The sequence below is a fragment of the Paracoccus sp. P2 genome (assembly GCF_046335115.1).
In the GTDB taxonomy this organism is placed as follows: domain Bacteria; phylum Pseudomonadota; class Alphaproteobacteria; order Rhodobacterales; family Rhodobacteraceae; genus Paracoccus; species Paracoccus pantotrophus.
Map to the genome: position 1 here is coordinate 54719 of NZ_JBGOSN010000002.1, position 56050 is coordinate 110768.

Consider the following 56050-nt stretch of genomic DNA (forward strand, 5'->3'; position numbering starts at 1 on the left):
AAGGCTGCTACATCATTGATTCCTCTGGGAAACGCTATCTGGACGGCTCGGGCGGGGCGGCGGTGTCCTGCCTTGGCCATTCCGATGCCGGGCTGCGCGCCGCGCTGCATGCGCAGCTGGATGCGCTGGCCTTTGCCCATACCGGCTTCTTCACCTCCGAGCCCGCCGAATCGCTGGCCGACGCGCTGGCCGCCCATGCGCCCGAGGGGATCGAGCGGGTCTATCTGGTCTCGGGCGGCTCCGAGGCGGTCGAGGCAGCGATCAAGCTGGCGCGGCAGTATTTCCTGGAGATCGGCCAGCCGCAGCGGCACCGGGTGATCGCCCGGCGGCAGAGCTATCACGGCAATACGCTGGGCGCATTGGCGGCGGGCGGCAATGCCTGGCGGCGGGCGCAATTCGCGCCGCTGCTGGTCGAGACCAGCCATATCGCGCCCTGCTACGAATATCGCGACCGGCAGGAGGACGAGACGCAGGAGGCCTACGGCCAGCGCGTCGCCGACGAGTTGGAGGCCGAGATCCGCCGCCTCGGCCCCGAGACGGTGATGGCCTTCATCGCCGAGCCGGTTGTGGGCGCGACCGCCGGCGCGGTGCCCGCCGTGCCCGGCTATCTGAAGCGCATCCGCCAGATCTGCGACCGCCATGGCGTGCTGCTGATCCTCGACGAGGTGATGTGCGGCATGGGACGGACCGGCCATCTTTTCGCCTGCGAGGAGGACGGCGTCGCGCCCGACATGATCACCATCGCCAAGGGACTGGGCGCCGGCTACCAGCCGGTCGGGGCGCTGCTGGCCTCGGGGCGCATCTACGGTGCCATCGCGGCGGGTTCGGGCTTTTTCCAGCATGGCCATACCTATATGGGCCATGCGATGGCGGCGGCGGCGGCCGGGGCGGTGCTGGACGCCATCCTGGGGCGCGGCCTGCTGGCGCGGGTGCGCGAACAGGGCGCCAAGCTCGACGCGGCGCTGCGGGCCGAGTTCGGCCAGCATCCGCATGTCGGCGACATCCGCGGCCGCGGGCTGTTCCGCGGCATCGAACTGGTCGAGGACCGCGCCGGCAAGACCCCCTTCGACCCGGCGCGCAAGCTGCATGCACAGATCAAGAAGCTGGCCTTCGAGGCCGGGCTGATCTGCTATCCGATGGGCGGTACCATCGACGGGCAGCGCGGCGACCACATCCTGCTGGCGCCGCCCTTCATCATCGAGGACGCGCAGATCGACGAGCTGGTCGGCAAGCTTTCGGGCGCGATCCGCGGGGCGCTGGCGGCATGAGCCTGCCGCGGATCATGGTCGCGCCGAACGGCGCGCGGCGCGGCAAGGCGGACCACCCCGCCCTGCCCGTCACCATCCCCGAGATCGTCGGCTGCGCGCGGGCGTGCCATGCGGCTGGCGCAGGCGGCATCCATGCCCATGTCCGGGACGCCGAGGGCCGGCATGTGCTGGACGCCGGGCTCTATGCCGAGCTGATCGCCGAACTGGCCCGCGCGGTGCCCGATATGGCAGTGCAGATCACCACCGAGGCGGTGGGCCGCTACAGTCCTGCCGAGCAGCGCGCGCTGGTGGCGCGGCTGCGCCCGGCCGCGGTCTCGGTCGCCTTGCGCGAGATCACGGCCGAGCCGGATGCGCGGCTGACCCGCGCCTTCTTCCACGATTGCGCCGCGGCCGGGATCGCGGTGCAGCATATCCTCTATGCGCCCGAGGAGGTGGACCGGCTCGCCGCCCTGCTGGCGGATGGCACCGTGCCGGCCGCGGGGCTGCAGATCCTGCATGTGCTGGGCCGCTATGCGGCGGGCCAGATCTCGCAGCCCTCGGAGCTCGACGCGCCCCTGGCCCGCCAGCGCGCCGCCGGGCTGGCCGCCGACTGGGCGGCCTGCGCCTTCGGCCCGGCCGAGACCGCATGCCTGCTGGCGACGATGCGGCGGGGCGGCAAGGCGCGGATCGGGTTCGAGAACAACCTGCTGAACATGGATGGCCACCCGGCCGCCTCGAATGCGGAACGGGTGGCGGAACTGGTGCGGCTGGCCGAAGCGGATCGCTGAGGCCCCGCTCCGGGACAGCCGGCCGGCGGCGCCGACCGGGACAGCCCGAGCCGCGGGGATGGTCAGGCGGACTGGCCGCTGCCGGCCGGGCGTGCGGGCCTGCGGTTGGTCGCGAAGCAGACGAGGATCGCCAGGATGCCCGCGACCGCCGTGCCCAGAACGCCGGGGATCGGCGACAGGAAGATCGCAAGCCCGCACAGAATGCCGGTCAGCGCGTTGCGGCGGGTGGCGCTGTTCATGAACATGACCAGCACGGCGCCGTAAAGCGCGGGCAGCGTGTATTCCTTGACCGCCAGCGCCATCGGCGCGGGCATGGCGTCGATCAGCGCCCGGCCGATCACCACCAGCGCCACCAGGAAGACCAGGTTCACCAGCACCGAGACGGCGATGCCCAGCACCGCCGCGACCTCGGCCTTGCGCGAGCCGGTCTCGGCCTCGACGGCCTGCTGGCACGAGATCACCACCGGCATGCGCATGTTGCCGATATTGCCCGACAGGAAGCTCATATAGGTGCCGCACACTCCCAGCACCGGGAAATACGAGATCGGCTCGACGATCCAGATGATGCCGACAAAGGCCAGCACGGCCAGAAAGCCGGTCAGGATCACCCCGGCGCCGGGCCAGGCGCCCAGCACGAAGGACAGGTAGAGCGCGGGCAGCAGGCAGACCGCCATGGCGATCAGCAGCGTGATGCGCCCGATGCGATGCGCCCGCGGGATGAAGCTGGTCCGGTAATGGGTCTCGAGGTTCTGCTTGGTCATGGATCGCTCCTGATGCTTGGGGATCAGGCCAGGATCTGGCCGACGAGATATCCGGCGGCGAGCCCGCCGATCAGCGCGAAGCCCACGGCCCATTCGCGCAGCCACAGCCAGCGTTTGCCAAGCTGGCCCAGCACCAGCATGGTGCCGGCCCCGATCAGCAGCGCGGCCAGATCGTCCCAGGCCACGGCGATCTCCGCCAGCCCGGTCTTGGCCACGGCCGCGCCCAGCCCCAGCGTCAGGAAGATCGCCACCGGCGTCGCGCTGCCAAGCGCCCGGATCAGCTGCGGATTGCCGACCGACAGCTTGTCGCGCGTGCGGTCGAGGCTTTTCGTCATCAGGAAGGTGCTGACCAGCCAGCCCATGCCGCCCAGCGTCATCACCCAGACCGAGGCGGTAAAGGCTTGCAGCGTGTAGCTGTCGGTGCCCAGCGTCGCGCCCGCGGCCTTGGCGCCCATCTCGGCGGCGACGAATTCGAAGATGGCCGAGCCGATCACCCCGACCCGCATCAGCGTCACCGGCCCGCCCACCATGGCGACCAGCGAGACGGCGACGAAGAAGACCGCGATCGCCGGCCCGATCGAGTTGATCGTCGCGGTCTTGTAGACCCGCAGGCGCTCGTCGCGGGTCAGGATGCCGTAATCGTTCGAGAGGCGCAGCGTCATGCGCAGGTAAAGCAATGCCTGCACCACGACGGTGCCGACGATCAGGCCGGCCAGCAGCCACAGCACGGGGCCGTTGGCCACCGAGAAGACATGTTCCATGCGGGTAATCCTTGCAAGCCCTGCCGGGCAGGGGGCGCTCAGGCCAGTTCGGTTTCGACCAGGCGGCAGAAATAGCTGGCCGCCACCGTCAGGATCGCATCGTTGAAGTCATAGCCGGGATTGTGCGGCATGGCGCCGGGGCCGGCGCCGACCAGGACATAGCTGCCCGGCACGCGCTCGGTCATGAAGGCGAAATCCTCGCTGCCGGTCAGCGGCGGCGCATCGGCATGCACCCGCTCGGGCCCGACCACCTGGGCCGCGACGGCCAGGGCCACACCCGTCGCCTCGGCATCGTTGACCAGCGGCACGAAATTGTCGTCATATTCCACGCACGCCGCGCCGCCATAGGTCGCGGCGATGCCTTGGGCGACCTCGTCCAGCCGCCGCTTCATCAGCGCACCGACCGCCTTGTCGAAATAGCGCAGGCAACCCTTGAGCGTGGCCTTGTCGGGGATCACGTTATGGCTGTTGGTGCCGGCATAGACATCGGTAAAGGACAGGATGCCGGTTTCCAGCGGGTCGAGGTTGCGCGCCACGACGCTTTGCGCCGTCACCACCAGATTGGCGGCGATCTGCGCCGCGTCGACGGTGGTCTGCGGCAGCGCGGCATGGCCGCCCCGCCCCTGCACCCGGATGGTGAAGAAGCTGCATCCCGCCATGGCCCGGCCGGTGCTGCTGTAGATATGGCCCTGCTCCATGCCGGGGAAATTGTGATAGGCGTAAAGCCGGTCGCAGGGGAAACGCTCCAGCAGCCCGTCGCGGATCATCGCAAGCGCACCGCCCAGCCCCTCCTCGGCGGGCTGGAAGATGAAATGCACGGTGCCGGCGAAGTCGCGGGTCCGCGCCAGGTGCCAGGCCGCGGCCAGCAGCGTCGCGGTATGGCCGTCATGGCCGCAGGCATGCATCACGCCCGGAACCTTCGAGGCATAGGGCTTGCCGGTCTCCTCCTGGATCGGCAGCGCGTCCATATCCGCCCGCAGCCCGATGGCGCGGTTCGATTCCCGCTTGCCGCGCAGCACCCCCACCACGCCGGTGCCGCCGATGCCGGCATGCACCTCGTCAAAGCCGAAATCGCGCAGGCTGCGCGCGACCAGTTCGGCGGCAAAGGTTTCCTGAAAGCCGATACCCGGGTTTTCGTGCATCGCGCGGCGCCAGCCGACGAAGGTGCTTTCCTGCGCGACGATATCCTCGATCAGACCCATGCTTCCCTCCCTGCGAATCACGCCTGTCTGTCTTGATATGAAATTGTTGCATAATAAGATCATTGCGCAAAGGAATTATTTCACCTTTGCTATGCCCCGGGCCAAGGACGGACAAATGGGCGGAAACATGGGAAAAACCTGGTCGAGAAGCTTTCGTCAGGGCAATGCGATCTACAAGCTGAACCTGCTGGCGACCGAATCGATCCGCTCGGTCGAGGATCGTTTCATCGCCCTGGTCGGGCTGGACGTGCGCACGATCCGGGTGCTGCGGCTGATCGGCGACAATCCCGGCACGACCTTTGCCGAACTGACGGTGATGACCGGGCTGGAGCGCAGCCTGGTGTCGCGGCTGATCCAGAATCTGGTGCGCGGCGGCCATGTCGAGCGGCGCAACGACGATGCCGACGCCCGCCGCTTCGGCCTGTTCGTGACCCAGGCCGGGCAGAGGGTGCGCGACCGCGCCGACCTGCTCTCCGCCCGCGCGCTGGAGGCGGTGTTCGAGCCGCTCTCGCCGGCCGAGGTGCAGGCCTTCATCGCCACCATGGACAAGCTGGCCGACTGGCTGGACAGTCCGGACTATGCGCAAAAGGCCACACGGATCTTCGACAGCATCGATTTCGGCGATTCCGGCCCGGTCTAGGGGCGGCGTTCATCCCCGCTCCAGCACCGCCTGCGCCCAGACCGCCGCCAGCCCGGCGGCAAGCGCCAGCGCGCTGATCCCGGCGACGGTCAGCCCGATCCGCCGGTTGCCGACCAGCGCCGCCATCGCCGCCTTGGACAGGGTATTCACCGCCACCGCGACCAGGATCGCGCGCGCCGCGACCGGGGTGGCCAGGTCGCCGCCGCCGAGCCGCGCCATCGAGATCGACACCGCATCCACATCGCCGATGCCCGAGATCGCCGCGATGATCAGCACGCCGACATCGCCATAGTGGTGGCGCAGGATCTCGGCCGCCAGCAGCACGAGGGCGATGAAGGCGGCGATCTTCAGCGCCGTGCCCACCGCCAGCGGGTTGCTGATCGGCAGCGCCGGTCCGGCCTGCGCCGGCCGCCGCCACAGCAGAAGCGCCGCCGCCGCGGCCATCACCGCCGCCCCCGCCGCCAGCGGCAGCGCCAGATGCGCCAGCAGCGCCCGGTTCAACCCGACCGTCACCACGCCGACGCGGACCAGCATGACGATGCCGGAAATCAGGATGCCGGCGGCAAGCAGCCGGGCGGCGCCGGGCTGGGCCTTGCCCAGCCGGGCAAAGGCCAGCGTGGTCGCGGTCGATGAGGCCAGCCCCCCGGCCGCCGCCATCACCACGATCCCCAGCCGGTCGCCAAAGGCCCGGACCGCGACATAGCCGGCAAAGGAAATCCCGGCGATCAGGATCGCCAGCAGCCAGATCTCGCGCAGGTTGACCGCGCCCCAGGGATCGACGCTGCGGTCGGGGATGACCGGCAGCAGCAGGAAGGACATGGCCGCCAGCGTCAGGATCGCCCGGATCTCGGCCCAGCTCAGCGCCGCGACCCAGCGGTGCAGGTGTTCGCGCCCCGCCAGAAGCAGCGTCATCGCCACGGCGGCGGCGACGGCCGGGACCAGCGGCCCGGTGACGGCCAGCGCGCCCAGCAGAAAGACCAGCATCCCCGCCACCGCCGAGGTGGCGCTGACATTCCGGTCGAGCCGCGATTCCAGCCATTGGAAGGCGGCAAAGACCAGCGCGAAGCCGCAGAACACGATGCCGATCACCAGACCGCCGTATTGCAGCGCCAGGACGCCGGTCGCCCCGCCGGTCAGCCCGGCCAGCGCGAAGGTGCGCAGGCCGGCGGCGCGCTGATGCTCGCGCTCGTCGCGGGTGCGCCAGCCGCGTTCGAGCCCGACCAGCAGGCCGATGGCCAGCGACACGGCAAGGCGGCTGAGGATCTGATCCGGGTCCATCGGCGCATTCTGCCACCGGTTTCAGCGGCTTGCCAGCGCCGCAAGGTGGCCGCGATCCGGGCCCGGCTTGCGCCCGGCGTCGCGGGATTTCGGGTATTTTCGGAACAGAGAAGCCGCGAGACCCGGCACGGCGGCTCTGGACGAACCGCCCGCCGCGCCTGCATGATCGGCTTTCCAAAGAGCGAGCTTCGAGCATGACCGAGACAGGCCCCCTCACCCTCCGGACGCTGATGGCGCAAAGCGGCGTCGCCTTCGGCACCAGCGGCGCGCGCGGATTGGCCAGCGCGCTGACCGACCGCGTGGCCCATGGCTGCGTCCAGGGCTTCCTGCAATATCTGCGCGAGATCGGCGAGTTCGCCCTCGGAACCGAGGTGGCGCTGGCGGGCGACCTGCGCCCCTCGACCCCGCGCATCCTGCGCGCCTGCGCCCAGGCGGTCCGCGACGCGGGCGGGCGGGCGCTGTTCTGCGGCCATGTGCCCACGCCGGCGCTGGCGCATTACGCCTTTGGCCGCGCCATCCCCTCGCTCATGGTCACGGGCAGCCATATTCCCGACGACCGCAACGGCATCAAGTTCCACCGCCCCGGCGGCGAGATCCTGAAGCCGGACGAGGAAGGCATGGCCCGGCAGGCGCTGGCGCCGGATCCCGCCCGCTTCGACCCCGACGGCGGGCTGGCCGAAGCCGCCCCCCTGCCCGAGCCCATGGACATCGAGGACGGCTATCTGCGCCGCTATCTGGACTTCTTCGGCAAGGACGCGCTTTCGGGGCTGCGGCTTGGGCTTTACCAGCATTCCGCCGTCGGCCGCGACCTCATCGCCCGCATCCTGCGCGCGCTTGGCGCCGAGGTTCTGCCGCTGGGCCGCTCGGACCGTTTCATCCCCGTCGATACCGAGGCGCTGCGGCCCGAGGACATCGCCCTGGCGCGGGACTGGGCGGCGGGGCAGCGGCTGGACGCCATCGTCTCGACCGACGGCGATTCCGACCGTCCGCTCCTGGCCGACCACCGCGGCGAATGGCTGCGCGGCGACCTGCTGGGCCTGCTTTGCGCCCGCGAACTGGGCGCCGAATGCGTCGTCACCCCGGTCAGCAGCAATACCGCGCTGGAACTGAGCGGGGCCTTCGCCCGCACCATCCGCACCCGCATCGGCTCGCCCTATGTCATCGCGGCGATGAGCGAGGCGGCGTGCGAGACCCTGGGACCGGTCTGCGGCTACGAGGCGAACGGCGGCTTCCTGCTGGGCAGCGAGATCGTGCGGGACGGGCGGCGGCTGGCGGCGCTGCCGACGCGCGACGCGGTCCTGCCGGTGGTCGCGGTGCTGGCGGCGGCCAGGGCGCGGCCGCTGGCCGAGCTTTGCGCCGGCCTGCCGCGGCGCGTGACCTTCAGCGACCGGCTGCAGGATTTCCCGACCCGGGATTCCCAGGCGATCCTGGCCTGGCTGACCGCGGGCAGCGAGGCGGAGAGCCGCGCCCGGATCGAGGCGCAATTCGGCCCGCTGGCCGGCGGGTTGTGGCGGATCGACCAGACCGACGGGCTGCGCATGACCTTCGCGGACGGCGCGATCATCCACCTGCGCCCGTCCGGCAACGCGCCGGAGCTGCGGCTTTACACCGAGGCCGGGACCGACGAGGCCGCGCGGACGTTGAATGCCGCGGCCCTGGCGCAGGTCCGCGGGATGGCGGCGCTGCTGGCCTGACCGGCCGGGCTGGGCTCAGGCGGCCGCGGCCGCCGGCCGCACCCTTGCCGCGAAGGCACGCAGCTCGGCATCCTCCAGCGTCTCGCGCTCCAGCAATTCGCGCGCGGATTGCTCCAGGAGGTCGCGATTGGCCTCGAGCAGCGCCACCGTGCGGGCAAAGATCCTGTCGGTGATCTGCTTGACCCCCGCGTCGATCCGCTGCGCCGTGGCCTCGGAATAACGCCGGCTCAGCCACGAGCCCTGCTCGTTCGTGCCCAGGAAGCCGGGGCGGTCGCTGTCATAGCTGACATGGCCCAGATCGTCGTCCATGCCATAGCGCGTGACCATGGCGCGGGCGATGTCGGTCGCCTTGACCAGATCGTCGGCCGCGCCGGTCGAGAGATGGCCGAAGACCACGCTTTCCGCCGCCCGCCCGCCCAGCAGGACGGCGATCTTGTCCTCCAGCTCGGCGCGGGTCATCAGGAAGCGGTCCTCGGTCGGGCGCTGGATGGTATAGCCAAGCGCGCCGATGCCGCGCGGGATGATCGAGACCTTGTGGACCACGTCCACGCCGGGCAGCGCCATGGCGACCAGCGCATGGCCCATCTCGTGGCAGGCGACGATCTCGCGCTCGCGCGGGTTCAGCAGGCGGTTGCGCTTTTCCAGCCCGGCGACGATGCGCTCGACCGCCTGGTTGAAATCGGCCATGGCCACGGCATCGGCGCTGCGCCGGGTGGCCAGCAGCGCCGCCTCGTTCACCAGGTTGGCCAGGTCGGCGCCGGAAAAGCCCGGCGTCAGCGCGGCGACCTGCCCGACCTCGACATCCGGGGCCAGCCGCACCTTTTTCATATGCACCTTGAGGATGTCGATGCGGCCCTTGCGGTCGGGCTTGTCCACCAGCACCTGCCGGTCGAAGCGGCCGGCGCGCAGCAGCGCCGGGTCCAGGATCTCGGGCCGGTTGGTCGCGGCCAGCAGCACCACGCCCGACGAAGGGTCGAAGCCGTCCAGCTCGGACAGCAGCTGGTTCAGGGTCTGCTCGCGCTCGTCATTGCCGCCGGTGAACTGGCCCGAGTTGCGGGCGCGGCCAAGCGCGTCGAGTTCGTCGATGAAGATGATGGCCGGGGCGCTCTTGCGGGCCTGCTCGAACAGGTCGCGCACCCGCGCGGCACCGACGCCGACGAACAGCTCGACGAATTCCGAGCCCGAGATCGACAGGAAGGTCACCCCCGCCTCGCCCGCCACGGCCCGCGCCAGCAGCGTCTTGCCGGTGCCGGGCGGGCCGACCAGCAGCACCCCCTTGGGAATGCGCGCGCCCAGGCGGCCATAGCCCTCGGGGTCGCGCAGGAAGGCGATGATCTCCTCCAGCTCGGCCTTGGCCTCGTCCACGCCGGCGACATCGGCGAATGTCACGCCGGTTTCCTTTTCCATATAGACCTTGGCCCGGCTCTTGCCGACCTGCATGAAGCCGCCCAGGCCCTGGCGCTCGGCGAACTTGCGAAAGACGAACATCCACAGCGCCAGGAACAGCACCACCGGCACCACCCAGGACAGCAGCGCGCCAAGCCAGGTGTTCTGCGGCACGCCGCTGATCTCGACCCCGGCCTGGTCGATGCGCTCCAGGACGGCCGGATCGACCAGGGTGGTGACGAACTGGTTGCGGCCGTCGACCGGGCTATTGAAATTGCCGGTGATGCGGTCGCCGCCAACCGCCACCGACGAGATGCGGCCCTGCTCCAGGTAATCCTCGAACTGGCTGTAGCTGATCGGCGCGACATCGCGCGCGCCCGACAACAGATCCTGGACCAGGATCACGGCCAGGAAGGCCAGGATCCAATACCAGATGTGGAACTCGGTCCTTTTCTCCATGTCTTCTCCATGCCGGCGCCCGGCTGCTGGGCGCCTGGTCGACAAGCGCGCGCCTGGCCGATGTTGCCCGACCGCGCGGCGCCGATCAACGGGCCGGGCGGGTTTCGGGCGCGCGCCGATGCCGCAGCAGGACCGGCGACAGCCCCCCTGCCGCCGCCAGGGCCGCGCTCATGGCTGCGCCGGCAGGATGCGCCCGGTGCAGGGTCCGAAGCCGATGCGATAGCCCGCGCCCTGCGCATGGGCGAAAAGCCCGATCTCGTCGCCATCCTCGATGAAGGTGCGGGGCGCGCCATTGACCGTGACCGGCGCCTTGCCGCCCCCGGTCATCTCCAGCAGCGCCCCGGCCTGGTCGCGGCCCGGCCCCGAGATCGTGCCCGAGCCCAGGAGGTCGCCGACCCGCATCGGGCAGCCGGAACTGGTGTGATGCGCCAGCTGCTGGGCGCTGGAGTAATACATGACGTTGTAATTCGTCCGTCCCATCACCTGGCCGTTCATGGTCCAGCCGAGCTCCAGGTCGTAAAGCCCCGGCCGCCGCTCGTGCAGATAGGGCAGCAGCGGGTTCAGCCTCTCGGCCCCTGCGCAACGGAACGGCTCCAGCGCCGCCTGGGTCACGATCCAGGCGCCGATGGTGGTGCCAAGCGCCTTGGACTGGAAGGGCCCCAGCGGCTGGTATTCCCAGGCCTGGATGTCGCGCGCCGACCAGTCGTTCAGCAGGACATAGCCGAAGATCATCGCCTCGGCCTGATCGACGCTGACGCGGCTGCCCATCTCGCTGTCCGCGCCGACGACGGCGCCCAGCTCCAGCTCCAGGTCCAGCCGGCGGCAGGGCACCCATTCCGGCCCGGCCTCGCCCCGGACCTGCCCCATCGGCCGCCGGATCGGCGTGCCCGAGACCACCACCGACGAGGCCCGGCCGTTATAGCCGATGGGCATATGCGTCCATTGCGGCGGCAGGGCGTTCTCGGGACCGCGAAACAGCACGCCGACGTTGAAGGCATGGTTCTTCGAGGCATAGAAGTCGGTGTATTCCGTGACCCGGATCGGCAGGTGCATCTGCGCGTCAGACATGGCGACCAGCGGCAGGTCTGGCGTCGCGCCCTCGGCGAGCAGTTCGGTCAGCCGCGCACGCACTGCGTCCCAACGCGCCCGGCCAAGCGCCATGAAGCTGTTAAGTGCCGGCTGCGCGAAGGTGCCGTCCGCATCGACCAGCCCGCACGCCTCGCATTCGGCCAGATCCAGGATCATGTCGCCGATGGCCACCCCGCAGCGCGGCGCAGCGCCCGACACGGAGAACACCCCATAGGGCAGGTTGTTCAAGGGAAAGGGACAATCCGGCCGATTGGCGCTTTCGACCCGAGACCGCAGCAACGCCATGCGCATCTTCCTTCTTTCTTGTGAAAATATCCCACGGGAGGTCGCCGGCTGGTGCGCCACCGGTTCGAGAACCAGCCGGCGACGGGTGTGAAACCCCCGGCCTCCGGGGGCCACGGGTCCGGGGGCCACGGATCCCGGTACGCGTCACTTCCCGCCCGGCGTGCCGTCGAACTTCTTCTCCAGCTTTTTCCAGACCTCGATATAGTCCTTCTGCATCGGGGCCTCGCGGGCGGCGAATTCGGTCAGGTGCTGGGGAAAGCGGGTCTCGAACATGAAGGACATGGTGTCGTCCAGCTTCTCGGGCTTCAGTTCCGCGTTGGAGGCCCCCTCGAAGGCGTCGCGGTCGGGGCCGTGCGGCAGCATGCAATTGTGCAGGCTGATGCCGCCCGGCGCGAAGCCCTGCGGCTTGGCGTCGTAGATGCCGTGGATATTGCCCATCAGCTCGGACATGATGTTCTTGTGATACCAGGGCGGGCGGAAGCTGTGTTCGGCCACCTGCCAGCGTTCCCGGAACAGCACGAAGTCGATATTCGCCGGCCCCTCCTGCCCCGAGGGCGCGGTCAGCACGGTGAAGATCGACGGGTCGGGATGGTAGAACAGCACCGCACCCACCGGCGCATAGGTCCGCAGGTCGTATTTGCAGGGGCAGTAATTGCCGTGCCAGGCCACCACGTCCAGCGGGCTGTGGTCGATCCAGGTCTCGTGGAACCGGCCGCACCACTTGATGACCATGCGCGAGCGGGCCTCGCGATCCTCGAAGGCGGCGACCGGGCATTTGAAATCGCGCGGATTGGCCAGGCAATTGGCGCCGATCGGGCCGCGGTTCGGCAGGTCGAACTTCTGGCCGTAATTCTCGCAGACAAAGCCGCGGGCCGGGCCTTCCAGCAGCTCGACGCGATAGACGAGGCCGCGGGGGATGATGGCGATCTCCTTCGGCTCCAGCTCGATCACGCCCAGTTCCGTGCAGAAGCGCAGCCGGCCCTCCTGCGGCACTACCAGCAATTCGCTGTCGGCCGAGAAGAAGTATTCATCCTGCATGGATTGCGTCACCAGGTAGACATGGCTGGCCATGCCGACCTGGATGTTCACGTCGCCGGCCGTGGTCATGGTGCGCATGCCGGTGATCCAGGTCAGCTCCTCCTCCGGCACCGGGATCGGATCCCAGCGATACTGGCCCAGGCTGACGATGTCGTCGCGCAGGTTCGGCGCCGTCTTCCAATGGGGCAGGTCGATGGCCGCAAAATCGCCGGTATGGCGGACCGAGGGCCGGATGCGATAGCACCAGGTCCGCTCGTTCTGGCCGCGCGGCGCGGTGAAGGCGGTGCCGGACAGCTGCTCGGCATAAAGCCCGTAGGCGCATTTCTGCGGGCTGTTCTGGCCCTGCGGCAGGGCGCCGGGCAGGGCCTCGGTCTCGAAATCGTTGCCGAAGCCGGGCATGTAGCCCGGATGCGTGCCGGTGGCGACGGTGGCGCGGGTCATCCCGCGCGGCAGGTCGTGGGTCATGGGCGCTCCTCCTCGGTCGGCATCATTGCTGTTGCAACGAATATGCCGTTGCATCGGCAACGATGTCAACGCGGATCTGCGGCCCGGCCGATCCTTGTTGCAGGCGCAACGGCTTTCTGCTGTTCTGCCGGCCAAGGAGAAGCGCATGTCATTCGATCTGGACCGGTTCCTGCCCTATCGCCTGTCGGTCGCCGCCGCCCAGGTCAGCCGCCGCTTTGCAGCCCGCTACGCGGCCGAGGCGGGGCTGAGCATTCCCGAATGGCGGGTTCTGGCGCATCTGGCCCATTCCGGCGCGGTGAGCGTGCGCGACATCAACGCGCGGGTGCATCTGGACAAGTCGGTGGTCAGCCGCGCCGCCGCGCGGCTGCAAGAGGCGGGCTGGGTGCGCAAATCGGGCAACGCGGCCGACCGCCGGCTGGTGGTGCTGGAGCTGACGCCCGAGGGCCGCGCGCTGATGGCGCGGCTCGGGCGCATCGCCGAGGCCTTCCAGGCCGAGCTGCTCGCCGAGCTGGGACCGGAGGCCGAGGCCCTCGACAGGGCGCTGGCACGGCTGGCCGGCACGGAAGCCGGCGCGCTCTAGCCTGCAGCACCAAGACCCGGAACGCCGACAGGGGCGGTAGGAGGCTTGCGATATGCGTCACGCGGCCCGGACATGCTGCGATCGAACCAGATCCGCCCGGATCGGGCGCAGGACGGGCGCAGAACAGGCACCGGGGTTGCGCCGGCCCGCGCGACGGGCGAACATCGCCGGCAGGCCACCCTGTCCCCTGATCCGCATGCGATGATGAAACCGACCCCGGCGACCGGCACCCCTTCCCCGACCCCCCTGCCCGCGACCGGGATCACCGGGCTTTCGGCGCTGGACCTCAGCCGCGCCATCCAGGCCCGCGACCTGGGCTGCGTCGAGGTGATGACGGCCTTCCTGGACCGGATCGAGGCGCTGAATCCCAGGGCGAACGCCCTCGTCTCGCTGCGCCCGCGCGAGGCGCTGCTGGCCGAAGCCCGCGCGGCGGATGCGGAACTGGCGGCGGGGCGGTCGCGCGGCTGGCTGCACGGCATCCCGCAGGCGCCCAAGGATCTGACCGCGACCGCCGGCATTCCCACGACCATGGGGTTCCGCGGCCTCCGGGACCACCTGCCCAAGGCCGATTCCGTGCTGGTCGAGCGCAGCCGCGCGGCCGGCGCGATCCTGATCGGCAAGACGAACACGCCGGAATTCGGCCTTGGCTCGCATACCTACAACGCCCTGTTCGGCACCACGCCGAACGCCTGGGATCCGGCGCTTTCGGCGGGCGGCAGTTCCGGCGGCGCGGCGGTGGCGCTGGCGCTGCACATGCTGCCGGTCGCGGATGGCAGCGACATGATGGGCTCGCTGCGCAACCCGGCGGGCTGGAACAACGTCTATGGCTTCCGCCCCTCGATGGGCCGGGTGCCCAACGGCCCGGCGCCCGAGCTGTTCTTCCAGCAGCTCGGCCACGAGGGGCCGATGGCGCGCAATGTCGCCGACCTTGCCATGCTGCTTGCGACCCAGGCCGGCCGCGATCCGCGGCTGCCGCTGTCGCTGGCGGGCGACGGCGCGGAATTCGCCGCGCCGCTGGCCGGCGATGCCAGGGGCAAGCGGATCGGCTGGCTGGGCGATCTGGGCGGCCATCTGGCGATGGCACCGGGCGTGCTGGACACCTGCGAAAGCGCGCTGCGGATCTTCGAGGCGATGGGCTGCGCCGTCGAGCCCGCCCTGCCGCAATTCGACATGGCGCGGCTGTGGTCGGCCTGGGTCGTGCTGCGCAGCTTTCTGGTCTCGGGCAGCCTGCGGGCGGTCCACGACCTGCCCCGCACCCGCGCATTGCTGAAGCCCGAGGCGATCTGGGAGATCGAGACCGGCCGCGCGCTGACCGGCAGCCAGGTCTTCGAGGCTTCGGTGACGCGCTCGGCCTGGTACCAGGAGGTTCTGCGGCTGTTCGACCGCTACGATTACCTGGCGCTGCCCACGGCGCAGCTTTTCCCCTTCGACGCCGGCGAGCCCTGGCCGAAGGAGATCGCCGGGCGCAGGATGGACAGCTATCACCGCTGGATGGAGGTGGTGATACCGGGCAGCATGGCCGGCATCCCCGTGCTGGCGGTGCCGGCGGGCTTCGGCGCGCAGGGCCTGCCGATGGGGTTGCAGATCATGGGGCCGCCGCACGCAGACCGGGCGGTGCTGGAACTGGGCCATGCCTATGACCTCGTCCAGCCCCATACGGCGCAAAAAAGCCCGCTGGCGGGCTGACAGGGCGGAAGCCCGCGCCAGCGCCGCGCGGTCAGGTGGCCGGCGCCACATGCCGCAAACCGCGGGCCGCCTGCCGGATGGCCTGCGCCTCGGCGCCGTCCAGACGCTGCGCCAGCCGGTCGAGGCTGGGGCCGGCGCGGCCGGCGTCGCGGGCGATGCGCGCCAGCCGCCGCCGGGCCAGCCCCGCCGCGCGTCGGGTCGGGTCCGGCGTGTCGGGCGCGGCCAGCAGCGCGTGGCAGCGCATCGCGGCATGGGCCAGGGTCAGGATGGCAAGGCTTTGCGCCAGCGCCCGGTCGCGCGCCCCGGCCAGCCGCTCGGAAAGCCGCACCAGCCGCAGCGCACGATGATACAGCCGCGCCTGCCAGACCCGGCGGCGCGCCAGCGCATCCGGGTTGCCGGCGATCGCGGCCAGATCGCGCAGCATCATCTGCACCAGGTGCCGCTGGCGGCGTTGCAGGCTGACCGGATAGACCAGCCGGTAACCGGCCCAGGCCGTCAGCGGCGCGGCCAGGACCGCCAGCCCCTTCAGCAGCAGGTCCGGCAAGCCTTCCTGCAGCGGCAGATGCGGCTGCGACATCAGCAACAGGATCATGCTGTAATCCGTGGCGGCCAGCATGGTCCGGCGGTGTCCGGCCAAAAGCGGTGCCAGCATCAGCAAGGGCACCAGCATCAGGATCTGCTGCAATTCGGTCCGGGCCAGGGGCCAGAGCAGCCAGTGGCACAGGATCGCCGCCACCATGCCGAGCGCCTGCCCGGCGCTGACGTAGCGCATCATCTGGGCCGGGTTCTCGAAGGTCGAGAACAGCGAGATCATCACCGACAGGCCCAGCAGCATGAAGGGGCCGAGGCTCCAGCCGGTGGCCAGCCAGATCATGCCGAACAGCAGCATCGCCCCGCCGGCACGCAACCCGGCCTCGCGTGCGCCGATCCAGTCGCGATGCAGCGCCACCGGCGGCGGCGCAGCAGGCGGGACGGGATGCGCATCCCAGCCGCGCAGCGCCTCGGCCAGCCCCTGCACCAGCCGGCGCAGCTCGTCATCGCCCTCGGGGGTGGCAAGGATGCGGCACGCCGCCGCCGCATCGCCGCGATCCAGCGCCCCCGCCGCATCGGCCAGCCGCCGCGCCAGCGGCACCGGCACCGGCGCCGCGCCCTCGGCCCGCAGCAGCAGCGGCATGGCGGCAAGCAGCACCGCCCGGCTGGCCCGCACCTCGCGCCGCGAGCGCAGCGAACCGGCGGCATGGGGATCGAGGCCCTCCTCCAGCGCGGCGATGCGCGACAGCAGCGCCCGGCCCTCGGCCGGCGCCGTTCCGGCCAGATGGCGCAGCAGATCGACCAGCAGGCCGCCGATGCGGGCGCGCAGATCGGCGACACCGCCCTGCCCGGCCAGGAAATAGCCGGCCAGCGTCGCCACCACGACCCCGGTCAGCACCGTCGCCAACCGGTCGGCGCCCAGATGCAGCACCCGGTCGGGATGCGCCGTGTCCAGCAGCGCCACCATCGAGGCCGAATAGCCCGCCAGCACCGTGCCATAGGCGATAAAGCCGCGCTGGAGATTGCCGGCCCAGGTGCAAAGCCCGACCCAGAGCGCCAGCCCCAGCACCAGGATCCCCGGATGCAGCGGCGCGCCCAGCACCAGCAGCACCCCCGCCCCCGTGCCGACCAGCGTCCCGGCAAAGCGGAAGAAGGCCTTTTCGAGCAATTGCCCGCGCAAGGGCTGCGCCGCCGCCCAGACCGACATGCCAGACCATTGCGGATGCTCCAGCCCCATGGCCCAGGCGACCAGAACCGCAAGGCAGCAGGCCAGTGCCGTGCGGCTGGCAAAGCACAGCCTGCCCCCGTCGAAGCCGCGCCGCAGCAGCCAGTCCGCGCTCATTCCTGCCCGACCGCCAGCCTGTGGGCGATGCGCGCCTCGATCCGGGACAGGTGGCGCAGCATCTCGTCCAGCGCGGCATCGTCCAGATCGGCCAGCAGTTCCGCCTCGATCCGGTCCAGCAGCCGGCGCAGGCGCGCCACCTCGTCCCGGCCGGCGGCGGTCAGCAGGATGCGGCGGGCACGGCGGTCGGCGGGATCGGGCCGGCGCTCGACCAGGCCGCGGCCCTCCAGCAGGTCCAGCAGCCGCACCAGCGTCGAGCCGTCCAGCGCCAGCCTTGCGGCAAGCTCGGTCTGGCTGATGCCGTCGCCGCCCTCGGCCAGATGGATGAGCGGCGCCCAGGTCGCATCGGTCAGCCCGGCCGGGGCCAGGGCCTGCTCGACGGCCCGCCGCCACTGGCGGCCGAGCGTCACGAAATAGCGGCCGAAACCGCCGCGCGCAGGGGTCGGATGATTGGTCATGATGATACATGTATGTCAAAATAATTTGTATTGCAAATTATTTTGACAGCCAATGAATCCCGGCAAGGCACGGCGGCAGTTTCCCAGCGCGACGCTGCGCCGGCGTCCCGGTCCTGCCCCCCGGTCCCGCCCCCAGGTTTCGCCCCGCGCAGCCGGAGGAATGACATCAAACTGTCCGCCAACCGTTGCCGAACCGTTGCATGCCGGCCCTAGCGTCCGCGCGACCCGCATCCCAGGAGTTGCCATGACCGCCCGCCTGCTTTCCGCCGCCTCGATGCTTGCGCTTCTTGCCGGCCCCGCCCTGTCCGAAAGCTTCAACCGCATCGCCTCCATCCCGGTCATCGCCAACATGGCCGAGGGCGAAGACAGGGCGCGCGCTTCCTCGGCCGAGATCGTCTCGGCCTCGCCCGACGGCATGACGCTGATCTATACTGACAGCCCGTTGGGCGTGGTCGGGCTGATCGACATCCGCGATCCCAAGGCGCCGAAACCGCTGGGCAATGTCGCGCTGCAGGGCGAGCCGACGACCGCCCATATCATCGGCACGCACGCCTTCGTCGGCGTGAGCACCTCGGAAAGCCGTGCCAAACCCTCGGGCCGGCTTGCAGTGGTCGATCTGGACAGCGCGGCCGAGGTGGCATCCTGCGACCTGGGCGGCCAGCCGGATTCGGTGGCGGTGGCGCCGGACGGCAGCTTCCTGGCCGTGGCGATCGAGAACGAGCGCGACGAGGAGGCGGGCGACGGCGGCTTGCCGCAGATGCCCGCCGGCTTCCTGGCCAAGCTGCCCATCCGCGACGGCATGCCCGATTGCGCGGCGCTTGAGCGGATCGACCTGACCGGCCTGGCCGGCATCGCCCCCGAAGACCCCGAACCCGAATTCGTCGACATCAACGAGGCGGGCGAGATCGTCGTCACGCTTCAGGAAAACAACCACATCGCCGTCATCGGCGCCGACGGCCGGGTCGCCGCGCATTTCCCGGCCGGCGCCGTGGCGCTGGAGAATGTCGATACCAGGACCGATGGCAGGCTGGACTTTTCCGGCAAGACCGACCCGATCCCGCGCGAACCCGACGGGGTGAAATGGATCGACGCCGACCATTTCGTCACCGCCAACGAAGGCGACTGGAAGGGCGGCTCGCGCGGCTTCACCATCTGGAACAAGGACGGCACGGTCGTTTCCGAATCCGGCGCCACGCTGGAACATGCCATCGCCGAGATCGGCCACTATCCCGAAAAACGCTCGAAATCCAAAGGGGTCGAGATCGAAAGCGTCGAGTTCGCCCGCTTTGGCGAGACGCCCTATCTGTTCGTGCTGTCCGAGCGTGCCTCGGTCGTGGCGGTCTATGACCTGACCGACCCGGCAGCGCCGCAACTGACCCAGATCCTGCCCTCGGGCATCTCGCCCGAAGGGGCGGTCGCCATCCCGGCGCGCAACCTGTTCGTCACTGCCAACGAGGCCGACCTGGGCGAGGATGGCGCGGCACGGGCGCATGTGATGATCTTCGAGCGCAGCATCGCGGAACCGGCCTATCCCATGCTGACCTCGGCCGGCGCCGACGGGCTGATCGGCTGGGGTGCGCTTGGCGCGCTGGCCTCGGCCCCCAGGCGCGAGGACCGGCTGTTCGCCGCCTCGGACAGCGTCTATTCCGCCATGCCCTCGATCTACGAGATTGACACCGGCACGAAACCGGCGCGGATCGTGAAGCAGACCATCGTCACCCGCGGCGGCGATCCGGCGCAAAAGCTCGACATCGAGGGGCTGACCTCGGATGGCGAAGGCGGCTTCTGGCTGGCGAACGAGGGCGATGCGGCCAAGCTGGTGCCCCACGCAATCCTGCATGTGAACGAGACGGGCGAGATCACGCAGGAAATCGCCCTGCCCGCCGTATTGCTGGCGCATCAGACCCGCTTCGGCGCCGAGGGCATCGCCAAGGTGGGCAACACGCTTTGGGTCGCGATGCAGCGCGAATGGGGCGACGATCCGCAGGGTCAGGTGAAGCTGCTGGCCTATGATCTCGATGCCGGGGAATGGGGCGCAGTGCGCTATCCGCTGGAGCCGAAGGGCGAGGGCTGGATGGGCCTGTCGGAAATCGCGGTGAAGGGCGGGCACGCCTATGTCATCGAGCGCGACAACCTGATCGGCGACAAGGCGGCGGTGAAGAAGATCTTCCGCGTGGCGCTGGCCGACCTGCAGCCGGCCCCGCTGGACGGCGAGTTGCCGGTCGTCGCCAAGGAAGAAATCCGCGACCTGATCCCGGAACTGCGGGCGCTGACCAACGGCTATGTCGTGGACAAGGTCGAGGGGCTGGCCTTCGACGCACGGGGCGACGCCTGGGTGGTGACCGACAATGACGGCGTGGACGACAGTTCGGGCGAAACGCTGTTCTGGAACCTTGGCGCGCTGTGATGCCATGGGCAGGGCCGGCGCCGGCCCTGCCCGTCAATAGCGCAGCCGGGCGTAATAGGAATGCTCGGCCGCCGCGCGCGCCTGGCCCAGGGTGACGATGCCCCGCGCCTTCAGCAGCGGCAGCAGGCGCAGGAACACCTCGGCCGTCACCAGCGCATCGCTCAGCGCGTTGTGGCGCTGGGTGATCTCGACCCCCAGCCGCGCCGCGATGGCTTCCAGCGAATGCGAGGGCTCGTGCGGCTGGGCGATGCTGGCCAGCAGCAGCGTATCCAGCACCGGCTGGTCGAAGCGCAGCCCGGTCGCCGCCTCTTTCATCTGCAAAAAGCGCATGTCGAAGGCGACGTTGTGGCCGACCAGCACCGTGTCCGCGGCATAGGCGTGGAAGGCCGGCAGCACCGCGGCGATGCGGGGCTGGCCCTGCACCATCTCGGGGCGGATGCCGTGATAGGGGATGGATTCGGGCGGAATCTCGCGGCCCGGATCGACCAGCTGGTCGAAACGCTCGCCACGCAGCATCTTGCCGTTCAGGATGCGCAGCGCGCCGATCTGGATGATCTCGTCGCCCTGCGCCGGGTTCAGGCCGGTCGTCTCGGTGTCGAAGACGGTATAGCTCAGCCGCTCCAGCAGTTGGTCGTCCAGCGAGCGGCTGGAATCGCTGGCCGCGAACAGGTCGAAATCATAGAATTCCGGCCGCGTCTCCAGCGCCTCGGCCTCGGGCCCGGCCGAGGCGGTCGGCAGCAGGAAGCGGAAAAAGGACAGGCCGGCCGGGCGGTCCTGCTCCAGCCACAATTCGCCGCCATGCCGCTCGGCGATGTCGCGGGCGGCGGCCTGCGCGCCGCCATCGCCGCCCGCGGCCGGGGCGGCCGGATCGAGCGGCCAGACCAGGTCCAGATGCGCCCAGCCCGGCGTCGCGGCAGGCGCAAGGCGCAGCGTCAGGGACGGCATGCCCTGCGGCCCCGACAGCGATTCTGCCAGCGCGCCAAGCGCCTGGATCAGCGAAAAGCTGTCCAGTCGCAGCCACAAACCGTCATCGGCGCTTTCCACCTTGGCCACCCGCCCGGTCTGCGCCAGCACATGCTGCGCCGCCGCCGCCAGCAGGTCGTCGCCCAGCATCTCCTGCAGGGGCCAGCGGGTCAGGATCTCTTGCGAGGCATCGGCCGTCATCGCCGCCAGCCGCTGGCCCATGGCCGCCACCTCGTCGCGGACGATGGCGTGGAAGCCGTCGCGCTCGGCCGGCTCCAGGTCGGGATAATCCAGCATGTCCAGCGCCGCGCCCATATTGGCCAGCGAGGCGCGGCTGGCCTCGGTCAGCTCGGTCAGGCGGCGGTCGCGGCGGGACTGGGCGGCATAATCCTGGGTGATGTCGTCAAGCAGCAGCACATAGCCGCTGATCGCGCCCGCCTGCGGCCGCACCGGCGCCAGCACGACATGCAGCAGGCTGCCGGTGGTGGTGGTGGTGACGAATTGCGCCGAAACCGCCGTGTCGCCCCGCGCGATATGGCGGTCCACCGTCTCGCGCGCATGCTCGATCAGCGCGCGGTCGATCACCGCGTGGATCGAGCGGCCCAGCCCGATCGCCTCGGCCCCGCCGGCAAGCTGCCCGCCCGAGACGCGATGGAACAGCCCGCGGGCATGGTCATTGTAAAGCAGGATGCGGCCGTCGAGATTGCAGACCACGACGCTTTGGCGCAGCTCGGCCATCAGCGCGCCAAGCTGGTCGCGTTCCTGCGCCACCTTCTCTTGCGCCTCGGCCACCAGCCGGGCCATGTCGGTCTGCAGGGTCTGGCGCTGGTCGGCCAGCCGGTTCACCGCATCGGCCAGCCCGGCCAGCGCACCATCCGCCTGCGGCCGCGGCGCGTCGGCATTCCCGGCCAAGAGCCGCGCGGCATCGGCCAGCCGCGCCGGTGCCTCGACATGGCGGGCATGAAGCCGCGCCGCCCACCAGCCCGTCAGCGCCGCGCCCACCAGCCACCAGCCGAACAGGATCGCGCCGCTGGCTTGCAGCGCCGGGGCCAAGGCGGCGCCCAGCCCCCCGCGCGGCCCCAGGGGCAGCGAGGCATAAAACAGCCCCGCGCCCAGCAGCGCCCAAAGCGCCAGCGCCAGCCCCGGCGCGGCGGCAAGCAGCAGGCGGCGCGGCCCGGGCCTCATGCCAGCATCTCGCGGATGCGCACGATCAGTTCGCGGGTCGAGAAGGGCTTGGTCACATAGGCATCCGCCCCCGCCCCCATGCCGCGGGCGATGTCGGTGTCGCGGCCCTTGGCGGTCAGCATCAGGATGCGGATGCCGGAAAGGTCGGGATCGGCGCGTACCGCCTCGCAGACCTCGAAGCCGCTCATGCCCGGCATGGCCGCATCCAGCAGCACCAGCCGCGGTCGCTCGCCGCGGATCATCGCCAGCGCCTGGGTACCGTCGGGCGCAACCAGCACCTCGTAGCCCTCGCGCTTGAGCATGAAGGACAGCGAGACAACGATATTCGGCTCGTCATCCGCGATCAGCACCCTCTCCGTCATCCAACCCTCCCTTGCTGCGAAAGCGGCAGGCTGAAGGCAAAGCACGCCCCCTGCCCCGGCTGGCTGTCCAGCCACATCCTGCCGCCCAGATTAACCACGATCTGCCGGCTGATCGGAAGCCCGAGCCCGGTGCCGGGCGGGCGGTTGCCGGCCTCGCCGCCCTGACGGAACTTGTCGAAGACGGCGGCCTGGTCCGCGGCCGCGACGCCGGGACCGTTGTCGCGCACCATGACCACCAGTTCGTCGCCCTGATGGCGCAGGGCGACCTCGACCCGGCCGCGGCCCTCGGGGACGAATTTCGCGGCATTCGACAAAAGGTTGACCAGAACCTGCGTCAGCCGGTCGGGATCGGCCAGCACCATCGGCACCTGCTCGGGCAGGTCCAGCATCACCTCGGCGCCACGCTCGCGGAACAGCTCGGCGGTGGAACGCAGGGCCGCCGCGATCAGCGCCTTCATGTCCACGTCGGTATTGTGCCATTCGGCCATGCCGGATTCGATCTTGGCCAGGTCCAGAACCTGGTTGACCAGCCGGCTCAGCCTTTCGCTTTCCGACAGGATGATGCCCAGGAACTCCTCGCGCTCGGCGGGCTGGATATCGGGCGTGTCCAGCATCAGTTCGGTCAGCGCCCGGATCGAGGTCAGCGGCGTGCGCAATTCATGCGTGACCGAGGACATGAAATCGTCCTTGAGCTGATCGAGGCTTTTCAGCTTTTCATTGGCGGCGCGCAGCTCGACCGTCGCCTCCTCGAGCTCGCGGGCATAGGTGCGCACCTGCGAGGCCTCGTCGATGATCTCCAGCACGTCGCCCAGGCTCAGCGGTTCCTCTTGCGCCACCGATTCCACCATGACACGGGCCGAGGCGGTGCCGATGGCGCCGGCGATCTGGCGCTCGACCCGCTCCACCAGCCGGGCGTCGGCGGTCAGGCTGTCCAGTGCGGTTCCGGTCTCGCGCGCGTGGTCGCGAAACAGCGCCTCGGCCCGCGCCGCGCCCAGGAAACGGCCGGCCAGCCGGCGCAGATCCTCGGGCCGCGCCCGGCCGCGCCAGAAGACCGGCTGCGCCTGGCCGCGCTGGAACACCTCGACGAAAAGCAGCGCCTGGCTGGCCTCGCGGGCCGAGGCGCGGCCCCGAAGCGACAGGCCGACATAAAGCCCGATATTGACCAGAAGGCTCCAGAACAGCGAATGGGTCAGCTCGTCAAAGCCGGTCAGCCCGAACAGGCGCTGCGGTGCCAGGAAGGCCAGGCCGAAGGGACCGTCGAGGAAACCGCCCGGAATCCAGCCCGAACGCGCGACCGAGGGCAGCATCAGGGTATAGGCCCAGACCAGCGAGCCGCCGATCAGCCCGCCAAGCGCGCCGGCCCTCGTCGCGCCACGCCAATACATGCCGCCCAAGAGCGCCGGGGCGAATTGCGCCACCGCGGCAAAGCTGATCAGCCCGATCGAGACCAGCGCATAGGCCTCGCCCGCCACGCGGAAATAAAGATAGCCCAGCAGCAGCACCAGCAGGATCGCGGCCCGGCGGATGTTCAGCAAAAGCTGCGTCAGATCGCCCCCGGTGCGGGCAAAGCGGCCGCTGCCCAGCAGGGCGGGCATCACCAGGTCGTTGCAGACCATGGTCGAGACCGCGACGGTTTCCACGATGATCATGCCCGTCGCCGCCGAAAGCCCGCCCAGATAGGCCAGCAGCGCCAGCCATTCCGCACCCTGCGACAGGGGCAGCGTCAGCACATAGCTTTCCGCCCCCGCCCCGCCGTCGCCGAAGATCAGCATCCCGCCGATGGCGATGGGCAGCACGAAGATGTTGATCAGCAGCAGATAGGCCGGAAACTGCCACGAGGCGGGCAGGATGTGCCGCTCGTTCACGCATTCGACCACCATCATCTGAAACTGCCGCGGCAGCAGCAGCACCGACAGCATCGACAGCAGCGTCAGCGTGAACCATTGCGCGCCCTGGAAGCCCTGGAACCCCTGCCCGCCCAGTTGCAACAACGCGGCGATGTCGGGCTGGGCCTGCGCCCGCGCCCAGATGTCGCCCATGCCGCCGAAAAGCCCGTAGGTGACGAAGATGCCCACCGCCAGGAAGGCCGCCAGCTTGACCGCCGATTCGAAGGCGATGGCGGCGACCATGCCTTCGTGCCGCTCGGACAGGTCCAGGTGGCGGGTGCCGAAGACCACGGCGAAACCGGCCAGCGACAGCGCCATGTAAAGCGTGCCGTCCTGCCACCAGGCCGCATCGGCCGGGCCGGGGCCGCCGGTCAGCGCCTCGTAGCCGGCCGAGACCGCTTTCAATTGCAAGGCGATATAGGGCAGGATGCCGACAACGGTGATCAGCGTGACCAGCGCCGCCAGCAGCGGGCTCTTGCCATAGCGGCTGGCGATGAAATCCGCGATCGAGGTGATGCGGTAGCTGCGGGCGATCCGCACCATCTTGCGCAGCACCAGCCAGGCCAGCAGCATGGCCAGCATCGGCCCCAGATAGATCGGCAGGAACCACACCCCGCCCGAGGCGGCGCGCCCGACGCTGCCGAAATAGGTCCAGGCCGAGCAATAGACCGCCCAGGACAGCGCATAGACCAGGCTGTTGTCGATCAGCGAGCGGCCCTGGCCGGCGCGGCGGTCGCCATGCGCCGCCACCGCCACCAAGAGCAGCAGGTAGCCAAAGGAAACCGCAAGGACCAGGGCAGGCTGGATCATCCCTCGCGCTCCCCGGCGTCCCGCGGCTCCTTGCCGCCGCGGCCGGTGCGCGGCGCGCTGACCCAGGCCAGGGCGGCGATCAGCCCGATCCAGATCACGAACAGCGCCACCGGCAGCAGCGGCAGCCCCAGCACCGTCAGCGGCTGGTCCCAGACCAGCAGCAGCGGGAAATTGAGCAGCAGGAAACCGGCGCCGCACAGCGCCAGCAGCACCTCGGATCGGGGACCGTCGCGCCGCCTCATAGCAGGTCCAGCCGGTAATGCTGGCCCAGCCATTGCTTGAAATCGCGCACGATGTTCAGCGAATCGCGCAGGGCCTGGCGATCCAGCCGGCCCAGGTCGGCGGGACGGATGCTGTTGTCGGGCGCCTGCCCGCGCGCGATCTGCGCCAGGTTGCCGTCCAGCTTCAGCGCCATCATGCAATGCAGCGCGTCGGTCAGGTCGCGCGCCAGCCCGGCATCGATGCGCCCCGCCGCCGCCAGCGCCTGCAAGCGGGCGCGGGTGCCGGTCGCAGCGATGCCATATTCCAGCGCCAGGGCGCGGGTGCCATGCACGACCGGGAAGATGCCCAGCTTCTTGAGGTCGATCTCGGCCGCCTCGGGTCCGCGCATCCCCGGCAGGCGACGCCACCAGCCGCCCTCGGCGCCGCTGTCGAACTGCCGGATCGCGGCGGCGAAGCGGGCATGGAAACTGTCGCTGCCGGTCAGGATGCGCCGCAGCCGGTCCCGCAGCGCGACCAAGAGCCCTTCGTCGCCCGCCACCGCCGCGGCATCGAGAAAGATCGCCAGGTTCATCGGCCCCTCGGCATCGCCGCCATGGACCCAGTCGCGGATGGTGTCGCCGAAGCCCTGCACGCTCTGGCACCACAGCGGCCGGCTCAGCATGATGCCGCCCGGACAGGGCGGATAGCCGAAGGAGATCAATGCCTCGGTAAAGGCCTGCGTCACCCGGTCGAGCCCGTCGAAGCTGAAATCGTCGCGCAGGATCAGGGCGTTGTCCTGGTCGGTGCGGATGATTTGTTCCGACCGCCCCTCGCTGCCCATGACGATCAGGCAGCTGTTGTCGCGCAGCGCCTGCGGCGCCAGCAGCTGCCACAGCCGGCGAAAGATCTGCCGGTTCAGCCCGCCGACCAGCCCGGCGATGACCTCGATTCGCACGCCGTCCTCGTGCAGGGCGCGGATCAGCGCCTCGACCTGGGCGGCGGGCCGGGCCAGTTCGGCCGGGCTGGTCGCCCGCGCGATCTCGGCCGCGACCAGGTGCGACTGGTTGGCCAGGAAGCCCATCAGGTCCAGCTGGCTGAGAATGCCGGCAACCGCATCGCCCTCGCGCACCAACACGCGGTGGATGCGGTGGCGCAGCATCAGCGTCATCGCGTCGAAAAGGTCGTCGTCGATCGAGACGGAAAAGGGCGTGAAGCTGGTGAAGTCGCGCACCTTCAGCGCCGCGGGGGGCGTCTCGCGCAGGATCGCCTGCACCAGGTTGGTGGTGGTGAAGATGCCCAAGCGCGTGCCGTCCCGCACCAGCGCATCGGTGATGCCGCGCGCCGCGAGTTCGCGGCACAGCGTCAGCAGGTCGGTTTCGGCATCGACGAAATGCGGCTTGCGCAGGATGGCGTCGCCCACCCGCGCGGTAACCAGCGTCACCATCTCGCGCTGCTCGTGGCGCTGCGCGCGCTCGACGGCCGTCATCGCCGGCCTTCCCGCCGCCCGGCCAACAGACATCAAGCCACCGCTTCAGAGGAATCGCGCATGGATTCTCTGCCCCCTCCCAACCTTGAAACCGCACCAGGCGCAACCTTTTCAAGGCTGCGCCCGGCGCCATACCGGCCTTCCTCCTGCTCGCAATACCTTGATAAGCCTAAGCCCAGGGCTTGCACAACATCCTTGCCGCGGGTGGGGGTGCGGAAGGGCCGCGATCAGGGGTCGACGGCGCGGAACTCCAGCTTGCCCGAAAGCAGGATGGCAACGGTCGAGCAGACCGCGCCCGACAGCAGATAAAGCCCCGCGGCGGGCAATCCCAGCCAGGTGGACAGCAACAGCGCGGTCAGCGGCGCAAAGCCCGCGCCGAACATCCAGGCCAGGTCCGAGACGATGGCCGAGCCGGTATAGCGGTTGCGCGCCTCGAACAGCGAGGCCACCGCGCCCGAGCTTTGCCCGAAGCTGAGGCCGAGGATGAAGAAGCCGACGATCATGTAGACCAGCTCGCCGGTCTGGCCGCCGGACAGCAGCAGCGGCGCCAGCGCGGCAAAGCCGCCGATCAGCAGCGCGCCCACCAGCAGCAGGTTGCGCCGGCCGAAGCGGTCGGCCAGCCAGCCCGACAGCAGGATGGCCAGGATGCCGCCGGTCGCCGCCACCGCCTCGATGATCAGGAAGCTCAGCAGCGTTTCGTCGGTGTAAAGATAGATCCAGGACAGCGGATAGACCGTGACCATGTGGAACATGGCAAAGCTGGCCAGGGGCACGAAGATGCCGATCAGGATCGCGCCGCCGTCCTCGCGCAGGGTCTTGCCGATGCGGGTCGGCTGAAGTTCGCGCGATTCGAACAGCTCGGCGAATTCCTCGGTCGCGACGATGCGCAGCCGCGCGAACAGCGCCACGACATTGACCGAGAAGGCGACGAAGAACGGATAGCGCCAGCCCCAGTCCAGGAAATCCTGCGCCGTCAGGTTGGCCGCCAGATAGGCGAACAGCAGGCTGGCCACGATCAGCCCGATGGGTGCGCCCAGCTGCGGCACCATGGCGTAAAAGCCGCGGCGATGGCGCGGCGCGGTCAGCGCCAGCAGCGAGGGCATGCCGTCCCAGGCGCCGCCCAGGGCCAGCCCCTGCGCGATACGCAGCACGGCCAGGATGGCCACGGCCCAGCCGCCGACGTTCTCGTAGCTGGGGATGAGGCCCATGGCGACGGTCGCGGTCCCCATCAGGAACAGCGCCGCGGTCAGCTTGGTCACGCGGCCGTGGCGGCGGTCGATGCTCATGAACAGCACGCTGCCCAGCGGTCGGGCGACGAAGGCCAGCGCCAGCAGCGCGAAGGACAAGAGCGTCCCGGTCAGCGGATCGGCAAAGGGAAAGATCCGCTGCGGAAAGACGATCACCGAGGCGATGGCGAAGACGAAGAAATCGAAGAATTCCGAGGTGCGCCCGATGATGACGCCCACCGCGACATCCGAGGGCGAAACCCGGTGGCGGCCATGCGAGGACGGGGCGGCCGATTGCACGGCGGGCGTGGAGGAGGTGGTGCTCATGTGTCGAGGAATCCGATGCGATGCAGATTCGTGCCGGGCACGGGCCAACCCGCCGCGGCGTTTCCGGCCTCATAGCTGCCGCAAGCCAAAACTGAACTGTATAGGACAAAACGTCGCATGGCGGATTTGATCTAGATCAAGGTAATTCGCCCCGTGCCATGTCGCGCCCCGCGACTCAGCCCTCCGTTCCCGTCGCTCACCGACATCGGGTAGTCCAATGACCTACATAAGAAAATTCGCCCGCCTGCCCTGGCTTGCCTTGCTGATTCCGCTTGCCGCCTGCAAGGCCGAGGTGCTGGCGCCCGCCGGGGACGTGGCCGCGCGGCAGCGCGACCTGCTGGTGATCTCGACCCTGCTGATGCTGCTGATCATCGTGCCGGTGATGGTGCTGACCGTGATCTTTGCCCGCCGCTATCGCGAAAGGAACAAGGACGCCGACTATCGCCCGGACTGGGATCATTCGACCAAGCTGGAATTCGTCATCTGGGCCGCGCCGCTTCTGATCATCATCACCCTGGGCGCGCTGACCTGGGTCGGCACGCATCTGCTGGATCCCTATCGGCCGCTGGACCGCATCAGCGCCGACCGCCCGCTGACCGAGGCGCATGAGCCGCTGCCGGTGCAGGTGGTGGCGATGGACTGGAAATGGCTGTTCATCTATCCCGAGCAGGGCATCGCCTCGGTCAACGAGCTGGCCGTGCCGGTGGATCGCCCGGTCGCGTTCAGGCTGACCTCGACCTCGGTGATGAACGCCTTCTACATCCCCGCGATGGCCGGCATGATCTATGCCATGCCGGGGATGGAGACCAAGCTGAACGGCGTCTTCAACCATCCCGGCGAATACAAGGGCATCGCCTCGCATTATTCGGGACACGGCTTCTCGGGGATGCATTTCAAGGCGCATGCCACCGACGAGGCCGGCTTCGACGCCTGGGTCGAAAAGGCGCGGGCCACCGGCGGCACGCTGGACCGCCCGCGCTACCTGGAACTGGAGGCGCCCAGCGAGAACGTGCCGCCGATGTCCTTTGCCGAGGTCGACCCGCAGCTGTTCCAGCGCATCGTCAACATGTGCGTCGAGCCGGGCAAGATCTGCATGGCCGAGATGATGGCGCTGGACGCGCAGGGCGGCACCGGGCTGGCCGGTACGATGAACGTGACGGCCCTGACCTATGACAAGCATCAGCGCCGCGGCACCCGCGCGCCGGTGCTGGGCTGGGAACCCTTCCAGGTCGCCTCGTTCTGCACGCCCGAGGATTCGGCGCTGATGTTCGGCCAATCGCCCGAGCTGGCCCGCGCGCCGCTGGACACGGCCCCGCTGCGCGGCCATGCGCTGGTGCCGCCGAAAGGGCCCTTCGCCCCCTCGCAAGACAATGCCGTCACGCTGCTGGACCCCGCCGAGGGCCGGGCGCGGAACTTCTGATCGGACGCAAAGCATGGCTACCTTTTCCAACGAGACCACCTTTCTTCTGGGCCGGCTGAACTGGGACGCGATCCCGAAGGAGCCGATCGTCTGGGCCACCTTCGTCGTCGTCGCCCTGGGCGGCATCGCGCTGCTGGCCGCGCTGACGAAATACCGGCTCTGGGGCTGGCTCTGGCGCGAATGGTTCACCTCGGTCGATCACAAGAAGATCGGCATCATGTATATCGTGCTGGCGCTGGTCATGTTCCTGCGCGGCTTTGCCGATGCGGTCATGATGCGGCTGCAGCAGGTCTGGGCCTTCGGCGGCTCCGAGGGCTACCTGAACGCGCATCACTACGACCAGATCTTCACGGCCCATGGCGTGATCATGATCTTCTTCGTGGCGATGCCCTTCATCACCGGGCTGATGAACTATATCGTGCCGCTGCAGATCGGCGCGCGCGACGTGTCCTTCCCCTTCCTCAACAATTTCTCGTTCTGGATGACGGTGGGGGGTGCGGTCATCACCATGGCCTCGCTGTTTCTGGGCGAGTTCGCGCAGACCGGCTGGCTGGCCTTTCCGCCGCTGTCGGGTATCGGCTACAGCCCCTGGGTCGGGGTGGACTATTACATCTGGGGGTTGCAGGTCGCCGGCGTCGGCACCACGCTGTCGGGGATCAACCTGCTGGTGACGATCCTGAAGATGCGGGCGCCGGGCATGACCATGATGCGGATGCCGGTCTTCACCTGGACCTCGTTCTGCGCCAACATCCTGATCGTCGCCTCGTTCCCGGTGCTGACCATGACGCTGATCCTGCTGACGCTGGACCGCTATGTCGGCACCAATTTCTTCACCAACGACCTTGGCGGCAATCCGATGATGTATATCAACCTCATCTGGATCTGGGGCCACCCCGAGGTCTATATCCTGATCCTGCCGCTGTTCGGCGTGTTTTCCGAGGTCACCTCGACCTTCTCGGGCAAGCGGCTGTTCGGCTATTCCTCGATGGTCTACGCGACCGTCTGCATCACGGTGCTGTCCTATCTGGTCTGGCTGCACCATTTCTTCACCATGGGCTCGGGCGCTTCGGTGAACTCGTTCTTCGGGATCACCACGATGATCATCTCGATCCCGACCGGGGCCAAGCTCTTCAACTGGCTGTTCACCATGTATCGCGGCCGCATCCGCTATGAGCTGCCGATGATGTGGACCATCGCCTTCATGCTGACCTTCGTGATCGGCGGCATGACGGGCGTGCTGCTGGCGGTGCCTCCGGCGGATTTCGTGCTGCACAACTCGCTGTTCCTGATCGCGCATTTCCACAACGTGATCATCGGCGGCGTGCTGTTCGGCCTGTTCGCGGCCATCAACTTCTGGTGGCCCAAAACCTTCGGCTTCAAGCTGGACGTGTTCTGGGGCAAGGTCTCGTTCTGGTTCTGGGTCGTGGGCTTCTGGGTGGCCTTCATGCCGCTTTACATCCTGGGCCTGATGGGCGTCACGCGGCGGCTGCGCGTCTTCGACGACCCGGACCTGCGGATCTGGTTCGCCATCGCCGCCTTCGGCGCGGTGCTGATCGCCTGCGGCATCGCGGCCATGTTCGTGCAGTTCGGCGTCTCGATCCTGCGCCGCAACCGGCCGGACTATCGCGACGTCAGCGGCGATCCCTGGGACGGGCGCACGCTGGAATGGGCGACCTCCTCGCCGCCCCCGGCCTATAACTTCGCCTTCAGCCCGATCTCGCACGGGCTGGACAGCTGGTGGGAGATGAAGCAGCAGGGCGCCGTGCGTCCGACCGGGGGCTACATGCCGATCCACATGCCCAAGAACACCGGCGCCGGCGTGATCCTGGCCGCGCTGGCCATGGTCTGCGGCATGGCGCTGGTCTGGTATGTCTGGTGGCTGGCGGCCCTGAGCTTCCTGGGCATCATCGCCGTGTCGATCGCCCATACCTTCAACTACGACCGCGACTATTACATCCCCGTCTCGGACATCGAGGCGACCGAGGATGCCCGGACGCGCCAGCTTGCGCAGGGGGTTTGAGAGATGAGCCACGCGACAACCGACACCATGCGCCAATACTGGGAGCTTGAGCCCCATCACCACCCCGAGGGCGCCTCGACCAGCCTAGGCTTCTGGGTCTACCTGATGAGCGACTGCCTGATGTTCGCGGTGCTCTTCGCGGTCTATGGCGTGCTGGGCACCAGCTTCGCCGCCGGGCCGGGACCGAAGGACCTGTTCGACCTGGAACTGGTGGCGGTCAACACCGCCATGCTGCTGCTGTCCTCGATCACCTTCGGCTTCGCCATGCTGGCCATGGGCAAGGGCGACCAGCGCGGCACGCTGCGCTGGCTGGCGGTGACGCTGTTCTTCGGCCTGTGCTTCCTGGCCATCGAGCTTTACGAGTTCCACCACCTGATCCATATCGGCGCCGGGCCGCAGCGGTCCGGGTTCCTGTCGGCCTTTTTCACGCTTGTCGGCACGCATGGGCTGCATGTCACCTTCGGCTCGATCTGGCTGGTGACGCTGATGGTGCAGATCACCCGGACCGGGCTGATCCCGGCGAACCAGCGCCGCATGGTCTGCCTGTCGATGTTCTGGCATTTCCTCGACGTCATCTGGATCGGCGTCTTTACCTTCGTCTATCTGCTGGGGATGATCTGATGTCCGCCGAACACGCCCATGCCGCGCATCACGACGATCACGGCCACGACCATGGCAGCTATGCCTCTTACCTCAAGGGTTTCCTGCTCTCGGTGATCCTGACCGCGATCCCCTTCGGCCTGGTCATGGCCGGCGGCTTCGAAAGCCGCGCCCTGACCGCCGTCACGGTGATCGGCTTTGCCGTGGTGCAGATCCTGGTCCACATGGTCTATTTCCTGCACATGAACGGCAGGCAGGAAGAGGGCTGGACCATGCTCTCCACCATCTTCACCGTGGTGGTGGTGGTCATCCTGCTGGCCGGCTCGCTCTGGGTCATGTATCACATGAACACCAACATGATGCCGCAGATGGACCATGAGCTGATGCAGGGCTTCGGTTCGTGACCCTGCGCCGGCTGGCGGCGCCGGCCGGGGCGCTGGCGGTGTTCCTGGCGCTGATGGCGCTGGGGCTCTGGCAGGTGCAGCGGCTGGCCTGGAAGACCGACCTGATCGCGCGGGTCGAGGCGCGGCTGGCGGCAGGCCCGGTCCCCGCCCCCGGACCTGCCGAATGGGCCGGGATGGACGCGCGCGATGCCGAATACCGCCGCATCGCGGTGACGGGAACCTATCGCGCGGACAGCGACACGCTGGTCAAGGCGGTGACGGAACGCGGGCCGGGCTTCTGGGTGATGACGCCGCTGCAAACGCCCGAGGGCTGGACCCTGCTGGTCAATCGCGGCTTCGTCGCGGATACCGCCCGCGACGACCGCCCCCTCCCCCAGGGCGAGGTCACGGTGACGGGCCTGCTGCGCATGAGCCAGCCCGGCGGCGCCTTCCTGCGCGGCAACGATCCCGCGGCCGGGCGCTGGTATTCCCGCGACACTGCCGCCATCGCCGCGGCGCAGGGGCTTGGCCCGGTCGCGCCCTGGTTTCTCGACGCCGATGCCCAGGGCGACGGGGCGCAGCCCATCGGCGGGCTGACCGTGGTCCGTTTCCGCAACAGCCACCTGGGCTATGCCCTGACCTGGTTCTCGCTGGCGGCGCTTTGGGCGGGCTGGCTGCTCTGGGCCCGGCGCCGGGGCGCGCGGGACTGACGGGCGCGAAGGGGCCAGGGCCCGGGAAAACCCACGCGACTTGACTTGAATCAACGTCCTGGCGGCTTGATATCCGCAAGGGTGGGCAAGATGCTGGCGCCGCCAGGTCGGAAGGACCGAGCCGCGCCCCATCGTCATCCGGTCCCTGCGTGCCCGCCCCCGCGTCCGCCAAGGAGATGCCCATGAAGACCCCGACCAGCGCACCGAAGCCCGCTGCCGCATCCGCATCCGCCGACCTGCCGCCCGTGCCCTGCCCCGAGACGCTGGGGCGCGAAGCCTTCCGCACCTTCGACCGCATGCGCGAGGCAATGGCGGCGCAGTTCACCGGCGGGCTGTCGCCGGCGGCGCTGACGCTGGCCCTGCAGGATTGGACCATGCACCTGGCCGCCGCGCCGGGCAAGCGGATGGAACTGGTCGACAAGGCCAACCGCAAGGCCGCGCGGCTGTTGTGCCACCTGGCCGCGCTTGGCGTGGACCGCGAGACGCCGGCCTGCATCGACCCGCTGCCCGGCGATTATCGCTTTGCCGCCGAGGGCTGGAAGAAGCCGCCCTTCAGCATCTGGGCGCAGGCCTTCCTGCTGCAACAGCAATGGTGGCACAATGCCACGCATGAGGTGCCCGGCGTGAACCCGCATCACGAGGAGATCGTCTCCTTCGCCGCGCGGCAGATGCTGGACGTGTTCTCGCCCTCGAACCTGCCCTTCACCAATCCCGAGGTGATCGCCCGCACCATGAAGACCGGCGGCATGAACCTGGTCGCCGGCATGCGCAACTGGACCGAGGACGTGATCCGCCAGGCCACCGGCCAGCCCCCGGTCGGGACCGAGGCTTTCGTGGTCGGCAAGGACGTGGCGGTGACACCCGGCAAGGTGATCTATCGCAACCACCTGATCGAGCTGATCCAATACGCCCCCACGACCGAAACGGTGCTGGCCGAGCCGGTCCTGATCGTGCCGGCCTGGATCATGAAATACTATATCCTGGACCTGTCGCCGCAGAACTCGCTGATCCGGCACCTGGTGGCGCAGGGGCATACGGTCTTCTGCATCTCCTGGCGCAATCCCACGGCCGAGGATCGCGACCTGTCACTGGACGACTATCGCCGGCTGGGGGTGATGGCGGCGCTGGATGCGGTCGGCGCCATCCTGCCGCAGCGCAAGGTCCATGCCGTCGGCTATTGCCTGGGCGGCACGCTGCTGTCGATCGCCGCCGCCGATATGGCGCATGGCGACGACGACCGGCTGGCCAGCCTGACCCTGCTGGCGGCGCAGACCGATTTCAGCGAGCCGGGAGAGCTGGCGCTGTTCATCGACCACAGCCAGGTCAACCTTCTGGAAAGCATAATGTGGAACCGGGGCTATTTGTCCGCCGACCAGATGGCTGGGGCCTTCCAGCTGCTGCGCTCGAACGACCTGATCTGGTCGCGCATGGTGCATGACTACCTGATGGGCGAGCGCAAGCCGATGATCGACCTGATGGCCTGGAACGCCGATTCGACGCGCATGCCCTACCGGATGCATGCCGAATACCTCAAGCGGCTCTACCTGGACAACGAACTGGCCGCCGGACGCTTCATGGTCGAGGGCCGGCCCGCTGCGATCCAGAACATCCGCGTACCGATCTTCGTCGTCGGCACCGAGCGCGACCATGTCGCGCCCTGGCGCTCGGTCTTCAAGATCCATTACCTCAGCAATACCGAGCTGACCTTCGTGCTGACCAGCGGCGGCCACAATGCCGGCATCGTCAGCGAGCCGGGCCGGCCGCGCCGGCGCTATCGCATCGCGCTGCGCGAGGCCGGCGGACGCTGCCCCAGCCCCGACAGTTGGGCCGAGACCGCCGAGGCGCGGCCGGGTTCCTGGTGGGAGGCCTGGACCGGATGGCTGGCCGCGCATTCCTCGGCCAAGCACGTCCCGCCGCCGGCCCTGGGCGCCCGCAGGGCCGGCTATGCACCGCTGGCCGATGCGCCCGGCAGCTATGTGCTGCAACGCTAGGGCCCGGCCCCGCGCATTGCACGCAGGGACGAATGCCGCCAAACAGGTCCGGGACAGGTGACTGCCGAAGGAGAGCGCCATGAAGCCAGCCGAGATCGTGCCGGACGGGTCCGCATGGCACGCCCAGAGCGGCGAGGAGGTCTGCACCGCGCTGGCGACCAGCCTGGACGGGCTGGCCCATGACGAGGCCGCGCGGCGGCTGGAGCGTTTCGGGCCGAACGAGCTGCCGCCCGCCGCCCGCACCCATCCGGCATTGCGCTTCCTCGCGCAGTTCAACAATGCGCTGATCTATTTCCTGCTTTCGGCGGCGGTCGCGGCCATCGCGCTGGGGCATGTCATCGACGGCGCGGTGATCGTCGTCGTGGTGCTGGTCAACGCCGTCGTCGGCTTTGTCCAGGAGGGCAAGGCCGAACGCGCGCTGGACGCCATCCGCGACATGATCGCCCCCCATGCCGTGGTGCTGCGCGAGGGCGAGCGGCACACCCTCGACACCCGGCAGATCGTGCCCGGCGACATCGTGGTGGTCGAGGCCGGCGACAAGGTGCCCGCCGACCTGCGCCTGCTGCGCGCCCGCGGGCTCAGCGCCGACGAGGCGCTCCTGACCGGCGAATCGGTGCCGGCGGAAAAGACCGAAACGCCGGTGACGCCCGATGCCGCGCTTGGCGACCGCGCGCCGATCCTGCATTCCGGCACGCTGATTACCACCGGCCAGGGCATCGGCGTGGCCGTGGCGACCGGCCCGCGAACCGAGATCGGCCGCATTTCCGGCATGATCGGCGCCGTGCAGACCCTGACCACACCGCTTCTGCGCCAGATCAACGCCTTCGGCACCCGCTTTACCTGGTTCGCCATCGCCACCGCGGCGCTGCTGTTCGCCTTTGCCACGCTGTTCCGGGGCTATGCCCCGCTGGATGCGCTGATGGTGGTGGTGGCGCTGGCGGTCGGCGTGGTCCCCGAGGGGCTGCCCGCCGTGATCACCATCACGCTCGCCATCGGCGTGCGCCGCATGGCCGCGCGCAATGCCGTGGTGCGCCGCCTGCCCGCGGTTGAGACGCTGGGCGCGACCTCGGTGATCTGCTCGGACAAGACCGGCACGCTGACCCGCAACGAAATGACCGTGCGCCATCTGGTGACTGCCGCCAGCCTGACCGCGGTATCCGGCACCGGCTATGCCCCCGAGGGGCGGTTTTCCGGCCCCGACGGCGCCGAGCCCCTGCCCGACCCCGAGCGCGACGCCCTGATCCGCGCCGGGCTTCTGTGCAACGACGCCCTGCTGGTCGAACGCGACGGGCTTTGGGCCGTGCTGGGCGACCCGATGGAAGGCGCGCTGGTCGCCACCGCCGCCAAGGCCGGCCTGCACCCGGAAACCGAACGCGCCGCCTGGAACCGGCTGGACGAGATCCCCTTCGACGCGCAGCACCGTTTCATGGCGACGCTGCACGAAACCCCGCAGGGCGGGCGGCGCATCTTCGTCAAGGGCGCGCCGGAACGGGTGCTGGCCATGTGCGCGGCGCAGGCGGCGGGCGGCACCACCCTGCCGCTCGATCCCGGCTATTGGCAGGAATGCATCGACGCCTGTGCCGAGGGCGGCGAGCGGGTGCTGGGCTTTGCCATCCTTGCCGCCGGCCCCGAGGTAGAGCGGCTGGATTTCGCCATGGTCGAAAGCGGGCTGACCTTCCTGGGCCTGGCCGGCTTCATCGACCCGCCGCGCGACGAGGCCATCGCCGCGGTGGCCGAATGCCGCTCGGCCGGGATCGCGATCAAGATGATCACCGGCGACCACAAGGGCACGGCGGCGGCCATCGCCCGGCAGCTGGCCATCGCCGACGACCCGAAGGTGCTGGAGGGCACCGCGCTGGACGGCATGCCCGACGAAAGGCTGCGCCAGGTGGTCGAGGAGGTCAGTGTCTTTGCCCGCGCCACGCCCGAGCACAAGCTGCGCATCGTCAATGCCTTGCAAGCGAACGGCCATATCGTCGCCATGACCGGCGACGGGGTGAACGACGCGCCCGCCGTCAAGCAGGCCGATGTCGGCGTCGCCATGGGCCGCAAGGGCACCGAAGCCGCCAAGGAGGCGGCGCAGATGGTGCTCTTGGACGACAACTTCGCCTCGATCGTCGCCGCCGTGCATGAGGGCCGCACCGTCTACGACAATATCCGCAAGGTGATCGGCTGGACGCTGCCCAGCAATGGCGGCGAGGTGCTTTGCGTGATCCTGGCCATCATCCTGGGCGTGACCCTGCCGATGACGCCGGTGCAGATCCTGTGGATCAACATGATCCTGACCGTCACCCTGGGCCTGGTGCTGGCCTTCGAGCCGCCCGAGCCCGACGTGATGAACCGCCCGCCGCGGCCGCGCGACGCGCCGATCCTGTCGCGCTTCCTGGTCTGGCGCATCGGCTTCGTCTCGGTGCTGTTCATGCTGGGGGTGTTCGGCATCTTCGCCTATGCCCAGCATCGCGGCTACGGGATCGAGGGTGCCCGCACCATGGTGGTCAACATGCTGGTGGTGATGGAGATCTTCTACCTGTTCAACGTGCGCTACCTGCATCGCACATCCTTCAGCCTGATCGGCGCCATGGGCACGCCCGCGGTGCTGGGAGCGATTGCCGTGGTGGTCGCGGCGCAGCTTCTGTTCACCTATGCGCCCTTCATGCACGCCCTGTTCGACAGCGCGCCCCTGGCCTTTGTCGACGGGCTGGTGATCGTGCTGGCCGGCGTCGTGACCATGGCCATCCTGGAGATCGAAAAGATCGTGACCCGCCGCCTGACCCTCTAGCCGCGGCGGCATCGCTCCCCCCGGATTGATTTTGTTCCCGATATGTTCTAGGTTGGGGCCATGATCCGCAAGGGAGATCCGCCATGGATGCCACCACCTTTGCCCTGCCGGCCACGCCGCGCCAGATCGCCTATGCCCGCTCGCTGGCGCTGAGGAACCAGACGCTGCTGCCCTGGGATGTGCAGCAGGACCGCCGCACGCTCAGCGCCTGGATCGAGGCGCAGGCGCGGATGCGGCCGGCCACGGGACTGCCGACATCGAAACAGGTCGCCTTTGCCGAGCGCATCGCCCGGCTCAAGCGCCGCGCCGTGCCCGACGAATGCTTCCGCGACCGCCAGTTGCTGTCGCGCTGGATCGACAGCAATCGCTGAACCCCGCGCCACACGCCCGGATCAGGGCCGCATGTCCGGCGCCGCCAGGGCCGACAATTGCATCCCGGCCGGGTCCGCCAGATCGTCCAGCACCTGGAAATGGTCGCAGCCCGGAACGTGCAGCAGCGCCGCCCGCTCGCCCGCCAGCCGGCAGGCCCCGGCATAATCGTCGGATTGGCGGATCAGTTCCGGCAGTTCCTCGGCGCCGACAGCGATCAACATGGGCGCGCCGGCGCCGATATTGCGCTGCGGGCTGCAGGCGGCGATCTCGGCCGCGGTCAGTCGCAGCTTGTCGTTCAACTGGCCCAGGCCGATCGGCTCCAGGTCGAACAGCCCGCTGATCGCTAGGACCGAGCCGACGGCGGGATGGCCCCGATGCATGGCCGCCAGGTGCCCGCCCGCGGAATGCCCGGCCAGGCAAAGCGGCCCGACCCCTTGTGCCGCCAGATGGTCCAGAAGCTGCCCGATCTCGGCCACGATCTGCGTCATCGACGCCTCGGGCCCCAAGGTGTGTTCGGCCAGGATCACGTCATGGCCGCGCGCCATGGGGCCCTGGGCGCAGAAGGCGAAATCCTCCTTGACGCAGCTTTGCCAATAGCCGCCGTGGATGAAGACGAAGACCGGCGCATCCGGCCGGCCGCAGGAAAACCAGTCATAGGTCTGGCGCGCGCCGGGGCCGTAACGCAGATCCCGCCGGCAGTCATGCGCGGCGTAGAACCGGTCGCTGCGGGCGCGGAAATCCCGCATCAGCCCCGGAAAATCCGCAAGCCTGCCAGTGTTGCTATAGGCCACGTCCAGTTCCTGCCGGGTCATCCCCCGGTAAATCGCCACCGCCATTCATACCCCCAGATAGCGGTCGGTCAGGTCGGCGGTCAGGTCGGCGATGCCGCCCTGCCAGACCGTCGCGCCGCGTTCCACGATCACGGCGCGGTCGGCGACCGAGGCGATCTCGCTGAGCGACTTGTCCACCAGCAGGATCGACAACCCCTCGGATTTCAGCCGCCGCACGCCGGCCCAGATCTCCTGCCGCACGACCGGGGCCAGACCCTCGGTCGCCTCGTCCAGCACCAGCAGGCGCGGATTGGTCATCAGCGCCCGGCCGATGGCCAGCATCTGCTGCTCGCCCCCCGACAGGGTGCGCGCGACCTGGCCCATGCGTTCCTGCAGGCGGGGAAACAGCGCGCAGACCCGGGCCATGTCCCAAGGGCCGGGACGGGCGGCGACGGTCAGGTTCTCGGCCACGGTCAGCGGCGCGAAGCAGCGCCGGCCCTCGGGAACCAGCCCGACGCCCAGCCGCGCCACCTTGGGCGCGGAAAGCCCGGCGACATCGCGGCCGGCAAGGCGCAGGCTGCCGCCGGAATGCGGCATCAGGCGGCTGATGCAGCGGATCGTCGTGGTCTTTCCCATGCCGTTGCGGCCCATCAGCGCCACCACCTCGCCCTGATCCAGATCCAGCGTGATGCCAAACAGCGCCTGCACCGGGCCATAGGATGCGGTCACGTCGCGCAGTTCCAAAAGCCGGGTCATGCATCCTCTCCCAGATAGGAGCGCCGCACCTCGGGATTGGCGCGGATCTCGGCCACGCTGCCGGTGGCGATGACGCGGCCATAGACCAGCACCGAGATGCGGTCGGCCAGCGCAAAGACCGCATCCATGTCATGTTCGACCAGCAGGATCGGCGCCTCGTTGCGCAGCTCCGACAGGATCGCGGTCAGCTGTCGCCCGCCCTCCAGCCCCATGCCGGCCATCGGCTCGTCCAGCAGGAAGGCGCGCGGGCGCAGGGCCAGCGCCATGGCAATCTCGAGCTTGCGGCGCTCGCCATGCGAAAGCCTCGCGGCCGGGACCAGGTGCCGCCCGGCCAGGCCCGCCTGCTCGATATGGAACAGGGCGGGTTCGGTCAGCTTGCGGTCGGCCAGCGCCGGCAGGTGAAAGCGGAACACCGTGCCGCTGGCCCCGGCCACCGCCAGCATGACGTTTTGCAGCACGGTGAAATCCGGGATCACCGAGGACACCTGGAAGCTGCGCGCCAGCCCCAGCCGCGCCCGCGCCGCGGCGCCCAGCCCGTCGATCACCTGCCCCTCGAAGCGGATGCTGCCGGCGTCGGGTCGGATCTCGCCGACGATCTGCTTGATCAGCGTGGACTTGCCGGCGCCGTTCGGGCCGATCAGGGCGTGGATCTCGCCCGGGCGCAGGTCCAGGCTGACATCGTCGGTCGCCAGCAAGGCGCCGAAGGCCTTGCGCAGGCCCCGGATCTCCAGGATGGGTTCGTTCAGCTTGGGTTCAGGCATGGCGGCCCCTTTTCGTGACGATGCCGATCAGCCCGCCCGGCGCGAACAGCACGATCCCCAGCAGCAGAAGGCCCAGCAGCGCCTGCCAGTAATCGCTGATGCCGCCCAGCACATGCTCCAGCAGGATGAAGATCGCCGCACCCGCGACCGGGCCGCAAAGCCGCCCCACACCGCCCAGGATGACGAAGACCATGATCTCGCCCGACATGTGCCAGGACAGCATGGCCGGGCTGACGAAACGGTTCAGATCGGCGTAAAGCGACCCCGCCAGCCCGACGATCATCCCCGACAGCACGAAAGCCGTCAGCCGGATCGCATAGGGGCGGATGCCGACGGCGACGGTGCGCTGGCTGTTCTGCCGCGCCGCCTGCAAGGCCAGGCCAAAGCGCGACTGGGTAACGACCGCGGTAAAGGCCAGCGCCACGGCCAGCAATGTGGCGCAGATGGCGAAATACTGGATCGGGGCAAAGGTGTTCAGGCCGGGAAAGCTGTTGCGGACATAGAAGCTCAGCCCGTCCTCGCCGCCGTAGCGCGGCCAACTGATGGCGAAATAGTAAAGCATCTGCGCGAAGGCCAGCGTCACCATGATGAAATAGACGCCCGAGGTGCGCAAGGACAGCGCCCCGATGGCCAGCGCCGCCAGCCCCGCCGCCAGCATCGCCATGGGCCAGATGCCCAGCATCTCGTTGCTGCCCATGACGGTGAAGGGCAGCGTGGCGACCGGCGTGCCCGCCGCGGCATGGCTGGCCAGGATCGCGGTCACATAGCCGCCGATGCCGAAGAAGGCGGCATGGCCGAACGAGATCAGCCCGCCATAGCCAAGCGCCAGGTTCAGCCCCACCCCCGCCAGGCCGAAGATCGCCGCCTTGGTCGCCAGCGTGACGGCAAAGCCCTCGCCCAGCAGATGCGCGGCGACGGCGGTGGCGACCAGCAGGGCCAGGATCGCCAGGTTGATCGCGGTGTCGCGGTTCAATGTCTCTCGCATCGCTCAGGCCCTCGCCCCGAAAAGCCCCTGCGGCCGCAGGATCAGCACCACGGCCATCAGCACATAGATCAGCACCGAGGCCAGCGAGGCGCCCACGGTATTGGCGCTGGACGCGTCCAGCACCCGCGACAGCAGCCCCGGCAGCAGCGCCTTGCCCAGCGTGTCGGTCATGCCGACCAGCAGCGCGCCGATGAAGGCGCCCTTGATCGAGCCGATGCCGCCGATCACCACCACGACGAAGGCCAGGATCAGCACCGGCTCGCCCATGCCGACCTGCACCGACTGGATGGTGCCGACCAGCGCGCCCGCCAGTCCCGCCAGCGCCGCGCCAAGCGCAAAGACGATGGTGTAGAGCCGGGCGATGTCCACCCCCAGCGCGCCGATCATCTCGCGATCCGCCTCGCCGGCGCGGATGCGGATGCCCAGCCGGGTGCGGGTGATCAGCCACCACAGGCCCAGGGCCACTGCCGCGCCGAAGCCGATGATCACCAGCCGGAACAGCGGATAATGCAGCCCGCCCGGCAGCACCACCGCGCCGGAAAGCGAGCCGGGCAGCTTGAGGTAAAGCGGGAAGGAACCGAAGAGCCAGCGCGTGCCCTCGGAAAACACTAGGATCAGCGCGAAGGTCGCCAGCACCTGGTCCAGGTGGTCGCGGGCGTAAAGCCGGCGGATCACCGCGATCTCGACCAGCGCACCCGCGGCGGCGGCCGCCGCCAGGCTGGCGACCAGCCCCAGCCAGAACGAGCCGGTGGCCGCCGCCGCCGCCGCGCAGGCGAAGGCCCCGGTCATGTAGAGCGAGCCATGCGCAAGGTTGATCAGCCCCATGACGCCGAAGACCAGCGTCAGCCCGGCCGCCATCAGAAACAGCATCATCCCGTATTGCAGGCCGTTCAGCGCCTGCTCGGCCAGAAGCATCACCGCTTTCTCTCCCGATTTGCCAGGGGGCCGGGCTTTGTCGACCCGGCCCGGCAGGGCTTACATCTTGCACTGCTCGGCATAGGCGTCGCCATGGTCGGCCATGGCCGGGCCGATGATCTTGTTGGTCAGCACCTCGCCTTCCCGGACCACCTCGCGCACGTAATAGTCCTGGATCGGGTGCTGGTTCGGGCCAAAGCGGAACTTGCCGCGCACGCTGGGGAAATCCGCTTCGGCCAGCGCGGCGCGGAAGGCATCGGCATCGCCCACATCCGCCTTGGCGACGGCCGAGAGCAGCAGGTTGGCCGTGTCATAGGCCTGCGCCGCGTAAAGCGAGGGCAGCCGGCCGTATTCGGCCTGGAAGGTCTCGACGAAAGCCTTGTTGGCCTCATTGTCCAGATCCTTGGACCATTGCGCGGTGTTCCTGACCCCCAGCGCGGCATCGCCCACCGCGGGCAGGATGTCCTGGCTGAAGCTGAAGGCCGGGCCGATCACCGGCTTGCCGACGCCGGATTCGGCATATTGCTTCATGAAGGCGATGCCCATGCCGCCGGGCAGGAAGAAGAACACCGCATCCGCGTCGCTGGCGCGGATCTGGGCGATTTCGCCGGCGTAATCGGTCTGGCCGACCTGGGTATAGATCTCGCTGACCACCTCGCCCTTGTAGTAACGCTTGAAGCCCGCCAGCGAATCCTGCCCGGCGGGATAGTTCGGCGCCATGATGAAGACCTTGCCGATGCCGGCATCCGTGGCATGGGCGCCCGCCGCCTCGTGCAGGTTGTCGTTCTGGTAGGAGACCGAGAAGTATTTCGGATTGCAGCCCGCCCCGGCCAGCTGCGAGGGCGCGGCATTGGTGGACAGATAGAACTTGTCCTGCGCCACCGCCGCCGGCACCACCGCCATGGCGAGGTTCGACCAGACGATGCCGGTCAGCACGTCCACCTGTTCGGACTGGATCATCTTGTCGGCGATCTGCACCGCGACATCGGGTTTCTGCTGGTCGTCCTCGATCACCAGCTCGACCTGCTTTCCGGCATCGCCGGCGTTCTTCAGCGCCAGCAGGAAGCCATCGCGCGTGTCGACGCCCAGCCCGGCCCCGCCGCCCGACAGCGTGGTGATCATGCCCACCTTGACGGGTTCGGCCTGGGCGGCCCCGGCCAGGGCCAGGGCGGCAGAGCCGCAGATCAGCAGTCTTTTCAGTTTCATGTCGAACTCCCTGAATAATGCGCGATGATTGGTCGTCGCATGTTTTTATGATGCGGTCGCGGGCTGCAACGGCTTTCGCGCATCAGTCCGCAACCCCAAGGGTCACGCCCGCCCTTCCAGCAGACGGAATCGCTGGATCTTGCCGCTTTCGGTCTTGGGCAGCGCCTCGGCAAAGACCACGCGGCGCGGGTATTTGAAGGGCGCGATGACGGATTTGACATGATCCTGCAAGCATTTGGCCAAGGCCTCGCCGGCCGCGGCACCGGGGCGCAGCACGACATGCGCCTCGACGATCTGGCCGCGCGCCTCGTCCGGGGCGCCGACCACGGCGCATTCCAGCACGTCGGGATGGGCCAGCAGCGCCGCCTCGACCTCGGGGCCGGCGATGTTGTAGCCGGCCGAGACGATGATACCGTCGGTGCGGGCGGCAAAGTGGAAATAGCCCTGCTCGTCGCGCCAGAAACTGTCGCCGGTCAGGTTCCAGCCGTCCTGCACATAGGCGCGCTGCTTCTCGGGGTCGGCCAGATAGCGGCAGCCGACCGGGCCGCGCACTGCCAGCCGCCCGGTCTCGCCCGGCGGCAATTCGCGCCCGTCCGGGCCGATGATCCGCGCCTCGTAGCCCGCGACCGGGCGGCCGGTGCAGGCCGGGCGGCTGTCACCGAAACGGTTGGTCAGGAAGATGTGCAGCATCTCGGTCGAGCCGATGCCGTCCAGCATCGGCTTGCCGGTCTTGGCCATCCATTCCTCGTAGACCGGGCCGGGCAGCGTCTCGCCGGCCGAGACGGCGGCGCGCAGGCTGGACAGGTCGGCGCCCTCGTCCATCGCCCGCATCATCACCCGATAGGCGGTCGGCGCGGTGAAGCAGATGGTGGCGCGGTATTTCTGGATGATCTCGACCATGTTCGGCGGCGAGGCGTTCTCCAGCAGCGCCGCCGAGGCGCCGAAGCGCAGCGGAAACACCGCCAGCCCGCCCAGCCCGAAGGTAAAGGCCAAAGGCGGCGAGCCGACGAAGACATCCTCGGGCCGCACCTCCAGCACCTCGCGGGCATAGCCGTCGGCGATGATCAGGATGTCGCGGTGGAAATGCATGGTCGCCTTGGGCTCGCCCGTGGTGCCCGAGGTGAAGCCCAGAAGCGCCACGTCGTCGCGCCCCGTGCGCACCGCCTGAAACCGCACCGGCTGCGACAGGGCGGCGCGGTCCAGCTCGGCATCGTGGTTCGCCGTGCCGTCGAAGCCGATCACGGTCTTCAGGTGCCGGCTGCCCTTGGCGGCCAGCGCCAGCTCGTCCATCAGCCTTGTGTCGCAAAGCGCGTGGCTGACCTGCGCCTTGTCGATGATCTTGGCCAGTTCGCCCGCGCGCAGCATCGGCATGGTGTTGACCACCACCGCCCCGGCCTTGGTCGCGGCCAGCCAGCAGGCCACCATGGCCGGGTTGTTGGCCGAGCGGATCAGCACCCGGTTGCCCGGCCGCAGGCCGTAAGTCTCGACCAGCGCATGGGCGATGCGGTTGGTCCAGTCGGTCAGTTCCTTGTAGCTGCGGATGCGGCCGTTGCCGATCAGCGCGATATGGTCGCCGAAACCCTTCTCGACCATGCGGTCGGTCAGCTCGACCGCGGCGTTCAGGTATTCGGGATAGGCGAAGCCCTCCAGCTTCAGCCGCGGCCAAAGCTCGGCCGGCGGCAGGTTGTCGCGCGAGAAGCTATCGACATGCGCCGAGGGTCCAAGCGGCGGATTGCCCGTCATCTTCAATCTCCCTGTTGGGCGGGCCGGCATCTTGTCGTGCCTTGGCCCGCTTGTGCCGCGCCCCCGTCAGGCGGGGATCACGGCGGTTGCCTCGATCTCGACCTTGGCGCGGTCCTCGACCAGGGCCACGACCTGCACCAGCGCCATGGCCGGATAATGCCGGCCGATGATCTCCTTGTAGGCTTGCCCGATGTCCTTGAGCGCGCCCAGATATTCGCGCTTGTCGGTGACATACCAGGTCAGGCGAACCAGATGTTCGGGCCGCGCGCCGGCTTCGGCCAGCACGGCGACGATGGATTGCAGCGCCTGGCGCACCTGCCCGGCGAAATCGTCGGTCTCGAATTCCTGCTGGTCGTTCCAGCCGATCATGCCGCCGGTGAACACCATCCGCCCGGTGGCGGCGATGCCGTTGGAATAGCCCGGCGTCGCCTTCCAGTTCCTCGGATGCAGAACCTCATGCACCATCGCTTGCCTCCATGAACGCGATCATCTTGCGGCGGATCGCCTCGGGCCAGGGCGCGGCGCGCCCCTGCGGCGTGACCCAGACCAGGGTCGAGACGCATTGCAGCTTCAACTGCCCGCCGGCGCTGGCCCGCTGCACCAGCCGCGCGCTGGAGCCGCCGACATGCTGCACCTCCAGCGCGAAATCCAGCACCTCGCCCAGACGCGAGGGCGCGCGAAACCCGGCCTCGATCTGCACGGTCGGAACCGCGCAATCCTCCTCGACATGGATGCGGGTGAAAGGATAGGCCAGCACCTCGGCAAAGAAATTCTCGATCACCGAGTTCAGCATCTCGAAGTAACGGGGATAGAAGACGATCCCCGCCGGGTCGCAATGGTTGAACTCGACCTGGATGCGGCGCCGGTAGATCATGCCAGAACGCTCCGGGCGATGACCACGCGCTGCACGTCGCTGGCGCCCTCGTAGATGCGCAGGGCGCGGATGTCGCGGTAAAGCGCCTCGACCGCGCTGCCGTGGCGCACGCCGTCGCCGCCATGCAGTTGCAGCGCGGCGTCGATCACCTCCTGCGCGGCCTCGGTGGCATAGAGCTTGGCCATCGCCGCCTCGCGGGTGACGCGCGGCGCGCCCATGTCCTTGGTCCAGGCGGCGCGATAGACCAGCAGCGCCGCCGCATCCACCTTCAGCGCCATGTCGGCCAGATGGCCCTGCACGATCTGGTGATCGGCCAGCGTGCCGCCGCCGGCCCGCGGCCGCCGCGCCCGCGCCCGCGCCAGGGCCTCGTCCAGCGCGCGGCGCGCCATGCCAAGCGCCGCCGCCCCGACCGTGGGGCGGAACACGTCCAGCACCGACATGGCGATCTTGAACCCCTCGCCCGGCCGGCCGATCAGCGCCGCATCCGGCAGCACCACCCCGTCCAGCTTCAGCCGGGCCAGGGGATGCGGGGCGATGACCTCGATCCGTTCGGCGATCGTCAGCCCGGCGCTGTCGGCCGGCATCAGGAAGGCCGACAAGCCCCGCGCGCCCGGTGCCTCGCCGGTGCGGGCGAAGACGACATAGAGATCGGCGATGCCGCCGTTCGAGATATAGGTCTTTTCGCCCGTCAGCCGCCAGCCGCCCGGGGCACGCTCGGCCAGCGTCGCGGTGCTGGCCACGTCCGAACCGGCGCCGGGCTCGGTCAGCGCGAAACCCGAGATCGCCCGGCCCGCGCGCGTTTGCTCCAGCCATTCCCGCTGGCCGGGAGTGCCGAACAGCGTCACCGCCCCCATGCCCAGCCCCTGCATGGCAAAGGCGAAATCGGCCAGCGGATCGTGCCGCGCCAGCGTCTCGCGGATCAGGCACAGGCTGCGCACGTCCAGCGTCTCGCCCGCGCCCGCGCCGCTATGACGCAAAAAGCCCGCCGCCCCAAGCGCCGCGACCAGCACCTTGCAGGCGGCATCGACATCGCCGTGATCCACCGGCAGGTGCGCGGCGCACCAATCCTCAAGCGCCGCCGAAAGTTCGCGGTGGCGGGTCTCGAAAAACGGCCAGTCCAGAAAGCTCTTGTCCATCTTCCTTGTCCAAATATCCTCGGAGGTTGTCCATTGAGCCCGCCATTGCTCCGAGGACCAATGGACAACGGGGCAGACAGCCCCCGGCTTCAGTCGCCCTCGAACACCGGCTTTTCCCTGGCGACGAAGGCCCGATAGGCGCGCTCGAAATCACGGGTCTGCATGCAGATCGCCTGCGCCTGCGCCTCGGCCTCGATGGCCTGTTCCAGCCCCATGTTCCATTCCTGGTTCAGCTGGGTCTTGGTGATGCCATGGGCAAAGACCGGCCCCGCGGCCAGCCGCCGCGCCAGCGCCTGCGCCTCGGCCTCCAGCGCGTCCGCGTCATGCAGCGCGTTCCAGAAACCCCAGGCATGGCCCTCCTCTGCGCCCATCACCCGGCCGGTGTAAAGCAGTTCGGCCGCCCGCCCCTGGCCGATGATGCGCGGCAGCATGGCGCAGGCGCCCATATCGCAGCCGGCCAGCCCGACGCGGGTGAACAGGAAGGCACATTTCGCCTGCGCCGTCGCCAGCCGCAGGTCCGAGGCCATGGCCAGGATCGCGCCGGCGCCGACGCAGATCCCGTCCACCGCCGCGATCACCGGCTTGCCGCAGCCGATCATCGCCTTGACCAGATCGCCGGTCATGCGGGTAAAGGCCAGAAGCCCCTTCATGTCCATGCCGACCAGCGGGCCGATGATGTCATGCACATCCCCGCCCGAGCAGAAATTGCCGCCGTTCGAGGCCAGAACCACGACATCCACGTCGCGGGCATAAACCAGCGCGCGGAAGGTGTCGCGCAGCTCGGCATAGCTGTCGAAGGTCAGCGGGTTCTTGCGCTCGGGGCGGTTCAGGCGGATGGTGGCGATGCGGTCCCGCACCTCCCAGATGAAATGCTGCGGCTTCAGCCCGGCCAGCTCGGTCATTTCGCGCCCCCCATGCGTTTCAGGATCTCGGTCAGCAACTCGATGTCCTCCTCGGTCAGGCCGGCGAAGATGCGGTTCACCTCGGCCTCGTGATCGGCGGCGAAACCCTCGAAGGCCGCCAGCCCCTCGGGCGTCAGGCTGACGAAGACGGTGCGCCGATCGGTTTCCGAGGGCTCGCGCCGCGCCAGCCCGTCCCGTTCCAGCCGGTCCACCACCGCCGTCGCATTGCCGTTCGAGACCAGCAACATGCGGCTGAGCTCGGTCATGGTGACGCCCTCGCGCCGGCGATAGAGCGCGGCCATCACGTCGAAACGCGGCAGCGTGGTGTCGTGCCGCACCCGCAGGAACTCGCGCAGCTGCCCCTCGGCCGCACGGGTGACGCCCAGCAGGCGGATCCACAGCTTCAGCCGGCGCTTGGACAGCGGATCGTTCATGCCTCGCCCCCCGAAATACCGATGGCCTGGCCGTTGACCCCCTCGGAGCCCGGCCCGCACAGCCACAGCGCCGCGGCGCTGACCTCGGCGGGCTGGATCAGCCGGCCCTGCGGATTGGTCGCGGTCAGCGCGGCCAGGGCCTGATCCCGGCTCTTGCCGGTCTTGTCCATGATGGTGGCGATGGAACGCGCCGTCATCTCGGTATCCAGAAAGCCGGGACACAGCGCGTTGACCGTCACCGGCCGCCGCGCCACCTCCAGCGCCAGGCTGCGCACCAGCCCGACCACGCCATGCTTGGCCGCCGCATAGGGCGCGACATAGGCATAGCCGCGAAGGCCGGCGGTCGAGGCCACGGCGATCAGCCGGCCCCAGCCGGGCAATTGCGCCAGCCCCTCGCGGAAGGTCAGGAAGGTGCCGGTCAGGTTCACCGCCAGCATGGCGTTCCACTGCTCCAGCGTGGTGCGGCTGAGCGGCGCGCTGTCCGCCGCCCCGGCATTGGCGATGACGATGTCGCAGGGGCCGGCCTCGGCGAACAGCGCCCTGACGCTGGCCTCGTCGGTCACGTCGGCGGTCAGGGCGCGGGCGCCGGTCCGTTCGGCCACGGCCTCCAGCGGTGCCTTGCGGCGGCCGCAGATCACCACCTCGGCCCCGGCCCCGGCAAAGGCGCGCGCCAGATCGGCGCCGGTGCCCGTGCCCCCCCCGGTGATCAGCACCCGTTTGCCCGCCATCGCCGTCATGCCCGGATCGCCTCCTGCGCGCGGCTGCGCAGCCGCAGCGCCTGGTCGCGGCCGGCCAGATAGGGCAAGGGCCAGGCTGCGGCCTCGTCCCCGGCCTCGACGGCGGCGTGCAAGGTCCAATAGGGATCGGCCAGATGCGGCCGCGCCAGGCAGACCAGATCGGCCCGGCCGGCCAGCAGGATGCCGTTCACCTGGTCGGCCTCGGTGATATTGCCCACCGCCATGGTCGCGAGCCCGGCCTCGTTGCGGATGCGGTCGCTGAACGGGGTCTGGAACATCCGGCCATAGATGGGCCGCGCCCCGGTGCTGGTCTGCCCGGCCGAGACGTCGATGATGTCGGCGCCGGCATCGGCGAACATCCGGGCGATCTCGACCGCCTCCTCGGGCGTCACGCCCTCGTCGCCCACCCAGTCATTGGCCGAGATGCGCACCGACATCGGCTTTTGCTCCGGCCAGACGGCGCGCATCGCCCGAAACACCTCCAGCGGATAGCGCATGCGGTTTTCCAGGCTGCCGCCATAGTCGTCCTCGCGCCGGTTCGACAGCGGCGAGATGAAGCTGGAGATCAGATAGCCATGCGCCGCATGCAGCTCGACCATGTCGAAGCCCGCCCGCGCCGCCATCTGGGTCGCGGCGACGAACTGGTCGCGCACCATGTCCATGTCGGCGCGGTCCATGGCCTTCGGCACCGCATTGCCGTCCTGCCACGGGATCGCGCTGGCCGAGATCAGCGGCCAGTTGCCCTGGGCCAGCGGCCGGTCGGCATCCTGCCAGCCCAGCTGGGTCGAGCCCTTGCGGCCGGAATGGCCGATCTGCATGCAGATCTTGGCCCGTGTCTCGGCATGGGTGAAATCGACGATCCGCGTCCAGGCAGCCTCGTGTTCGGGCGCGTAGAGGCCGGGACAGCCGGGGCTGATCCGCCCCTCGGCCGAGACGCAGGTCATCTCGGTATAGACCAGCCCGGCGCCGCCCTTGGCGCGCTCGGCGTAATGGACGAAATGCCAGTCGGTCGGGCAGCCGTCCACGGCCTTGTATTGCGCCATGGGCGAGACGACGATGCGGTTTTCCAGCGCCATGTCGCGCAGACGGAAGGGCGCGAACATCGGCCGCCGGCCCTTGCGCCCGCCGGCGCGTTCCTGGAACCAGTCCTCGGCCTGCCCCAGCCATTCGGGGTCGCGCAGGCGCAGGTTTTCATGGCTGATGCGCTGCGAACGGGTCAGCAGCGAATAGGCGAATTGCAGCGGCTCCATGTCCAGGTAACGCTCGACCTGCTCGAACCATTCCAGGCTGTTGCGGGCGGCCGATTGCAGGCGCAGCACCTCGACGCGGCGTTCTTCCTGATAGCGTTCGAAGGCGCGCTGCATGGTCGGTTCGGAATGCAGGTATTCGGCCAGGGCGATGGCGCTGTCGAAGGCCAGCCGCGAGCCCGAGCCGATCGAGAAATGCCCGGTCGCCGCCGCATCGCCCATCAGCACGACATTCTCGTGATACCAGCGTTCGCAGATCACCCGCGGAAACTGGATCCAGACCGCCGAGCCGCGCAGATGCGCGGCATTGGACATCAGCGCGTGGCCGCCCAGATGGCGCTCGAAGATCCTGCGGCAGGTCTCGACCGATTCCTCCTTGGACATGTCGGCAAAGCCCAGCTTCTCCCAGGTCTCGGGCAGGGTCTCGACGATGAAGGTCGCGGTGTCGCCGTCGAACTGGTAGACATGCGCCCAGACCCAGCCATGCTCGGTCCGCTCGAAGATGAAGGTGAAGGCGTCATCGAATTTCTGATGCGTGCCCAGCCAGACGAACTTGCAGCGGCGGGTGTCGATATCGGGCTGGAACACCTGGGCATATTCGCTGCGCACCAGGCTGTTGATGCCGTCGCAGCCCACCACCAGGTCGTAGTCCCGGCGGTATTCCTCGGCCGAGCGGAACTCGGTCTCGAAGCGCAGGTCGATCCCCAGCTCGCGCGCGCGGGCTTGCAGCAGGACCAGCATCTGCTTGCGGCCGATGCCGGCGAAGCCATGCCCGCCCGAGACGGTGCGCACCCCGTCATGCACCACGGCAATATCGTCCCAATAGGCGAAATGGCTGCGGATCGCCTCGGTGCTGGCGGGGTCGTTCTGCTGCATCCGCCCCAGCGCGTCGTCCGACAGCACCACGCCCCAGCCGAAGGTGTCGTTGGCCTTGTTGCGTTCCAGCACGGTGATCTGGTGCGAGGGATCGCGCAGCTTCATCGAAATGGCGAAGTACAGTCCAGCCGGGCCACCGCCCATACACAAGATCTTCATCGCTCACCTCCCTGCGCCTTTTCGGCCTGTTGGGGAAAAGCTGCCAGCAAATCGGATTCGTTTCAAGTTTAAAATTTCAAGCTTGAAATGATTCTTGCCGATGGCATGATGTCCATGGGATGCAGCGCGGAGTTTCCGACATGACCACCATTGCCGTCATCGGCCTGGGCACGATGGGCCTCGGCATCGCCCAGACCTATGCCGCCGCCGGCTTTGCCGTGCTGGCGACCGATGCCGCGGCGGACGCGCGGAAAACGGCGCTGGAGCGGCTGCGCGCCGGCCTTGCGCCTCGGGTCCAGGCCGGCAAGCTGGCGCAAGCCGATCTGGACGCGACCCTGGCCCGCATCACCGTCGTCGAGGGCCCCGAGGCCATGGGCGCCGCCGATCTGGCCATCGAGGCGGTGGTCGAGCGCATGGAGGTCAAGCGCGCCCTGTTCGCGGCACTGGAATCGGTGCTGGCGCCCGATGCGGTGCTGGCCAGCAATACCTCGTCGCTGTCGGTCGCCGCCATGGCCGAGGGGCTTTCGCAACCCCAGCGCCTGCTGGGCCTGCATTTCTTCAACCCGGCACCGGTGATGAAGCTGGTCGAGCTGGTGGCGCATCCCGGAACCGGCACGGCAGCGCTGGAGCGGGCCCGGCGCCTGACCGAGGCGGCGGGCAAGACCGTGATCCCGTGCCCAGACCGGCCCGGCTTCATCGTCAACCGCTGTGCCCGGCCCTTTTACGGCGAGGCGCTGGCGCTGCTGGAGGAGGGCCGCAGCGCGGCCGAGATCGACGCGGCGATGCTGGCGGCGGGCTATCGGCTGGGCCCCTTCGGCTTGATCGACCTGGTGGGCGCCGACATCAACCTGGCCGCGACCGAAAGCCTTGCCGCGGCGATGGATGGCCACCCGCGCTATCACGTCTTCGAGGCGGCGCGGCGGCAGGTCGCCTCGGGCGCTCTGGGGCGCAAGACCGGCCGGGGCTTCGTTTACCCGGAAAAGCCCGGCCCCGCCCCCGAGGATGCCGCGGCCATCGTCCGGCGCATCGAGGCGACGCTGGTCAACGAGGCCGGCTGGCTTCTGGCCGAGGGCGGCACGACGCAGGAGGGCATCGACACGGCTCTGAAACTGGGCCTGAACTTCCCGCGCGGCCCGTTCGAGATCCTGGCCGCGCAGGGATGCGCGCGGGTGCGGGACCGGCTGGAGCGGCTGGCTGCCGCCGCGCCGGCCCATCTGTACGGGCGCTACCGGCCCGCGCCCATCCTGACGCGCTGATTCAGGGCCCGGCGAACCGGGCCGAGACCGCGGCCCCGCCGGCGCGGGCCCGCGCGGTCCGCGCACCGTCCAGTGGCAGCGGGCCGATCCGGGCGCCGGTGATGATGACGTCGCCTTGGCAGAGCGGCAGATCCTGCGCCGCCGCGTGACCGGCCAGCCAGGCCAGAAAATCCACCGCCTCGGCTAGGCTCGCCGCGGTCTCCGGGACCGCGACCCGGCGCTCGTCCAGCCAGAGCGCGATCCCCAGCGGGCCGGTCATGCCGTCGCGCCAATCGGGCAAAACATCGCCCAGCACGATCCCGGCCGAGCCGAAACCATCGGCCATCAGTTCCAGCGGCAGCACCGTCCCGCGGTCGGCAAGCCGCGGGGCGACCAGTTCGAAGGCCAGCCGCACCTCGGCAATGGCGTCCGCCGCGGCAGCGGCTGTCGCACCGGCGGGCAGGTCCGCGCCAAGGATCAGGGCGGTCTCGACCTCGATGCAAGCATCGGCCGGCAGCGGCGGCAAAAGGGCGTCCGAGCGGACGACCCCCCGCCCCGGCTGCGCCCCGGCATGGCGGTCGCGGCCGGCCAGCAACGCCATTTTCCAGGCACCGCCGCCTAGCGCACGGATCACCGCCCGTTGCACCGCATAGGCCGCGTCGGGATCGGGTGGCGGCGGGACCAGGCCCGGCAGGCGCGGCGCAGCGCCATGGACCGCCAGCAGGGCGCGGGCGGCGGCCTCGGGATCGAATGCGGCACTCATGTCGCCACCCCCAGGCCCAGATCGGGCATGGCGGGGCGCGGGATGACCGCACCGGGATGGGTGACGACGACCGCGGCCAGGCGGGCGGCAAGGGTCACGGCCGCGACCGGCGGCAGGCCGGCATCGCGCGCGGCCAGCCAGCCGGCGTTGAAGCTGTCGCCGGCGCCGGTGGTATCGACCGCGGCAACCATCGGGGGCAGCGGATGGGGCTCGATGCGGTCCTGGCCGGGCGGGCGGCGCAGCACCTTGCCCCCGCCGGTGGTCAGCACGATCTCGGCCCCGCCCAGCCCGGCCAGGGCCGCCATTGCCCCGGCCGGGTCCGCGATGCCGAAACAACCGGCCATGTCGTCCAGCGAGGGCAGGACCAGCGTCGCCAGCGCCGCCGCACGGCCGATCACCGCGCGCGCCGTGGCGGCATCGGGCCAAAGGGCGGGGCGGTAGTTCGTGTCCAGCACGATCCGCCCCCCCGCCGCCAACCGCCGTTCCAGCGCGGCCAGCAGCCGCTCGCGGCTTTCGGGCAAAAGGATCGCCAGCGTGACGCCGGACAGAAGCACCGTCCCGGCCTCGGCCACGGCCCCCAGCGCCATGTCGCCATCATCGAACATGCGCCGCGCCGGCGCCTGCTCGCGCCAGTAAAGAAAGCTGCGCTCGCCCCGCGCATCGGTCGAGATGAAGCTCAGTCCGGGCCGGCCGCCCGGCTCGGTGGCGCACAGATCGGCCACCCCCTCCTCGGCCATGACGCCGCGCAGCCAGGCGCTCATCGCGTCGTCGCCGAGTCGCGACAGGTAGCCGACCGAGCCGGCGGGCAAGAGCCGCGCCAGATAGATGGCGCTGTTCAGCGTGTCGCCGCCCGCGCGCCGGTCGAAGGTCGAGGGCGCATCGCGGCGGGCGGTGAACTCGACCAGCGGCTCGCCGATGCAAAGATAGCGCATGCTAGGCCTCGTAGGGGGTGGGCAGCGGCCGGCCGGCGAAATGGGCGGCGATATTGTCCAGCACCAGCTGCGCCATCGCGCGCCGCGCCTCGGCCGTGGCCGAGCCGATATGCGGGGTCAGCACGCAATTCGGGGCATCGAGCAGCGCCTGCGGCACGTTCGGCTCATCGTCGAAAACGTCGAGCCCCGCCCCGGCGATGGCGCCCGCATGGAGCGCCGCGGCCAGCGCCCCGGCATCGACCACCGGGCCGCGAGCGACATTGACCAGGACGCCATCGGGGCCGAGCGCCGCCAGCACGCCGGCATCGACCAGGCCGCGCGTATCCTTGCCCCCGGCGGCGGTGACGAAAAGCAACTCGCAATCCCGCGCCAGCGCCAGCGCATCGGGGCGGAAGCCGTCCGGGGCGTCCGGCCTTTCGTGCCGGGCGGTATAGAGCACCGCCATCCCCATGCCGCGCAGCAGGTCGGCCAGCCGGCGCCCGATGCGGCCATAGCCCAGGATGCCAGCCCGCCGCTCCAGCACCGAAAGGCCGAGGCCCAGCTTGCCGCCCGAGGACCATTGGCCGGCGCGCACGAAACGGTCGCCCTCGGCGATCCGGCGCCCCGCCGCCAGGGCCAGGCCAAGCGCCATCTCGGCCACGGCCAGCGACAGCACGTCGGGGGTGGTGGTGACGGCGATGCCGCGCCGCCGCGCCTCGGCCAGGTCGACGGCATCGACGCCGACGCCGTTCACCGCGATCAGCCGCAGCGCCGGCAGCCGCGCCATCTGCGCCGCCGTGATCCCGACATTGCCGGCGGTCA

Annotated in this window: 48 protein-coding genes (2 of these 48 cut by a window edge); 16 read left to right on the forward strand and 32 right to left on the reverse strand. The window is 69.3% G+C overall.

What is annotated here, in order from left to right; genetic code table 11:
• Together ACDP63_RS01465 and ACDP63_RS01470 are read left to right on the forward strand one after the other, a co-directional pair.
• Positions 1-1268, forward strand: the 3' portion of a protein-coding gene (locus tag ACDP63_RS01465) for an aspartate aminotransferase family protein (RefSeq protein ID WP_024843442.1). Its footprint begins 61 nt before the window's first position; only the last 1268 of its 1329 coding nucleotides appear in the window; its start codon lies off the left edge, out of view; its stop codon occupies positions 1266-1268.
• Positions 1265-2035 carry a 3-keto-5-aminohexanoate cleavage protein gene (locus ACDP63_RS01470; RefSeq protein WP_024843443.1) on the forward strand — a complete coding sequence of 257 codons (771 nt, stop codon included), beginning with the start codon at positions 1265-1267 and terminating at the stop codon, positions 2033-2035. The genes ACDP63_RS01465 and ACDP63_RS01470 overlap by 4 nt, the downstream gene beginning before the upstream one ends.
• Positions 2036-2097: 62 nt before the next feature.
• Here ACDP63_RS01470 and ACDP63_RS01475 read toward each other — a convergent pair whose 3' ends face one another.
• Genes ACDP63_RS01475 through ACDP63_RS01485 form a run of 3 tightly spaced genes read right to left on the reverse strand, consistent with a single transcriptional unit; the run spans position 2098 to position 4759 of the window.
• Positions 2098-2796, reverse strand: coding sequence for a hypothetical protein (locus ACDP63_RS01475; RefSeq protein WP_024843444.1), 699 nt, complete (start codon positions 2794-2796; stop codon positions 2098-2100).
• 23 nt (positions 2797-2819) lie between these two features.
• On the reverse strand, positions 2820-3557 hold the full coding sequence (locus tag ACDP63_RS01480; RefSeq protein WP_024843445.1) for a DUF5058 family protein: 738 nt from the start codon (positions 3555-3557) through the stop codon (positions 2820-2822).
• 38 nt (positions 3558-3595) lie between these two features.
• Positions 3596-4759, reverse strand: a complete 1164-nt coding sequence (locus ACDP63_RS01485) for an amidohydrolase (protein ID WP_024843446.1) — start codon at positions 4757-4759, stop codon at positions 3596-3598.
• A gap of 127 nt (positions 4760-4886) precedes the next feature.
• Here ACDP63_RS01485 and ACDP63_RS01490 point away from each other — a divergent pair, with 127 nt between their 5' ends.
• The gene (locus ACDP63_RS01490) at positions 4887-5399 is read left to right on the forward strand and encodes a MarR family winged helix-turn-helix transcriptional regulator (RefSeq protein WP_074990514.1); all 513 of its coding nucleotides are present in this window, start codon (positions 4887-4889) and stop codon (positions 5397-5399) included.
• A 9-nt stretch (positions 5400-5408) separates the two neighbouring features.
• Here the strand turns inward: ACDP63_RS01490 and ACDP63_RS01495 are convergent, their stop codons facing one another.
• Positions 5409-6677 (reverse strand): MgtC/SapB family protein, encoded by a 1269-nt coding sequence (locus tag ACDP63_RS01495; RefSeq protein ID WP_028710273.1) that lies wholly within the window; start codon positions 6675-6677, stop codon positions 5409-5411.
• A 194-nt stretch (positions 6678-6871) separates the two neighbouring features.
• Here ACDP63_RS01495 and ACDP63_RS01500 point away from each other — a divergent pair, with 194 nt between their 5' ends.
• On the forward strand, positions 6872-8371 hold the full coding sequence (locus ACDP63_RS01500) for a phosphomannomutase (protein WP_024843449.1): 1500 nt from the start codon (positions 6872-6874) through the stop codon (positions 8369-8371).
• Between the two features lie 15 nt (positions 8372-8386).
• Here ACDP63_RS01500 and ftsH read toward each other — a convergent pair whose 3' ends face one another.
• From ftsH to hmgA, 3 genes are all read right to left on the reverse strand, one after another.
• Entirely contained in the window at positions 8387-10216 is a 1830-nt protein-coding gene (gene ftsH / locus ACDP63_RS01505) for an ATP-dependent zinc metalloprotease FtsH (protein ID WP_024843450.1), read from the reverse strand.
• Between the two features lie 168 nt (positions 10217-10384).
• Positions 10385-11590: a fumarylacetoacetase gene (gene fahA, locus ACDP63_RS01510; protein ID WP_024843451.1), complete on the reverse strand. Its 1206-nt coding sequence runs from the start codon at positions 11588-11590 to the stop codon at positions 10385-10387.
• Between the two features lie 144 nt (positions 11591-11734).
• Entirely contained in the window at positions 11735-13093 is a 1359-nt protein-coding gene (gene hmgA / locus ACDP63_RS01515; RefSeq protein WP_409927641.1) for a homogentisate 1,2-dioxygenase, read from the reverse strand.
• 145 nt (positions 13094-13238) lie between these two features.
• Here hmgA and ACDP63_RS01520 point away from each other — a divergent pair, with 145 nt between their 5' ends.
• Together ACDP63_RS01520 and ACDP63_RS01525 are read left to right on the forward strand one after the other, a co-directional pair.
• Positions 13239-13673, forward strand: a complete 435-nt coding sequence (locus tag ACDP63_RS01520) for a MarR family winged helix-turn-helix transcriptional regulator (RefSeq protein ID WP_024843819.1) — start codon at positions 13239-13241, stop codon at positions 13671-13673.
• Between the two features lie 72 nt (positions 13674-13745).
• A complete protein-coding gene (locus ACDP63_RS01525; protein ID WP_024843820.1) occupies positions 13746-15359 on the forward strand; it encodes an amidase in 1614 nt (537 codons plus the stop codon).
• 31 nt (positions 15360-15390) lie between these two features.
• On the opposite strand, the gene ACDP63_RS01530 is transcribed toward ACDP63_RS01525, so the two are convergent.
• Together ACDP63_RS01530 and ACDP63_RS01535 are read right to left on the reverse strand one after the other, a co-directional pair.
• Positions 15391-17232 (reverse strand): FUSC family protein, encoded by a 1842-nt coding sequence (locus tag ACDP63_RS01530; protein WP_024843821.1) that lies wholly within the window; start codon positions 17230-17232, stop codon positions 15391-15393.
• The gene (locus ACDP63_RS01535) at positions 17229-17690 is read right to left on the reverse strand and encodes a MarR family winged helix-turn-helix transcriptional regulator (protein ID WP_024843822.1); all 462 of its coding nucleotides are present in this window, start codon (positions 17688-17690) and stop codon (positions 17229-17231) included. Before ACDP63_RS01535 ends, ACDP63_RS01530 begins: the two co-directional genes overlap by 4 nt.
• Positions 17691-17934: 244 nt before the next feature.
• On the opposite strand from ACDP63_RS01535, the gene ACDP63_RS01540 reads away from it, so the two are divergent.
• Positions 17935-20097, forward strand: a complete 2163-nt coding sequence (locus ACDP63_RS01540) for an esterase-like activity of phytase family protein (RefSeq protein ID WP_024843823.1) — start codon at positions 17935-17937, stop codon at positions 20095-20097.
• Between the two features lie 33 nt (positions 20098-20130).
• Here ACDP63_RS01540 and ACDP63_RS01545 read toward each other — a convergent pair whose 3' ends face one another.
• The 6 genes from ACDP63_RS01545 to ACDP63_RS01570 form a co-directional block, all read right to left on the reverse strand.
• On the reverse strand, positions 20131-22245 hold the full coding sequence (locus ACDP63_RS01545) for an exonuclease domain-containing protein (protein ID WP_024843824.1): 2115 nt from the start codon (positions 22243-22245) through the stop codon (positions 20131-20133).
• The gene (locus ACDP63_RS01550) at positions 22242-22607 is read right to left on the reverse strand and encodes a response regulator transcription factor (protein ID WP_024843825.1); all 366 of its coding nucleotides are present in this window, start codon (positions 22605-22607) and stop codon (positions 22242-22244) included. Before ACDP63_RS01550 ends, ACDP63_RS01545 begins: the two co-directional genes overlap by 4 nt.
• Positions 22604-25303 (reverse strand): ATP-binding protein, encoded by a 2700-nt coding sequence (locus ACDP63_RS01555; protein ID WP_028710268.1) that lies wholly within the window; start codon positions 25301-25303, stop codon positions 22604-22606. Before ACDP63_RS01555 ends, ACDP63_RS01550 begins: the two co-directional genes overlap by 4 nt.
• Positions 25300-25545 (reverse strand): hypothetical protein, encoded by a 246-nt coding sequence (locus ACDP63_RS01560; protein WP_024843827.1) that lies wholly within the window; start codon positions 25543-25545, stop codon positions 25300-25302. Before ACDP63_RS01560 ends, ACDP63_RS01555 begins: the two co-directional genes overlap by 4 nt.
• Complete coding sequence (locus ACDP63_RS01565) at positions 25542-26990, reverse strand: putative nucleotidyltransferase substrate binding domain-containing protein (protein ID WP_024843828.1); 1449 nt, start codon at positions 26988-26990, stop codon at positions 25542-25544. Before ACDP63_RS01565 ends, ACDP63_RS01560 begins: the two co-directional genes overlap by 4 nt.
• Before the next feature lie 227 nt (positions 26991-27217).
• Positions 27218-28543: an MFS transporter gene (locus ACDP63_RS01570; protein WP_024843829.1), complete on the reverse strand. Its 1326-nt coding sequence runs from the start codon at positions 28541-28543 to the stop codon at positions 27218-27220.
• A 217-nt stretch (positions 28544-28760) separates the two neighbouring features.
• On the opposite strand from ACDP63_RS01570, the gene cyoA reads away from it, so the two are divergent.
• The 8 genes from cyoA to ACDP63_RS01610 all read left to right on the forward strand — a co-directional run bounded on the left by cyoA (position 28761) and on the right by ACDP63_RS01610 (position 38817).
• Entirely contained in the window at positions 28761-29963 is a 1203-nt protein-coding gene (gene cyoA / locus ACDP63_RS01575) for a ubiquinol oxidase subunit II (RefSeq protein ID WP_024843830.1), read from the forward strand.
• Between the two features lie 13 nt (positions 29964-29976).
• Positions 29977-31983 carry a cytochrome o ubiquinol oxidase subunit I gene (gene cyoB, locus ACDP63_RS01580; RefSeq protein ID WP_024843831.1) on the forward strand — a complete coding sequence of 669 codons (2007 nt, stop codon included), beginning with the start codon at positions 29977-29979 and terminating at the stop codon, positions 31981-31983.
• A 3-nt stretch (positions 31984-31986) separates the two neighbouring features.
• On the forward strand, positions 31987-32604 hold the full coding sequence (gene cyoC, locus ACDP63_RS01585) for a cytochrome o ubiquinol oxidase subunit III (RefSeq protein ID WP_011751324.1): 618 nt from the start codon (positions 31987-31989) through the stop codon (positions 32602-32604).
• Positions 32604-32987 (forward strand): cytochrome o ubiquinol oxidase subunit IV, encoded by a 384-nt coding sequence (gene cyoD / locus ACDP63_RS01590; protein ID WP_024843832.1) that lies wholly within the window; start codon positions 32604-32606, stop codon positions 32985-32987. Before cyoC ends, cyoD begins: the two co-directional genes overlap by 1 nt.
• The gene (locus tag ACDP63_RS01595) at positions 32984-33676 is read left to right on the forward strand and encodes an SURF1 family protein (RefSeq protein WP_024843833.1); all 693 of its coding nucleotides are present in this window, start codon (positions 32984-32986) and stop codon (positions 33674-33676) included. The genes cyoD and ACDP63_RS01595 overlap by 4 nt, the downstream gene beginning before the upstream one ends.
• A gap of 182 nt (positions 33677-33858) precedes the next feature.
• Complete coding sequence (locus ACDP63_RS01600) at positions 33859-35667, forward strand: PHA/PHB synthase family protein (RefSeq protein WP_024843834.1); 1809 nt, start codon at positions 33859-33861, stop codon at positions 35665-35667.
• A gap of 79 nt (positions 35668-35746) precedes the next feature.
• Positions 35747-38446, forward strand: coding sequence for a cation-transporting P-type ATPase (locus tag ACDP63_RS01605; RefSeq protein ID WP_409927642.1), 2700 nt, complete (start codon positions 35747-35749; stop codon positions 38444-38446).
• A gap of 83 nt (positions 38447-38529) precedes the next feature.
• Entirely contained in the window at positions 38530-38817 is a 288-nt protein-coding gene (locus ACDP63_RS01610; RefSeq protein WP_024843836.1) for a hypothetical protein, read from the forward strand.
• A 21-nt stretch (positions 38818-38838) separates the two neighbouring features.
• Here ACDP63_RS01610 and ACDP63_RS01615 read toward each other — a convergent pair whose 3' ends face one another.
• From ACDP63_RS01615 to ACDP63_RS01680, 14 genes are all read right to left on the reverse strand, one after another.
• Entirely contained in the window at positions 38839-39654 is an 816-nt protein-coding gene (locus tag ACDP63_RS01615) for an alpha/beta hydrolase (RefSeq protein ID WP_024843837.1), read from the reverse strand.
• Positions 39655-40344, reverse strand: coding sequence for an ABC transporter ATP-binding protein (locus tag ACDP63_RS01620; RefSeq protein ID WP_024843838.1), 690 nt, complete (start codon positions 40342-40344; stop codon positions 39655-39657).
• Positions 40341-41105 carry an ABC transporter ATP-binding protein gene (locus ACDP63_RS01625; protein WP_036747293.1) on the reverse strand — a complete coding sequence of 255 codons (765 nt, stop codon included), beginning with the start codon at positions 41103-41105 and terminating at the stop codon, positions 40341-40343. The genes ACDP63_RS01620 and ACDP63_RS01625 overlap by 4 nt, the downstream gene beginning before the upstream one ends.
• Complete coding sequence (locus tag ACDP63_RS01630; protein ID WP_081750502.1) at positions 41098-42090, reverse strand: branched-chain amino acid ABC transporter permease; 993 nt, start codon at positions 42088-42090, stop codon at positions 41098-41100. Before ACDP63_RS01630 ends, ACDP63_RS01625 begins: the two co-directional genes overlap by 8 nt.
• A 3-nt stretch (positions 42091-42093) precedes the next feature.
• Complete coding sequence (locus tag ACDP63_RS01635; RefSeq protein WP_028710264.1) at positions 42094-43005, reverse strand: branched-chain amino acid ABC transporter permease; 912 nt, start codon at positions 43003-43005, stop codon at positions 42094-42096.
• 60 nt (positions 43006-43065) lie between these two features.
• A complete protein-coding gene (locus ACDP63_RS01640) occupies positions 43066-44211 on the reverse strand; it encodes an ABC transporter substrate-binding protein (RefSeq protein ID WP_028710263.1) in 1146 nt (381 codons plus the stop codon).
• 102 nt (positions 44212-44313) lie between these two features.
• Positions 44314-45954 (reverse strand): AMP-binding protein, encoded by a 1641-nt coding sequence (locus ACDP63_RS01645; RefSeq protein WP_024843843.1) that lies wholly within the window; start codon positions 45952-45954, stop codon positions 44314-44316.
• Positions 45955-46020: 66 nt separating this feature from the next.
• Positions 46021-46419: a RidA family protein gene (locus ACDP63_RS01650; RefSeq protein WP_114669244.1), complete on the reverse strand. Its 399-nt coding sequence runs from the start codon at positions 46417-46419 to the stop codon at positions 46021-46023.
• Positions 46409-46828: an acyl-CoA thioesterase gene (locus tag ACDP63_RS01655; protein WP_024843845.1), complete on the reverse strand. Its 420-nt coding sequence runs from the start codon at positions 46826-46828 to the stop codon at positions 46409-46411. Before ACDP63_RS01655 ends, ACDP63_RS01650 begins: the two co-directional genes overlap by 11 nt.
• The gene (locus tag ACDP63_RS01660) at positions 46825-47964 is read right to left on the reverse strand and encodes an acyl-CoA dehydrogenase family protein (protein WP_024843846.1); all 1140 of its coding nucleotides are present in this window, start codon (positions 47962-47964) and stop codon (positions 46825-46827) included. Before ACDP63_RS01660 ends, ACDP63_RS01655 begins: the two co-directional genes overlap by 4 nt.
• A gap of 89 nt (positions 47965-48053) precedes the next feature.
• On the reverse strand, positions 48054-48866 hold the full coding sequence (locus ACDP63_RS01665; RefSeq protein WP_024843847.1) for an enoyl-CoA hydratase family protein: 813 nt from the start codon (positions 48864-48866) through the stop codon (positions 48054-48056).
• Positions 48863-49300, reverse strand: coding sequence for a MarR family winged helix-turn-helix transcriptional regulator (locus tag ACDP63_RS01670; protein ID WP_024843848.1), 438 nt, complete (start codon positions 49298-49300; stop codon positions 48863-48865). Before ACDP63_RS01670 ends, ACDP63_RS01665 begins: the two co-directional genes overlap by 4 nt.
• Positions 49297-50037, reverse strand: coding sequence for an SDR family NAD(P)-dependent oxidoreductase (locus tag ACDP63_RS01675; protein ID WP_024843849.1), 741 nt, complete (start codon positions 50035-50037; stop codon positions 49297-49299). Before ACDP63_RS01675 ends, ACDP63_RS01670 begins: the two co-directional genes overlap by 4 nt.
• Positions 50034-52319 carry a bifunctional salicylyl-CoA 5-hydroxylase/oxidoreductase gene (locus ACDP63_RS01680; RefSeq protein ID WP_028710261.1) on the reverse strand — a complete coding sequence of 762 codons (2286 nt, stop codon included), beginning with the start codon at positions 52317-52319 and terminating at the stop codon, positions 50034-50036. The genes ACDP63_RS01675 and ACDP63_RS01680 overlap by 4 nt, the downstream gene beginning before the upstream one ends.
• Before the next feature lie 140 nt (positions 52320-52459).
• On the opposite strand from ACDP63_RS01680, the gene ACDP63_RS01685 reads away from it, so the two are divergent.
• Positions 52460-53575, forward strand: a complete 1116-nt coding sequence (locus tag ACDP63_RS01685) for a 3-hydroxyacyl-CoA dehydrogenase (protein ID WP_024843776.1) — start codon at positions 52460-52462, stop codon at positions 53573-53575.
• A 1-nt stretch (position 53576) separates the two neighbouring features.
• Here the strand turns inward: ACDP63_RS01685 and ACDP63_RS01690 are convergent, their stop codons facing one another.
• The 3 genes in view from ACDP63_RS01690 to ACDP63_RS01700 are tightly spaced (at most 1 nt apart) and all read right to left on the reverse strand, a layout consistent with a single transcriptional unit that may run on beyond the window.
• Positions 53577-54317 (reverse strand): fumarylacetoacetate hydrolase family protein, encoded by a 741-nt coding sequence (locus ACDP63_RS01690; protein WP_028710260.1) that lies wholly within the window; start codon positions 54315-54317, stop codon positions 53577-53579.
• A complete protein-coding gene (locus ACDP63_RS01695; protein ID WP_024843778.1) occupies positions 54314-55249 on the reverse strand; it encodes a sugar kinase in 936 nt (311 codons plus the stop codon). Before ACDP63_RS01695 ends, ACDP63_RS01690 begins: the two co-directional genes overlap by 4 nt.
• Position 55250: 1 nt before the next feature.
• Positions 55251-56050 carry the 3' portion of an NAD(P)-dependent oxidoreductase gene (locus ACDP63_RS01700; RefSeq protein ID WP_028710259.1) on the reverse strand. Its footprint extends 121 nt past the window's final position, so the window shows 800 of its 921 coding nt (coding positions 122-921); its start codon lies off the right edge, out of view; it ends in the stop codon at positions 55251-55253.

Bases quoted from the DNA above. Each gene is read 5' to 3' on its own strand.
- ACDP63_RS01470 (WP_024843443.1), top strand. From the start codon at position 1,265: ATGAGCCTGCCGCGGATCATGGTCGCGCCGAACGGCGCGCGGCGCGGC.
- ACDP63_RS01620 (WP_024843838.1), bottom strand. From the start codon at position 40,344: ATGACCCGGCTTTTGGAACTGCGCGACGTGACCGCATCCTATGGCCCG.
- ftsH (WP_024843450.1), bottom strand. From the start codon at position 10,216: ATGGAGAAAAGGACCGAGTTCCACATCTGGTATTGGATCCTGGCCTTC.
- fahA (WP_024843451.1), bottom strand. From the start codon at position 11,590: ATGGCGTTGCTGCGGTCTCGGGTCGAAAGCGCCAATCGGCCGGATTGT.
- ACDP63_RS01675 (WP_024843849.1), bottom strand. From the start codon at position 50,037: ATGACGGCGATGGCGGGCAAACGGGTGCTGATCACCGGGGGGGGCACG.
- ACDP63_RS01625 (WP_036747293.1), bottom strand. From the start codon at position 41,105: ATGCCTGAACCCAAGCTGAACGAACCCATCCTGGAGATCCGGGGCCTG.
- ACDP63_RS01640 (WP_028710263.1), bottom strand. From the start codon at position 44,211: ATGAAACTGAAAAGACTGCTGATCTGCGGCTCTGCCGCCCTGGCCCTG.
- ACDP63_RS01535 (WP_024843822.1), bottom strand. From the start codon at position 17,690: ATGACCAATCATCCGACCCCTGCGCGCGGCGGTTTCGGCCGCTATTTC.
- ACDP63_RS01665 (WP_024843847.1), bottom strand. From the start codon at position 48,866: ATGACCGAGCTGGCCGGGCTGAAGCCGCAGCATTTCATCTGGGAGGTG.
- ACDP63_RS01600 (WP_024843834.1), top strand. From the start codon at position 33,859: ATGAAGACCCCGACCAGCGCACCGAAGCCCGCTGCCGCATCCGCATCC.
- ACDP63_RS01660 (WP_024843846.1), bottom strand. From the start codon at position 47,964: ATGGACAAGAGCTTTCTGGACTGGCCGTTTTTCGAGACCCGCCACCGC.
- ACDP63_RS01490 (WP_074990514.1), top strand. From the start codon at position 4,887: ATGGGAAAAACCTGGTCGAGAAGCTTTCGTCAGGGCAATGCGATCTAC.
- ACDP63_RS01690 (WP_028710260.1), bottom strand. From the start codon at position 54,317: ATGAGTGCCGCATTCGATCCCGAGGCCGCCGCCCGCGCCCTGCTGGCG.
- ACDP63_RS01500 (WP_024843449.1), top strand. From the start codon at position 6,872: ATGACCGAGACAGGCCCCCTCACCCTCCGGACGCTGATGGCGCAAAGC.
- ACDP63_RS01525 (WP_024843820.1), top strand. From the start codon at position 13,746: ATGCTGCGATCGAACCAGATCCGCCCGGATCGGGCGCAGGACGGGCGC.
- ACDP63_RS01570 (WP_024843829.1), bottom strand. From the start codon at position 28,543: ATGAGCACCACCTCCTCCACGCCCGCCGTGCAATCGGCCGCCCCGTCC.
- ACDP63_RS01670 (WP_024843848.1), bottom strand. From the start codon at position 49,300: ATGAACGATCCGCTGTCCAAGCGCCGGCTGAAGCTGTGGATCCGCCTG.
- ACDP63_RS01485 (WP_024843446.1), bottom strand. From the start codon at position 4,759: ATGGGTCTGATCGAGGATATCGTCGCGCAGGAAAGCACCTTCGTCGGC.
- ACDP63_RS01555 (WP_028710268.1), bottom strand. From the start codon at position 25,303: ATGATCCAGCCTGCCCTGGTCCTTGCGGTTTCCTTTGGCTACCTGCTG.
- ACDP63_RS01655 (WP_024843845.1), bottom strand. From the start codon at position 46,828: ATGATCTACCGGCGCCGCATCCAGGTCGAGTTCAACCATTGCGACCCG.
- cyoB (WP_024843831.1), top strand. From the start codon at position 29,977: ATGGCTACCTTTTCCAACGAGACCACCTTTCTTCTGGGCCGGCTGAAC.
- ACDP63_RS01520 (WP_024843819.1), top strand. From the start codon at position 13,239: ATGTCATTCGATCTGGACCGGTTCCTGCCCTATCGCCTGTCGGTCGCC.
- ACDP63_RS01615 (WP_024843837.1), bottom strand. From the start codon at position 39,654: ATGGCGGTGGCGATTTACCGGGGGATGACCCGGCAGGAACTGGACGTG.
- ACDP63_RS01685 (WP_024843776.1), top strand. From the start codon at position 52,460: ATGACCACCATTGCCGTCATCGGCCTGGGCACGATGGGCCTCGGCATC.
- cyoD (WP_024843832.1), top strand. From the start codon at position 32,604: ATGTCCGCCGAACACGCCCATGCCGCGCATCACGACGATCACGGCCAC.
- ACDP63_RS01650 (WP_114669244.1), bottom strand. From the start codon at position 46,419: ATGGTGCATGAGGTTCTGCATCCGAGGAACTGGAAGGCGACGCCGGGC.
- ACDP63_RS01560 (WP_024843827.1), bottom strand. From the start codon at position 25,545: ATGAGGCGGCGCGACGGTCCCCGATCCGAGGTGCTGCTGGCGCTGTGC.
- ACDP63_RS01495 (WP_028710273.1), bottom strand. From the start codon at position 6,677: ATGGACCCGGATCAGATCCTCAGCCGCCTTGCCGTGTCGCTGGCCATC.
- ACDP63_RS01610 (WP_024843836.1), top strand. From the start codon at position 38,530: ATGGATGCCACCACCTTTGCCCTGCCGGCCACGCCGCGCCAGATCGCC.
- ACDP63_RS01645 (WP_024843843.1), bottom strand. From the start codon at position 45,954: ATGACGGGCAATCCGCCGCTTGGACCCTCGGCGCATGTCGATAGCTTC.
- cyoC (WP_011751324.1), top strand. From the start codon at position 31,987: ATGAGCCACGCGACAACCGACACCATGCGCCAATACTGGGAGCTTGAG.
- ACDP63_RS01680 (WP_028710261.1), bottom strand. From the start codon at position 52,319: ATGAAGATCTTGTGTATGGGCGGTGGCCCGGCTGGACTGTACTTCGCC.
- ACDP63_RS01630 (WP_081750502.1), bottom strand. From the start codon at position 42,090: ATGCGAGAGACATTGAACCGCGACACCGCGATCAACCTGGCGATCCTG.
- ACDP63_RS01605 (WP_409927642.1), top strand. From the start codon at position 35,747: ATGAAGCCAGCCGAGATCGTGCCGGACGGGTCCGCATGGCACGCCCAG.
- ACDP63_RS01565 (WP_024843828.1), bottom strand. From the start codon at position 26,990: ATGACGGCCGTCGAGCGCGCGCAGCGCCACGAGCAGCGCGAGATGGTG.
- hmgA (WP_409927641.1), bottom strand. From the start codon at position 13,093: ATGACCCACGACCTGCCGCGCGGGATGACCCGCGCCACCGTCGCCACC.
- ACDP63_RS01475 (WP_024843444.1), bottom strand. From the start codon at position 2,796: ATGACCAAGCAGAACCTCGAGACCCATTACCGGACCAGCTTCATCCCG.
- ACDP63_RS01540 (WP_024843823.1), top strand. From the start codon at position 17,935: ATGACCGCCCGCCTGCTTTCCGCCGCCTCGATGCTTGCGCTTCTTGCC.
- cyoA (WP_024843830.1), top strand. From the start codon at position 28,761: ATGACCTACATAAGAAAATTCGCCCGCCTGCCCTGGCTTGCCTTGCTG.
- ACDP63_RS01530 (WP_024843821.1), bottom strand. From the start codon at position 17,232: ATGAGCGCGGACTGGCTGCTGCGGCGCGGCTTCGACGGGGGCAGGCTG.
- ACDP63_RS01550 (WP_024843825.1), bottom strand. From the start codon at position 22,607: ATGACGGAGAGGGTGCTGATCGCGGATGACGAGCCGAATATCGTTGTC.
- ACDP63_RS01480 (WP_024843445.1), bottom strand. From the start codon at position 3,557: ATGGAACATGTCTTCTCGGTGGCCAACGGCCCCGTGCTGTGGCTGCTG.
- ACDP63_RS01695 (WP_024843778.1), bottom strand. From the start codon at position 55,249: ATGCGCTATCTTTGCATCGGCGAGCCGCTGGTCGAGTTCACCGCCCGC.
- ACDP63_RS01545 (WP_024843824.1), bottom strand. From the start codon at position 22,245: ATGAGGCCCGGGCCGCGCCGCCTGCTGCTTGCCGCCGCGCCGGGGCTG.
- ACDP63_RS01635 (WP_028710264.1), bottom strand. From the start codon at position 43,005: ATGCTTCTGGCCGAGCAGGCGCTGAACGGCCTGCAATACGGGATGATG.